General features: G+C 68.0%; 56 protein-coding genes, 1 tRNA gene and 1 pseudogene (2 of these 58 cut by a window edge). 32 read left to right on the top strand and 26 right to left on the bottom strand.

Annotated elements, in window-relative coordinates:
- The 8 genes from ychF to QZ853_RS19705 all read right to left on the bottom strand — a co-directional run.
- On the bottom strand, positions 1–529 hold the 5' end (the start) of the coding sequence (ychF, locus tag QZ853_RS19740; protein WP_010481740.1) for a redox-regulated ATPase YchF. Its footprint begins 563 nt before the window's first position; only the first 529 of its 1,092 coding nucleotides appear in the window; its start codon is at positions 527–529; its stop codon lies beyond the left edge, outside the window.
- 117 nt (positions 530–646) lie between these two features.
- Positions 647–1,225 (bottom strand): aminoacyl-tRNA hydrolase, encoded by a 579-nt coding sequence (pth, locus tag QZ853_RS19735; RefSeq protein WP_059033226.1) that lies wholly within the window; start codon positions 1,223–1,225, stop codon positions 647–649.
- Positions 1,226–1,273: 48 nt separating this feature from the next.
- Entirely contained in the window at positions 1,274–1,888 is a 615-nt protein-coding gene (locus QZ853_RS19730) for a 50S ribosomal protein L25/general stress protein Ctc (protein ID WP_107229949.1), read from the bottom strand.
- A 110-nt stretch (positions 1,889–1,998) separates the two neighbouring features.
- Positions 1,999–2,958, bottom strand: coding sequence for a ribose-phosphate diphosphokinase (locus tag QZ853_RS19725; RefSeq protein ID WP_005415400.1), 960 nt, complete (start codon positions 2,956–2,958; stop codon positions 1,999–2,001).
- A 140-nt stretch (positions 2,959–3,098) separates the two neighbouring features.
- A tRNA-Gln gene (locus QZ853_RS19720) sits at positions 3,099–3,175 on the bottom strand.
- 11 nt (positions 3,176–3,186) lie between these two features.
- Positions 3,187–4,056 (bottom strand): 4-(cytidine 5'-diphospho)-2-C-methyl-D-erythritol kinase, encoded by an 870-nt coding sequence (gene ispE / locus QZ853_RS19715; protein WP_295578777.1) that lies wholly within the window; start codon positions 4,054–4,056, stop codon positions 3,187–3,189.
- Positions 4,053–4,712, bottom strand: coding sequence for a lipoprotein insertase outer membrane protein LolB (gene lolB, locus QZ853_RS19710; protein ID WP_295578765.1), 660 nt, complete (start codon positions 4,710–4,712; stop codon positions 4,053–4,055). Before lolB ends, ispE begins: the two co-directional genes overlap by 4 nt.
- The gene (locus QZ853_RS19705) at positions 4,709–6,394 is read right to left on the bottom strand and encodes a tetratricopeptide repeat protein (protein ID WP_295578762.1); all 1,686 of its coding nucleotides are present in this window, start codon (positions 6,392–6,394) and stop codon (positions 4,709–4,711) included. Before QZ853_RS19705 ends, lolB begins: the two co-directional genes overlap by 4 nt.
- A 63-nt stretch (positions 6,395–6,457) precedes the next feature.
- Here QZ853_RS19705 and hemA point away from each other — a divergent pair, with 63 nt between their 5' ends.
- From hemA to ppk2, 4 genes are all read left to right on the top strand, one after another.
- The gene (gene hemA, locus QZ853_RS19700; RefSeq protein WP_295578759.1) at positions 6,458–7,741 is read left to right on the top strand and encodes a glutamyl-tRNA reductase; all 1,284 of its coding nucleotides are present in this window, start codon (positions 6,458–6,460) and stop codon (positions 7,739–7,741) included.
- Complete coding sequence (prfA, locus tag QZ853_RS19695; RefSeq protein ID WP_295578756.1) at positions 7,719–8,801, top strand: peptide chain release factor 1; 1,083 nt, start codon at positions 7,719–7,721, stop codon at positions 8,799–8,801. The genes hemA and prfA overlap by 23 nt, the downstream gene beginning before the upstream one ends.
- Positions 8,802–8,806: 5 nt before the next feature.
- Positions 8,807–10,519, top strand: coding sequence for a tetratricopeptide repeat protein (locus QZ853_RS19690; protein ID WP_295578753.1), 1,713 nt, complete (start codon positions 8,807–8,809; stop codon positions 10,517–10,519).
- Between the two features lie 217 nt (positions 10,520–10,736).
- Positions 10,737–11,519 carry a polyphosphate kinase 2 gene (ppk2, locus tag QZ853_RS19685; RefSeq protein WP_295578750.1) on the top strand — a complete coding sequence of 261 codons (783 nt, stop codon included), beginning with the start codon at positions 10,737–10,739 and terminating at the stop codon, positions 11,517–11,519.
- A 554-nt stretch (positions 11,520–12,073) separates the two neighbouring features.
- On the opposite strand, the gene QZ853_RS19680 is transcribed toward ppk2, so the two are convergent.
- Together QZ853_RS19680 and QZ853_RS19675 are read right to left on the bottom strand one after the other, a co-directional pair.
- Positions 12,074–12,640: a redoxin domain-containing protein gene (locus QZ853_RS19680; protein ID WP_295578747.1), complete on the bottom strand. Its 567-nt coding sequence runs from the start codon at positions 12,638–12,640 to the stop codon at positions 12,074–12,076.
- Positions 12,637–13,911, bottom strand: a complete 1,275-nt coding sequence (locus QZ853_RS19675; protein WP_295578744.1) for a YihY family inner membrane protein — start codon at positions 13,909–13,911, stop codon at positions 12,637–12,639. Before QZ853_RS19675 ends, QZ853_RS19680 begins: the two co-directional genes overlap by 4 nt.
- A 77-nt stretch (positions 13,912–13,988) precedes the next feature.
- Between QZ853_RS19675 and wrbA the strand changes: the two genes are divergently transcribed.
- The 3 genes from wrbA to QZ853_RS19660 all read left to right on the top strand — a co-directional run bounded on the left by wrbA (position 13,989) and on the right by QZ853_RS19660 (position 15,479).
- Positions 13,989–14,582 carry an NAD(P)H:quinone oxidoreductase gene (gene wrbA, locus QZ853_RS19670; RefSeq protein ID WP_295578732.1) on the top strand — a complete coding sequence of 198 codons (594 nt, stop codon included), beginning with the start codon at positions 13,989–13,991 and terminating at the stop codon, positions 14,580–14,582.
- Positions 14,579–14,914, top strand: a complete 336-nt coding sequence (locus QZ853_RS19665; RefSeq protein WP_295578719.1) for a DUF2069 domain-containing protein — start codon at positions 14,579–14,581, stop codon at positions 14,912–14,914. Before wrbA ends, QZ853_RS19665 begins: the two co-directional genes overlap by 4 nt.
- A 79-nt stretch (positions 14,915–14,993) precedes the next feature.
- Positions 14,994–15,479, top strand: a complete 486-nt coding sequence (locus QZ853_RS19660; protein ID WP_049463528.1) for an asparaginase domain-containing protein — start codon at positions 14,994–14,996, stop codon at positions 15,477–15,479.
- Between the two features lie 88 nt (positions 15,480–15,567).
- On the opposite strand, the gene QZ853_RS19655 is transcribed toward QZ853_RS19660, so the two are convergent.
- From QZ853_RS19655 to sufT, 3 genes are all read right to left on the bottom strand, one after another.
- Complete coding sequence (locus QZ853_RS19655) at positions 15,568–17,310, bottom strand: S8 family peptidase (RefSeq protein WP_295578714.1); 1,743 nt, start codon at positions 17,308–17,310, stop codon at positions 15,568–15,570.
- Positions 17,311–17,761: 451 nt separating this feature from the next.
- Positions 17,762–18,856 (bottom strand): branched-chain amino acid aminotransferase, encoded by a 1,095-nt coding sequence (locus tag QZ853_RS19650; protein ID WP_295578709.1) that lies wholly within the window; start codon positions 18,854–18,856, stop codon positions 17,762–17,764.
- 59 nt (positions 18,857–18,915) lie between these two features.
- Positions 18,916–19,467: a putative Fe-S cluster assembly protein SufT gene (gene sufT / locus QZ853_RS19645; protein WP_004144911.1), complete on the bottom strand. Its 552-nt coding sequence runs from the start codon at positions 19,465–19,467 to the stop codon at positions 18,916–18,918.
- A 122-nt stretch (positions 19,468–19,589) separates the two neighbouring features.
- Between sufT and QZ853_RS19640 the strand changes: the two genes are divergently transcribed.
- The gene (locus QZ853_RS19640) at positions 19,590–20,009 is read left to right on the top strand and encodes a hypothetical protein (RefSeq protein WP_295578703.1); all 420 of its coding nucleotides are present in this window, start codon (positions 19,590–19,592) and stop codon (positions 20,007–20,009) included.
- A gap of 99 nt (positions 20,010–20,108) precedes the next feature.
- On the opposite strand, the gene QZ853_RS19635 is transcribed toward QZ853_RS19640, so the two are convergent.
- The gene (locus QZ853_RS19635; protein ID WP_295578696.1) at positions 20,109–21,569 is read right to left on the bottom strand and encodes an NAD(P)(+) transhydrogenase (Re/Si-specific) subunit beta; all 1,461 of its coding nucleotides are present in this window, start codon (positions 21,567–21,569) and stop codon (positions 20,109–20,111) included.
- Positions 21,566–21,886, bottom strand: coding sequence for an NAD(P) transhydrogenase subunit alpha (locus tag QZ853_RS19630; protein ID WP_295578693.1), 321 nt, complete (start codon positions 21,884–21,886; stop codon positions 21,566–21,568). Before QZ853_RS19630 ends, QZ853_RS19635 begins: the two co-directional genes overlap by 4 nt.
- Positions 21,887–21,984: 98 nt before the next feature.
- Between QZ853_RS19630 and QZ853_RS19625 the strand changes: the two genes are divergently transcribed.
- Genes QZ853_RS19625 through QZ853_RS19615 form a run of 3 tightly spaced genes read left to right on the top strand, consistent with a single transcriptional unit; the run spans position 21,985 to position 23,357 of the window.
- Positions 21,985–22,569, top strand: coding sequence for an RNA polymerase sigma factor (locus QZ853_RS19625; protein ID WP_295578691.1), 585 nt, complete (start codon positions 21,985–21,987; stop codon positions 22,567–22,569).
- A complete protein-coding gene (locus QZ853_RS19620) occupies positions 22,566–22,892 on the top strand; it encodes a hypothetical protein (RefSeq protein WP_295578689.1) in 327 nt (108 codons plus the stop codon). The genes QZ853_RS19625 and QZ853_RS19620 overlap by 4 nt, the downstream gene beginning before the upstream one ends.
- A gap of 3 nt (positions 22,893–22,895) precedes the next feature.
- Positions 22,896–23,357 (top strand): DUF3106 domain-containing protein, encoded by a 462-nt coding sequence (locus QZ853_RS19615; protein WP_295578687.1) that lies wholly within the window; start codon positions 22,896–22,898, stop codon positions 23,355–23,357.
- Positions 23,358–23,418: 61 nt separating this feature from the next.
- Here the strand turns inward: QZ853_RS19615 and QZ853_RS19610 are convergent, their stop codons facing one another.
- A complete protein-coding gene (locus tag QZ853_RS19610) occupies positions 23,419–24,498 on the bottom strand; it encodes an NAD(P) transhydrogenase subunit alpha (RefSeq protein WP_295578686.1) in 1,080 nt (359 codons plus the stop codon).
- Between the two features lie 51 nt (positions 24,499–24,549).
- Complete coding sequence (locus tag QZ853_RS19605) at positions 24,550–26,871, bottom strand: DUF1631 domain-containing protein (RefSeq protein ID WP_295578685.1); 2,322 nt, start codon at positions 26,869–26,871, stop codon at positions 24,550–24,552.
- Positions 26,872–27,202: 331 nt separating this feature from the next.
- Here QZ853_RS19605 and QZ853_RS19600 point away from each other — a divergent pair, with 331 nt between their 5' ends.
- From QZ853_RS19600 to QZ853_RS19585, 4 genes are read left to right on the top strand one after another with little or no spacing between them, the layout of a single operon-like run.
- Complete coding sequence (locus QZ853_RS19600; RefSeq protein ID WP_295578683.1) at positions 27,203–27,784, top strand: nitroreductase; 582 nt, start codon at positions 27,203–27,205, stop codon at positions 27,782–27,784.
- Complete coding sequence (locus QZ853_RS19595) at positions 27,781–28,728, top strand: 5'-3' exonuclease H3TH domain-containing protein (RefSeq protein ID WP_295578681.1); 948 nt, start codon at positions 27,781–27,783, stop codon at positions 28,726–28,728. The genes QZ853_RS19600 and QZ853_RS19595 overlap by 4 nt, the downstream gene beginning before the upstream one ends.
- Positions 28,725–29,279 (top strand): NUDIX hydrolase, encoded by a 555-nt coding sequence (locus tag QZ853_RS19590; protein WP_024957736.1) that lies wholly within the window; start codon positions 28,725–28,727, stop codon positions 29,277–29,279. The genes QZ853_RS19595 and QZ853_RS19590 overlap by 4 nt, the downstream gene beginning before the upstream one ends.
- Positions 29,272–30,069, top strand: coding sequence for an N-formylglutamate amidohydrolase (locus tag QZ853_RS19585; protein WP_295578678.1), 798 nt, complete (start codon positions 29,272–29,274; stop codon positions 30,067–30,069). The genes QZ853_RS19590 and QZ853_RS19585 overlap by 8 nt, the downstream gene beginning before the upstream one ends.
- A 96-nt stretch (positions 30,070–30,165) precedes the next feature.
- Here QZ853_RS19585 and QZ853_RS19580 read toward each other — a convergent pair whose 3' ends face one another.
- Genes QZ853_RS19580 through QZ853_RS19570 form a run of 3 tightly spaced genes read right to left on the bottom strand, consistent with a single transcriptional unit; the run spans position 30,166 to position 32,245 of the window.
- Positions 30,166–30,357, bottom strand: coding sequence for a hypothetical protein (locus tag QZ853_RS19580; protein ID WP_295578676.1), 192 nt, complete (start codon positions 30,355–30,357; stop codon positions 30,166–30,168).
- 47 nt (positions 30,358–30,404) lie between these two features.
- Positions 30,405–30,836, bottom strand: a complete 432-nt coding sequence (locus QZ853_RS19575; RefSeq protein WP_295578675.1) for a hypothetical protein — start codon at positions 30,834–30,836, stop codon at positions 30,405–30,407.
- Positions 30,833–32,245 carry an MFS transporter gene (locus QZ853_RS19570; RefSeq protein WP_295578672.1) on the bottom strand — a complete coding sequence of 471 codons (1,413 nt, stop codon included), beginning with the start codon at positions 32,243–32,245 and terminating at the stop codon, positions 30,833–30,835. Before QZ853_RS19570 ends, QZ853_RS19575 begins: the two co-directional genes overlap by 4 nt.
- Positions 32,246–32,351: 106 nt before the next feature.
- Between QZ853_RS19570 and QZ853_RS19565 the strand changes: the two genes are divergently transcribed.
- Positions 32,352–33,236 carry a LysR family transcriptional regulator gene (locus QZ853_RS19565; protein ID WP_295579029.1) on the top strand — a complete coding sequence of 295 codons (885 nt, stop codon included), beginning with the start codon at positions 32,352–32,354 and terminating at the stop codon, positions 33,234–33,236.
- Between the two features lie 73 nt (positions 33,237–33,309).
- Here the strand turns inward: QZ853_RS19565 and pip are convergent, their stop codons facing one another.
- Together pip and prmC are read right to left on the bottom strand one after the other, a co-directional pair.
- A complete protein-coding gene (gene pip, locus QZ853_RS19560) occupies positions 33,310–34,251 on the bottom strand; it encodes a prolyl aminopeptidase (protein WP_295578665.1) in 942 nt (313 codons plus the stop codon).
- A gap of 48 nt (positions 34,252–34,299) precedes the next feature.
- The gene (gene prmC, locus QZ853_RS19555; RefSeq protein ID WP_295578658.1) at positions 34,300–35,157 is read right to left on the bottom strand and encodes a peptide chain release factor N(5)-glutamine methyltransferase; all 858 of its coding nucleotides are present in this window, start codon (positions 35,155–35,157) and stop codon (positions 34,300–34,302) included.
- 324 nt (positions 35,158–35,481) lie between these two features.
- Here prmC and ahpC point away from each other — a divergent pair, with 324 nt between their 5' ends.
- From ahpC to QZ853_RS19530, 5 genes are all read left to right on the top strand, one after another.
- A complete protein-coding gene (gene ahpC / locus QZ853_RS19550) occupies positions 35,482–36,045 on the top strand; it encodes an alkyl hydroperoxide reductase subunit C (protein WP_025877950.1) in 564 nt (187 codons plus the stop codon).
- 215 nt (positions 36,046–36,260) lie between these two features.
- Positions 36,261–37,853: an alkyl hydroperoxide reductase subunit F gene (gene ahpF, locus QZ853_RS19545; RefSeq protein WP_295578648.1), complete on the top strand. Its 1,593-nt coding sequence runs from the start codon at positions 36,261–36,263 to the stop codon at positions 37,851–37,853.
- An 85-nt stretch (positions 37,854–37,938) separates the two neighbouring features.
- Entirely contained in the window at positions 37,939–38,901 is a 963-nt protein-coding gene (locus QZ853_RS19540; RefSeq protein ID WP_295578646.1) for a LysR substrate-binding domain-containing protein, read from the top strand.
- Between the two features lie 123 nt (positions 38,902–39,024).
- Positions 39,025–39,429 carry a nucleoside diphosphate kinase regulator gene (rnk, locus tag QZ853_RS19535; RefSeq protein WP_295578640.1) on the top strand — a complete coding sequence of 135 codons (405 nt, stop codon included), beginning with the start codon at positions 39,025–39,027 and terminating at the stop codon, positions 39,427–39,429.
- A gap of 50 nt (positions 39,430–39,479) precedes the next feature.
- Positions 39,480–40,436, top strand: a complete 957-nt coding sequence (locus tag QZ853_RS19530; RefSeq protein ID WP_295578634.1) for a transaldolase — start codon at positions 39,480–39,482, stop codon at positions 40,434–40,436.
- Positions 40,437–40,901: 465 nt separating this feature from the next.
- Here the strand turns inward: QZ853_RS19530 and msrA are convergent, their stop codons facing one another.
- Positions 40,902–41,567 carry a peptide-methionine (S)-S-oxide reductase MsrA gene (gene msrA, locus QZ853_RS19525; RefSeq protein WP_295579026.1) on the bottom strand — a complete coding sequence of 222 codons (666 nt, stop codon included), beginning with the start codon at positions 41,565–41,567 and terminating at the stop codon, positions 40,902–40,904.
- A 30-nt stretch (positions 41,568–41,597) separates the two neighbouring features.
- On the bottom strand, positions 41,598–41,861 hold the full coding sequence (locus QZ853_RS19520) for a DUF2007 domain-containing protein (RefSeq protein ID WP_106550103.1): 264 nt from the start codon (positions 41,859–41,861) through the stop codon (positions 41,598–41,600).
- 238 nt (positions 41,862–42,099) lie between these two features.
- Here QZ853_RS19520 and QZ853_RS19515 point away from each other — a divergent pair, with 238 nt between their 5' ends.
- The 6 genes from QZ853_RS19515 (at position 42,100) to QZ853_RS19490 (ending at position 47,469) form a co-directional block, all read left to right on the top strand.
- Positions 42,100–43,848 carry a glutamine--tRNA ligase/YqeY domain fusion protein gene (locus tag QZ853_RS19515; RefSeq protein WP_295578619.1) on the top strand — a complete coding sequence of 583 codons (1,749 nt, stop codon included), beginning with the start codon at positions 42,100–42,102 and terminating at the stop codon, positions 43,846–43,848.
- A gap of 43 nt (positions 43,849–43,891) precedes the next feature.
- The gene (locus QZ853_RS19510) at positions 43,892–44,545 is read left to right on the top strand and encodes a hypothetical protein (protein WP_295578612.1); all 654 of its coding nucleotides are present in this window, start codon (positions 43,892–43,894) and stop codon (positions 44,543–44,545) included.
- Between the two features lie 48 nt (positions 44,546–44,593).
- Positions 44,594–45,316 carry a DUF6348 family protein gene (locus QZ853_RS19505; RefSeq protein ID WP_295578605.1) on the top strand — a complete coding sequence of 241 codons (723 nt, stop codon included), beginning with the start codon at positions 44,594–44,596 and terminating at the stop codon, positions 45,314–45,316.
- Positions 45,317–45,412: 96 nt separating this feature from the next.
- Entirely contained in the window at positions 45,413–45,973 is a 561-nt protein-coding gene (locus QZ853_RS19500; protein ID WP_295578598.1) for a nucleoside deaminase, read from the top strand.
- Positions 45,957–47,024, top strand: a complete 1,068-nt coding sequence (gene rlmM, locus QZ853_RS19495) for a 23S rRNA (cytidine(2498)-2'-O)-methyltransferase RlmM (RefSeq protein WP_295578591.1) — start codon at positions 45,957–45,959, stop codon at positions 47,022–47,024. The genes QZ853_RS19500 and rlmM overlap by 17 nt, the downstream gene beginning before the upstream one ends.
- 49 nt (positions 47,025–47,073) lie before the next feature.
- Entirely contained in the window at positions 47,074–47,469 is a 396-nt protein-coding gene (locus QZ853_RS19490; RefSeq protein ID WP_295578584.1) for an EF-hand domain-containing protein, read from the top strand.
- 146 nt (positions 47,470–47,615) lie between these two features.
- Here QZ853_RS19490 and QZ853_RS19485 read toward each other — a convergent pair whose 3' ends face one another.
- Both QZ853_RS19485 and ubiH read right to left on the bottom strand, forming a co-directional pair.
- Positions 47,616–48,797 (bottom strand): UbiH/UbiF family hydroxylase, encoded by a 1,182-nt coding sequence (locus tag QZ853_RS19485; RefSeq protein ID WP_295578579.1) that lies wholly within the window; start codon positions 48,795–48,797, stop codon positions 47,616–47,618.
- Positions 48,794–50,002 (bottom strand): 2-octaprenyl-6-methoxyphenyl hydroxylase, encoded by a 1,209-nt coding sequence (ubiH, locus tag QZ853_RS19480; RefSeq protein WP_295578572.1) that lies wholly within the window; start codon positions 50,000–50,002, stop codon positions 48,794–48,796. Before ubiH ends, QZ853_RS19485 begins: the two co-directional genes overlap by 4 nt.
- Before the next feature lie 108 nt (positions 50,003–50,110).
- On the opposite strand from ubiH, the gene QZ853_RS19475 reads away from it, so the two are divergent.
- The 5 genes and pseudogenes from QZ853_RS19475 to QZ853_RS19455 form a co-directional block, all read left to right on the top strand.
- Positions 50,111–50,695 (top strand): hypothetical protein, encoded by a 585-nt coding sequence (locus tag QZ853_RS19475; protein WP_197582582.1) that lies wholly within the window; start codon positions 50,111–50,113, stop codon positions 50,693–50,695.
- A gap of 5 nt (positions 50,696–50,700) precedes the next feature.
- On the top strand, positions 50,701–51,255 hold the full coding sequence (locus QZ853_RS19470) for a cob(I)yrinic acid a,c-diamide adenosyltransferase (protein ID WP_295578557.1): 555 nt from the start codon (positions 50,701–50,703) through the stop codon (positions 51,253–51,255).
- 9 nt (positions 51,256–51,264) lie between these two features.
- A complete protein-coding gene (locus tag QZ853_RS19465; RefSeq protein ID WP_295578539.1) occupies positions 51,265–52,203 on the top strand; it encodes a histone deacetylase family protein in 939 nt (312 codons plus the stop codon).
- An 89-nt stretch (positions 52,204–52,292) separates the two neighbouring features.
- Positions 52,293–54,794: an LPS-assembly protein LptD gene (gene lptD / locus QZ853_RS19460; protein WP_295578533.1), complete on the top strand. Its 2,502-nt coding sequence runs from the start codon at positions 52,293–52,295 to the stop codon at positions 54,792–54,794.
- A pseudogene (locus QZ853_RS19455) lies at positions 54,791–54,868 on the top strand (peptidylprolyl isomerase) (its annotated part continues 1,251 nt past the right edge of the window); the annotation flags it as partial. The gene lptD and the pseudogene QZ853_RS19455, both read left to right, overlap by 4 nt.

Below are 54,868 nucleotides of genomic sequence, written 5' to 3'. Positions count from 1 at the left end.
CCTTGCCATCCGACAGCGCCGCCTGCAGCTTGGCCAGCACCGGCTTGCGCGCCGCTGCGTCCTTGTCGCCGCCCTTGGCCGCACGCTCGGCACGGTTCAGCGCCTTCTCGACGCTGTCCAGGTCGGCCAGCGCCAGTTCGGTATCGATGGTTTCGATGTCCGAGATCGGGTCGACCTTGCCGGCCACGTGCACGATGTCGCCGTGCTCGAAGCAGCGCACCACGTGGGTGATCGCATCGACTTCGCGGATGTGCGCCAGGAACTTGTTGCCCAGGCCTTCACCGCTGGCCGCACCGGCCACCAGGCCGGCGATGTCGACGAACTCGACCGCAGTCGGAATGACCTTCTGCGGGTTGATGATCGCTGCCAGTTCGCCCAGGCGCGGATCCGGCACCGGCACGATGCCGACGTTCGGTTCGATGGTGCAGAACGGGAAGTTCGCCGCGGCGATGCCCGCCTTGGTCAGCGCGTTGAACAGGGTCGACTTGCCGACGTTGGGCAGGCCGACGATGCCGCATTTGATACCCATGGGTGACAGCTCTCTGGGGTGAAAGTGATTGGTGAAACAGCGCGCGCGCTGCTTGGCCAATCCATCTCGGTGTCGATCATTGCGTGCCAACCAAGGTTGGCACCTACCAAAAGCGGATTATCGGGGGGTGTGCAGCCGCTTCATCGCTTCGCTGAAATCGCCCTGTACCGCCAGCGGCATCACGTCGATCGCATCGTCGATGGCGCGCGCGATCAACACGTCGTCCTCCTTGGACGGACGCCCCAGCACCCAACCCACCACGCGGTCCTTGTGGCCGGGATGGCCGATGCCCACGCGCAGGCGATGGAACTTGCCGTGGCCAAGCAGGCGGATGGTATCGCGCAGGCCGTTCTGGCCACCGTGGCCGCCGTCGAACTTCAGCCGCGCCACGCCGGGCGCCAGGTCCAGTTCGTCATGGGCCAGCAGGGTCTCTTCCGGCTCGATCTTCCAGAACCGCTGCGCCGCCGTGACCGACTTGCCGCTGAGGTTCATGAAGGTGGCGGGCTTGAGCAGCCACACCGTCTGCCCGGCAATCTCGACCTTGGCGGTCTCGCCGAACAGCTTGCTGTCCACATTCCATCGCGCACCGGCTTTTTCCGCCAGGGCCTCAACGAAATGAAACCCGGCATTGTGCCGGGTCCGGGCGTGTTCCGATCCGGGGTTGCCCAGACCGACGATCAGTCGCAGTCCTGCCATGGTTCCTTCCAATACGGTGCCTGCCCGGAGGCAGGCACCGTAGCGGTATTACTCGGCAGCCGCTTCTTCGTCGGCCGCGTCGGCCTTGCCGGCCTTGGCGGTGACGATGGCGTCGTCGTGGTCCTTGCCCAGCGCCAGCGCCGGGATTTCCACGCCCTTCGGCAGCTTGATGTTGGACAGGTACACCACGTCGCCAGCCTTCAGCTCGCCCAGGTCGACTTCGATCGACTCCGGCAGGTCCTTCGGCAGGCAGGTGATGGTCACTTCCTTCAGTTCGTGGGTGACCACGACGTCGGCGGCCTTGCCGGCCGGCGAGGTGTCTTCGTTGACGAAGTGCAGCGGGACCGAAGCGGTCAGGGCTTCGTTCTCGTTCACGCGCTGGAAGTCCAGGTGCATGATCAGCTGCTTGTACGGGTGGCGCTGCATGTCACGCAGCAGGACCTTCTGCACCTGACCGTCCAGGTTCAGGTCCAGGATCGAGGCATAGAACCACTCGTTCTGCTGGGCCAGCCAGATTTCGTTGTGGTCCAGGCTGATGGCGACCGGCTCGGCGTTGCCGCCGTACACGATGGCCGGGATCACACCAGCGTGACGCAGGCGGCGGCTCGCACCCTTACGCTGCAGTTCACGCTTGGTGACCTTGATTTCATGGGTCTTCGACATTTTCGACTACTCAGGTTGTTGCCGCGCCTTGCGGCGTGGCGGTTGAAGATGCTTCCGCGACCAGAAGCATCCGGGGTATGCCCCCACCGTTGCCGGCGGGAGCGAAAAACTCAATCGACGTACAGCGAGCTGACCGACTCACCGAAGGCGATGCGGCGCATCGTTTCGGCCAGCATTTCCGCCACGCTCAGCTGGCGGATCTTGCTGCACACCCGCGCGGCGTCCTTCAGCGGGATGGTGTCGGTCACCACCAGCTCGTCGAGCTGGGAATTGGTGATGTTGTCCACCGCCGGGCCCGACAGCACCGCGTGGGTGCAGTAGGCGGCAACCTTGAGCGCACCGCGCGCCTTGAGGGCAGCGGCAGCGGCGCACAGGGTGCCGGCGGTATCGACGATGTCATCGACCATCACGCAGGTCTTGCCTTCGACATCACCGATGATGTTCATCACGGTGGAGACATTGGCGCGCGGGCGGCGCTTGTCGATGATCGCCAGGTCGGCGTCATCCAGGCGCTTGGCCACCGCGCGGGCGCGGACCACGCCGCCCACGTCCGGGGACACCACGATCAGGTTCTCGGTGCCGTAGGCGCGCCAGATGTCGGCCAGCAGCAGCGGGGACGCATACACATTGTCGACCGGAATATCGAAGAAGCCCTGGATCTGGTCGGCGTGCAGGTCGACGGTCAGCACGCGATCAGCGCCAGCGGTGCTGAACATCTTCGCCGCCAGCTTGGCGGTGATCGGCACGCGCGAGGAACGCATGCGGCGATCCTGCCGCGAGTAGCCGAAGTACGGCACCACGGCGGTCACGCTGGCCACCGATGCGCGCTTGAGCGCGTCGATCAGCACCAGCAGTTCCATCAGGTTTTCCGCGCTCGGCGCACAGGTCGGCTGGATCACGAACACGTCCTGCTTGCGGACGTTCTCTTCGATCTCAACCTGCACTTCGCCATCGGAGAAGTGCGAGACCAGCGCCTTGCCCGGGCGAACCCCCAGTTCCTTGCAGATGTTCTGCGCCAGACGTTTGTTGGCGTTGCCGGAAAAGACCAGCAGGTTCGGGGACTCTTGCATCATGATTGTCTCGGGCGGGGACGAGTGGCGGGGATCCGAAGTCGGCAAGGACCCCGGTGGACCCTTGCGGCTGACAACACTGCGGTTGTTTCCACGTCCCGCGCAGGTGATGCGCTGGAAGGCGCGGACACAGCCGCTATTGGCAGGGGCGGTAGGATTCGAACCTACGAATGCCAGGATCAAAACCTGGTGCCTTGGGCCTCTTGGCGACGCCCCTGCATTGATAAATCAGTGTTGCTCGAGTGCATCCAGCAGTGGCGAACGCGCAACGCCCGCTGCCACCCTTGCCCGCAACTCCTTCGGCAACTTCGACCGTCCCTGCTCTGCGGCAGACTGCGATGCGAACTCGACGAAACAACCACTTCCCGAACCGGTCAGCCGCGCCGCGCCGATGTCGCTCAACGCTGCAAGCGCTGCATCAACAGCAGGCTCACGGCGGCGCAGCACCGGTTCGAACGCGTTCCCGACCAGCGTCCCGGAAGCGAAGTCCTCTATTTTCGCCACTGGGCTGTCGCGCGTCAAATCCGGGTCTGCAAACAGCGCCGGCGTAGGAACATGAACGCCCGGTTCGACCACCACGTACCAGGCCGGGGCCAGAGTGATCGGCTGCAGGCGCTCGCCCACGCCTTCGGCCCAGGCATTGCGGCCGCGCACGAACACCGGCACGTCCGCGCCCAGGCGCAGGCCCAGTGCGGCCAGCGCATCCTCGTCCAGACCGGCCCGCCAGAGGCGGTTCAGCACCACCAGTACCGTGGCTGCATCGGAGGAACCGCCACCAAAGCCACCACCTGCAGAAACGTTCTTTTCGACGACGATGTCTACGCCTTTCGTGATATTGGCCACTTCTTTCAGCAGCTTCGCTGCGCGCACCGCCAGATCATCGGCCTCAGCCACGCCCGCCAGACCATCCCCCTGCCGACGGACCAGGCCGTCTTCACGCAGGCGCAGGCCGATGCGGTCACCCCAGTCCAGCAGGCGGAACACGGTCTGCAGCTCATGGTAGCCATCGGCACGGCGGCCGGTGATGTGGAGGAACAGATTCAGCTTGGCCGGGGCCGGCCACCAGGACCAGCCCGCGTCATCGCACCCGGCACTCATGGGGTGCCCTGCCCCCATTGGTCGACCAGCAGGCGCACCTTGGCGTCGCCATTGCTGGCCTCGATCCGGCGCGGCAGCGCCGGGCGCCCGGCCTCGGCCGGGTACCAGTCCAGGTACTGCACCTGCCAGCCCATCTGCTGCATGCGACGCGGCCGGCCTTCACCATCACGCTCGACCTTCTCCGGACCAGCAGCATCACCGGCCACCAGGCCACGGATCCACGCCGGCAGCTGGTTGATCGGAATGTCCCAGCCGATCGCTTCCAGCAGCAGTTGCTGGGCGTCCTCGCCGGCACGCGGCCCGCCGGCCAGTCCCTCCAGGCGACCGGATTCGGAATGGGTATCGCCGGTCAGCTTCCAGCTCTGCCGGGTCACCGGCGCGCTCAGCTCGACTACATAGCGCCGGCCTTCCTGCTTCCAGTCGATGCGGCCGCTGCCGCCGTCCTTGCCCTTGCTGACCGCGACCCGGCCCTGGAACGCCCAGTCCGGCTGTGCCTGCAGCGCGGCCACGCGCGCGACCTCGGCCTGCGCGGCTTCGGCGGAAACGGTCTCGACCACCGCCGGTGGCGGGGCCTTCTGCGTGCCCACGGTGGTACAGGCGCTGACCGCCAGGGTCACGGCCGCCAGCAGCAGCGGCCGGATCATCGAAACACTCATGGATTGAATTTCTCGCGAGCGCGCAGCAGCGCGCGGTTTTCGGGATCGAGCTTGGCCGCTTCCTCGAAGAAGTGGCGCGCCTCGTCGTGCTTGCCCAGCACCCACAGTACTTCGCCCACATGTGCGGCGATCTCCGGGTCCTTGGCCAGGGTCCAGGCACGGCGCAGCTGCACCAGCGCTTCTTCCTTGCGACCCAGGCGATACAGCACCCAGCCATAGCTGTCGACGATGGCGGCGTTGTCCGGCTCGGCCACGCGCGCGCGGTCGATCAGTTCCAGCGCCTCCTGCAGCCGGCCGGTGCGGTCGGCCAGGGTGTAGCCCAGCGCGTTCAGCGCCGGCACGTTTTCCGGGTCGGTCACCAGGATCTTGCGCAGGTCGGCCTCGGCGCGCGGAATGTCGTCGCGGCGCTCCCAGGTGAGCGCGCGGGCGTACAGCAGGCCATTGTCATCCGGGTAGGCGGCCAGGCCCCTGGCCAACGCGTCCAGTTCGCCGCCGCTGTCGTCGGCACGCTGGCGCAGCTCGGCCTCCAGCAGGTAGGCGTCGCGACGCACGTCGTCGTCGACCACCGCATCGGACTGGATCGCGTGCACTTCATCCAATGCCTGCGGCAGGCGCCCGGCCAAGGCCTGCGCGTTGGCCGCACGCAGGCGCGCCTCGCTCAGTTCATCGCCACCGGGCACGCTGTGGTACCACTGCACGGCCTCGGGGTAACGCTTGAGGTATTCGGCGATCTTGCCCAGCAGCAGGCGCTGCGCCGGGTCCGGCTTGGCCGCCTGTCGTGAAAGTTCGTTGTAGAGATTGGAGAGCGCGGCCTTGTCGCCCTGCTTGGCCAGCAGCGAGGCGCGCATGCCCCAGGTCTGGACGTCCTGCGGGCCGAACGCCAGCACCCGCTCGGCCGCGGACGGCTGGCCGAGGCTGTCATAGGCAATGGCCACCGCATTGCGCAGTTCCGGGTCCTGACGCGTCTTCGGCTCGACGTCGTGCAGCAGCGACAACGCCTTGTCGGTCTCACCGGCCTGCTGCAGCTGGCTGGCACGCAGCAGCGCCACGCGCGGCTCCTCGGGGAAGCGCTTGACCACTTCATCGATCATGCGCCGGGCCAGCTCAGGCTTGTCCATGCGCAGGGCCAGCCGGCCAAACTCCTGCCAGGCCTCGATCTTCGGCGGGATGGCGTTGGCGTCGACCAGCTCGCCCAGCACCTGCGCCGGCACCGCCGGGTCGCGGCCACCGCCGACCAGGGCGGCCAGGGCGAACTTCCAGCCGCGCTCGTCGGGGTCGGCCAGCAACGCCTGCAGGTCGCCGCGCGCGGCCTTAACATCGCCCTGGCGCATGGCCAGGGCAGCGGCGGCACTGCGCATGGTCAGCGAGCTTGGCGCGCGCTGCTGCCACAGGGCCAGGCCCTTGGCGGCACTGGCATCGTCGTTGGCCAGCATGGAAATGCGGGTGGCACGTTCGGCCAGGCCGGCGTCGCCGTCGGTCTGCTGGGCCGCCTGCAGGTACCAGCGGGCGGCCTCGGCCAGCTTGCCGGCCTGCAGGGCGAATTCACCGGCCATCACCGGTTCCAGCGCCATTTCCTCGGTGGCCGGGGCCCGTACGGCGGCCTTGGCCGGCACCGCTGCCAGGGCCTGGGCGCACGCCAGGGTCAGCAGCAGAACACTGGGGATGCGAATCAATGCGGGCATCGTCGGCATCGGGGCCTTAAAATGTCGTCCAATGGCCAGCAGCTTATCGCAAGCAACTGAACAATGACCCTGTGGGTGCTCGGACTGAATCACCAGACCGCGCCGGTGGAGCTGCGCGAGCGCGCGGCCTTCGCCGGTGAGGCGTTGCCGCGCGCGCTCGGTTCGCTGCGCGATACCCCGCAGATCGCCGAGGCGGTGCTGCTGTCCACCTGCAACCGCACCGAACTGTACGCCGTGGCCGATTCGGCACAGGCACTGGACCAGTGGCTGCACAGCCAGGCCGGCGACCTGCAGGGCTACCTGTACCAGCACGCCGATGCCGAGGCCGTGCGCCACCTGTTCCGGGTGGCCACCGGGCTGGACTCGATGGTGCTGGGTGAGCCGCAGATCCTCGGCCAGGTGAAGGATGCGTGGTCGACCGCGCGCGACCACGGCCTGCTCGGCCAGCGCCTGGACCGCCTGTTCCAGCAGACGTTCTCGGTGGCCAAGCGCGCCCGCACCGATACCCAGGTCGGCGCCAACCCGGTGTCGGTGGCCTCGGCCGCGGTGCGCCTGGCGCAGAACGCGTTCGCGCGCCTGGACGATTCCACCGTGCTGCTGGTCGGCGCCGGCGAGACCATCGAACTGGCCGCGCGCCACCTGAGCGAGGGCAAGGTGCGGCGGCTGCTGATCGCCAACCGTACCCTCGCCCATGCCCAGGAACTGGCCAGCCGCCACGGCGGCGTGGCCCTGCCGCTGACCGAACTGGATCGCCACCTCGGCGAGGCCGACGTGGTGTTCTCGGCCACCGCCGCGCGCGAACCGGTAATCCATCGCGAGATGGTGGCCAAGGCCCTGCGCGCGCGCCGGCACAAGCCGATGCTGCTGTTCGACCTGGCCGTGCCGCGCGACATCGAAGCCGAGGTCGCCACCCTCAACGATGCCTTCCTCTACACCGTCGATGACCTCGAACGTGCGGTGGAAGACAACCGCCGTGGCCGCCGCGAGGCCGCTGCCGAGGCCGAGGCGATCATCGACCTGCAGGTATCGCGCTTCGTCGAGTCGCTGCAGGCCAACGCCCACCAGGCGCCGCTGCGGCAGCTGCGTGCGTTCGGCGAGGCCACCCGTTCGGAACTGCTGGAGCGTGCGCGCCAGCAGCTGGCCAACGGCAAGCCGGCCGACGAAGTGCTGGAACTGCTGGCCCACGGCCTGACCAACCGATTGCTGCACCCTCCGACCGCTGCCCTGCGCGCTGCCGCGCTGAGCGGCGATGCCGACCTGACCCGCGCCGCCGAGCGCCTGTTCCCGGCCACGCCGGGTTACCGCCACCCACCCGTGAGACCCGATGACGCCGACCCTGCGCCGTAAGCTGGAAGCGCTGGCCGAGCGCCGCGAAGAACTGGAACGCCTGCTCGCCGAACCCGACGTGGTCGCCGACAACACCCGTTTCCGCGACCTTTCGCGCGAATTCGCCCAACTTGAGCCGATTGCCCTCGCCCTGGCCGATGAAGCCCGCGCCAAGGCCGACCTGGCTGCGGCCGAAGGCATGCGCGCCGACCCCGACCTGCGCGAGCTGGCCGACGAGGAAATCGCCGCCGCGCAGGCCCGCCTGCAGGAACTGGAACAGGAACTGGCGCTGCTGCTGGTACCGCGCGACCCGCGCGATGAAGGCAACCTGTTCCTGGAAGTCCGCGCCGGCACCGGTGGCGACGAGGCGGCGATCTTCGCCGGCGACCTGTTCCGCATGTACGCCCGCTATGCCGAGCGCCAGGGCTGGAAGGTCGAGGTCGAATCGGACAACCCGGGCGAGCACGGCGGTTACAAGGAAGTGGTGGCGCGCGTAGTCGGCCGGGGCGCGTTCTCGCGCCTGAAGTTCGAGTCGGGCACGCACCGCGTGCAGCGCGTGCCGGCTACCGAATCGCAGGGCCGCATCCATACCTCGGCCGCTACCGTGGCGATCATCCCGGAAGCCGACGAAGTCGATGACATCGTCATCAACCCGGCCGACCTGAAGGTGGATACGTTCCGCTCCTCCGGCGCCGGTGGCCAGCACGTCAACAAGACCGAATCAGCGATCCGCATCACCCACGTGCCGACCGGCGTGGTGGTGGAGTGCCAGACCGAACGCAGCCAGCACGCCAACCGCGACAAAGCGATGAAGCGCCTGAAGGCGCAGCTGCTGGATGCCGAGCGCCAACGCCAGGACGCGGCGCAGGCCGAATCCCGGCGGCTTCAGGTCGGCAGCGGCGACCGCAGCCAGCGCATCCGCACCTACAACTTCCCGCAGGGCCGCATCACCGACCACCGCGTGGAGGGCCTGACCCTGTACGACCTGCCCAACATCCTGGCCGGTGACCTCGACCCGCTGTTGCAGCGGCTCAGCCACGAGCACCAGGTCGATGCCCTGGCCCAGTTGTCGGCGGGCTGAGCACGATGTCGGCCTGGCAGCAGCGGCAGCACCTGCAGCAGGCGATCGCCCGCCAGCCCGGTGATTTCGTTGCCTGGGTGATGCTGGCCGATCTGGAGCTGGAAGCCGGCGACATCGCCGCCGGCGAACAGGCCGCACGACGCGCGCTGCAACTGCGTCCGAACCATCCCGAAGCCCTGGCACGGCTGGGCCGCGTGGCGTGGATGGCCGGCGCGCATGCCGATGCTGCAACGCTGCTTGGCCAGGCCTCGGCACTGGCACCGCAACACCCCGGCATCGCACTGTGGCTGGGCCACGCGTTGGAAGATGCCGATGATGCCGAAGGTGCGTCGGCGGCCTATCGGCGCGCGCACACGCTGATGCCAGCCGAGCCTTACATCGCCGCCCAGCGCCTGGCCTGGCAGCGCCGCCTGTGCGACTGGCGGGATCTGGACGCGCTGGCCGCCCAGGTGCGAAGCGCCGCAGCGTCCGGCCAGGGCGTGGTTGAGCCGTTCGCCTTCCTCAGCGAGGACACCAGTGCTGCCGAGCAATTGGGCTGCGCGCGCACCCGCGCGCTGGCCGTAGCCGCCTCGGTGCGGCCATTGCCGCCGGCCACGGTGCGCGCGCGCGGCCCACTGCGGATCGGCTTCCTCTCCAATGGCTTCGGTGCACATCCGACCGGGCTGCTGACCGTGGCGCTGTTCGAGCAGCTGCGTCACGACCCGGCGCTGCAGCTGCACCTGTTCGCACTGAACCGCGATGACGGCAGCCGCATCCGCCAGCGCCTGCAAGCGGCGGCCCCGCTGCACGATGTGGCCGGCCTGCGCCACGCCGACAGCGCCGCGCGTATCCGCGCACAGGGAATCGACGTGTTGTTCGACCTGCGTGGCTGGGGCGGTGGCGGTGCGCCGGAGGTGCTGGCGATGCGCCCGGCCCCGCTGCAGCTGAACTGGCTGGCCTATCCGGGCACCTCGGGTGCGCCGTGGATGGATGCGGTGGTCGGCGATGCCTTCGCCCTGCCGTCCGCACTGGCGCCGCACTACAGCGAACGCGTGCTGCGCCTGCCGCGTGCCTTCCAGCCGTCGGACAACACGCGCGTGCTGGAGCCAGCACCGAGCCGTGCCGACTGCGGACTGCCCCCGCAGGGCGTGGTGTTCTGCTGCTTCAACAACAGCTACAAGCTCAACCCGCGCAGCATGAGCCGTGCCTTCGCGGTGCTGCAGGCGGTGCCCGGCAGCGTGTTGTGGCTGCTGTCCGGCCCCGGCCAGGCCGATGCGCGGCTGCGTGCGGCCGCACAGGCCGCCGGCCTGGATCCGGCGCGCCTGGTGTTCATGGCCAAGCTGCCGCATCCGCATTACCTGGCCCGCTATCAGCTGGCCGACCTGTTCCTCGACACCCATCCGTACAACGCGCACACCACCGCGTCGGACGCGCTGTGGGCCGGCTGCCCGGTGCTGACCTGCCCCGGCGATACCTTCGCTGCGCGCGTGGCCGGCAGCCTCAACCATCACCTAGGCCTGGGCCGGATGAACGTCGCCGACGATGCCACGTTCGTCGCCACCGCCAGTGCACTGGGCAATGACCCAGCGGCGCTGGCGGCGTTGCGCGCCGAACTGGCGCAGGCGCGCGAGCGCAGTGGGCTGTTCGACATGGGCGGGTTTGCCCGCGACCTGTCAGCGTTGCTACAGCAGCTGGCGCGTGAGCACGGCTGGGGGGGAACAGCGGAACCGGTTGGGTAATGTCGATTGGATGGCGCCGACTGGTAACGCCGGCTGGGTAAGGTCGATTGGATGACGTCGACTGTGTAGAGTCGATTGTTAGTCGACTGCTCTCTGCAGCAAGCCGAAAACCCCGCGCTGCGCGCGATAGTCGACTGACAGTCGACTCTACCCGGCATCGACATCACCTGAGCGGCGCCTGCGCTACGCTCGGAATTCCTTCCCGCGTGGTGTGACGATGGCCAAGCTCAAGCGCAAGGACTACGACGAACTGCTGCTGCCACTGCAACTGGAACTGACCGCGATGGCGCGCTGGGTGCAGCACAGCGGGCAACGCCTGCTGGTGCTGTTCGAAGGCCGCGACACGGCCGGCAAGGGCGGCGCGATCCAGGCCATCAGCCAGCATCTCAACCCTCGCCAGTGCCGGGTGGTCGCCTTGCCCAAGCCTACTGACCGTGAAGCCACGCAGTGGTATTTCCAGCGCTACGCGTCGCACCTGCCGGCCGCCGGCGAGATCGTGCTGATGGACCGCAGCTGGTACAACCGTGCCGGCGTGGAACGGGTGATGGGCTATTGCAGCGAACCCGAGTACCAGCAGTTCCTGCACCAGGCACCGGTGTTCGAGCAGCTGCTGGTCGACGACGGCATCCTGCTGTTCAAGTACTGGCTGTGCGTGGACCAGGAGCAGCAGGAAAAGCGTTTCTGCGAACGCCACGTCGATCCACTGAAGGGCTGGAAGCTGTCGCCGGTGGACCTGAAGTCGCGCAGCAAGTACAGCGCCTACACCGAGGCCCGCGAGGCGATGCTGCGCGCCACACACCGCGAGGGCGCGCCGTGGACGCTGGTTGATTTCAACGACCAACGCCTGGGCCGGCTGACCCTGGTGCGCAACCTGCTGGACCGGCTGCCGGATACGCGCGTGGACGCGCCGCTGCCGGAGCTGCCGAAGCTGAAGGGCAAGCTGCATCGCGAGCACTACGACGTGCTGAAGCCGATCGAGGATTTCCCGGTCGAGGAGTAGCGTGGGTCGGCAGGGCCTGCGGCCCTGCACCTGCAGAAGCCCTCAAGCAACGGCAACAGCCGGCTCTGGGAGTTTTGCTTGTTGGCTGGGGTGGTGTGGATTGGCAGGACGCGCCGTAAACCCATCCATGGCGCCAACGGTCCTGCCAACCCACACCGCCCCATCCCCGACAGATTTCCGGTGACGGAGGTAGATCCACGCCATGCGTGGATGAATCTCCATTGAAATCGAATAGTTCAGCAATTGAACGAAGAGCATCCACGCATGGCGTGGATCTACCGTGTCGACCAAGGTCGACACCCACCAGGAGCAGGCCATGCCATTCCGACAGATCGCGGAGATCTGTCGAAGGCGGGGTGGGTCCGGTTGCGGGGGCGTGAGCCGCATGGATGCGGCGACCGAGCTTACATGGACGTACTTGCAGCGGCCCCCGCAACCGGACCCACCCCGCCTACCCACAGGAAACCCGCTTGGGCTGTTGCCGTTGCTGGGGTTGCCGGCCAGCGGCCGGCACTACCGCGGGTGCAGGGCCGCAGGCCATGCCGACCCACCCACTACTTGGCAGCAGCGATCTGCTTTTCGATGTCGGCGGCGGTCACCGGGCCGAGGAAGCTGTGTGCCAGCTTGCCCTGCGGATCGATGAGATGGGTCAGTGGCAAACCGCGCGGGGTGGCGAAATCGGCCGGCGGATCGAACGGATCGACGATCACGATCGGGTAAGTCACCGGATGCTTGGCCAGGAATGCCTGCATCTCCGGCGATTCGATGTCCTCATACGCCAGGCCGACCACTTCGATGTTGCTGCGCATCGCATGCAGCGCCGACAACTCCGGCATTTCCTTGCGGCACGGCGCGCACCAGGTCGCCCAGAAGTTCACCACCACCCACTTGCCACGGTGCGTGGCCAGGTCGTAGTCGCTGCCATCCACCGCCTTCATCTTCAGCGTCGGGAACTCAGCGGTGGTGCGCTCGGCCGGGGTCTCCTCCACGGGTGCCGGGGCGGTCGGCGACGGTGCCTGCGCCGGCGGCTGGCTGCTGGCCGGGGTCGGCTCCTGCGCCGGTTTGCAGGCCGCCAGGCCCAACAGCAGGAGCAGCAGTGGCGACGGGTTCTTGCGGGTCATGGCATGTCTCCGGAATCGGAATAGATATCGCTGACCTTGCGCTTGAGGCGTTCGCGCAGGGGCAGTCGCAGGTCGTCCAGCGCCGCCAGCGCGGCGCGGCCCAGGCTGTCATCGCGGTAAGGCAGATGCTGCTCGGCCACCGGGATGCGCAGCTGGGTGCATTCGTACAGATCGGCCAGGCTGACCTGGTCGAGGTCGCGCGACAACAGCCATTCGCCGCGTTCATCGCGTCGCAGCAGGCCGATTTCCTGCAGGTTGCAGGCCAGGTCATGCAGCAGCGAGTCGGTCAGCATCGGCTCCAGCCGCAGGATTTCATCATCGGCCAGGCCCCTGCCCTTCAAGCGTGCATGGTGGAAGCGGCCGAGCAGGCGCAGCAGGCCATAGAACTCGTAGCCCTGCGGGAGGCGCAGTTCCACCGGCTGGTAGCGGAAGGCAGCCATCGACGAGGACAGCGACGCGCCCAGCAGCACTGCCACCCAGCACAGGTAGATCCACAGCAGCAGGATCGGCACGAAGGCCACCGTGCCATACAGCTTCTGATAGGACTGGAAGCTGCCCAGGTAAGCGCCGATGCCCCACTTGACCAGTTCCAGGATCACCGCCGCGAGGATCGCGCCGGGCACCGCGTGCCGCCACTTCACCGTGTGGTGCGGCACCACCCGGAACATCAGCGTGATGCACACGAACTCGATCAGGATCGGCGCCAGCCGCAGCGCCAGTTCGGCCAGCCAGCGACCCTCCTGGGTGCCAAACAGCGGCATCGCGAACACCCGCGCCGATACCGCCAGCGAAGCCGCGGCGAGCATCGCGCCCAGGGTCAATACGGTCCAGTAGACCAGGAAGCGGGTCAGCTTGGGCCGGGTCGAGCCGACCCGCCAGATCTGGTTGAAGGTCTCCTCAACGCTGTTGAGGGTGATCAGCAGTGACACCACCAGCGCGATGAAGCCGGCGGCGGTGAGCTGGCCGGCACTGGCCGAGAACTGCCGCAGGTAGCCCTCGGCCGCGCGCGCGGCGTTGGGCACGAAGTTGGAGAAGACGTAATCGCTGAGCTGGTCGCTCCAGCGGTCGAAGACGGGAAAGGCCGAAAGCACACCGAACACCACGATCGCCAGCGGCACCAGCGCGAACACCGTGGTGTAGGCCAGCGCCGCCGCTGCCTGGAACAGGCGGTCGTCGAGGAAGCGGTGCCACAGGAAGCGGCCGAAACTGATGGCCCGTGCGCGATCCCGCGCGCGCTCCATCCACAGGTTGAGCGTATCCAAAGGTTCCATCGGTGAAAGGGTACCCGATGCGGAATGCTGGCAGGATAGCCATACTGGTGGCCACACGACGAGGAGAAGCGGGCACGATGGGCGAGATTCTGGTGCTGTACTACAGCCGGGGCGGTTCGGTGGCACGGCTGGCGCGCCAGATCGCGCGGGGCATCGGCGAGGTACCGGGCATGAGCGCGCGCCTGCGCACGGTACCGCCGGTGGCCGCGGTGACCCACACCGCGCAGCCGCCGGTGCCAGACGATGGCGCCCCCTATGTGGGCGTGCAGGACCTGGTCGAGTGCCAGGGCCTGCTGCTCGGCAGCCCGACCCGCTTCGGCAACATGGCCGCGCCGGTGAAGCATTTCCTCGACGGGCTCGGCGCCGAATGGGTCAACGGCACCCTGTCGGGCAAGCCGGCCGCGGTGTTCACCTCGACCGCTTCGATGCATGGCGGCCAGGAATCGACCCTGCTGTCGATGCAGGTACCGCTGCTGCACCACGGCTGCGTGATCGTCGGCATCCCGTTCACCGAGCCAGCGCTGAGCCACACCACCAGTGGCGGCACGCCCTATGGCGCCAGCCACGTCGCTGGTGCCGCCGACGATCCGCAGCCGACCGACGACGAGGCCGTACTGGCCCGTGCGCTGGGCCGCCGGGTGGCCGACATCGCGCAGCGGTTGGCCCGATGAACCGGCCGCCGCGCACGGCCCTGCTGCTGGCCCTGATGGGGCTGGCTGCGCTGTTCGCAGGCTGGTTCATCAATGACAAGCACTGGCTGGCGACCCAGCTGGTGTTCACCGCGCCGCCGCTGGCACTGGCCTTTGCGCTGCGCCTGGGCTGGCGCAAGGCCGGCTTCTGGGCCTCGGTGCTGGCGCTGGGCTGGTTCAGCCACGGCGTGATGAGCGCTTGGAGCCACCCGGAAACACGCTGGCTGGCGTTGATCGAGATCGCCCTGGCGCTGCTGGTGATCTTCAGTGCCAGCCTGCCCGGGCTGCGTGCCCGCTTCGGCAAGCGACGCTGACGCTGCGCCCGCAGGGCCTTATCATCTGCGTTCCTGGCCCCGCGCCGCTGTACCTGTCCTGGTTTCGCGCATGCACATGATGGAAGAGCTCCTGGTCGTCACCACCGGTGGCACGATCGACAAGATCTACTTCGACGACAAGTCGGACTATCAGATCGGCGATCCGCAGATCGGCATGATCCTGCGCGAGCTGGGCGTGACGTTCCGCTTCAACGTGATTCCGATCCTGCGCAAGGATTCGCTGCACATCAACGATGAAGACCGCGAACTGATCCGCGCCACCATTGCCGCGCAGCCGACCCGCCACGTGCTGGTGACCCACGGCACCGATTCGATGGTGCAGACCGGAAAGGTACTGGCCACGATTGCCGACAAAACCATTGTGATGACCGGCGCGCTGAGCCCGGCGCGTTTCCGTGGTTCGGATGCGGAGTTCAACATCGGCTGCGCGATTGGTGCGGTGCAGTCGCTGCCGAGCGGCGTGTACATCGCGATGAACGGCCGCATCTTCGATCCGCAGCACGTGCGCAAGAACGTGGCCGCGAACCGCTTCGAGTCGGTCTGAGGAACGGCGTGCCGACCAAGGTCGGCACCCACCAAAGCAAAAACGCCCCGGCCGAAGCCGGGGCGTGCCCATGGAGAGGGACTTGGGCTCAGTACTGCGCGTTCAGGGTCAGGCCCGAGAAGGTGCTGTACGCCTTCACCCGCACGTACCAGGTGCCGGCGGCCGGGCTGTTGATGGTGCAGGTCTCGCTGTTGCCGCTCAGGTACGGACGGCAGGTGTAGCTGGTGTCGGTCGGGGCACTGCCCTGGCGCACGTACAGGTCGGCATCACCGCTGCCGCCACTGATCGCCACGCGCAGCTGGGTGCTGCCGGCCGGAACCGCGACGGTGTAGTTCAGCTCGGCACCGGTGGCGGCGCCGAGGCCGGTCACCGGCACGTTGTTCTGCAGCACGTTGCCACCCGGGTTCGGGTTGCCGCCGCCATTGATCGCGGCAGCCACCGCAGCGTTGGCGTCGATGATGCCGGCGCCGCAACCACCCGAGCAGGCGCCCGGCAGCGGACGTGCCGTGCTCTTGATGATGCTTTCGACCTGCGCCGGGCTCAGCGGGCTCGGAGCGACCGACTGCATCAGCGCGATCACGCCGGCCACGTGCGGCGCCGCCATCGAGGTGCCGTTGTAGGATGCGTAGGTTGCGCTGGCCGGCACGGTGGTGCCGGTGTTGAGGGTGGACAGGATGCTCTGGCCCGGTGCCGAGATGTCGATGCCAGTGCCGTAGTTGGAGAAGCTGGCACGGGCACCGGCCGAGGTGGTCGCGGCCACCGCGATCACGTTCGGGCAGTTGGCCGGCACCGAGCTCGACACGTTGGCGTTGCTGTTGCCGGCAGCGACCACCACGGTGGTGCCACGGCCGACCGCGCCGTTGATCGCGTTCTGGTAGGTGGTCGAGCAGCTGCCGCCGCCGCCGAGCGAGAGGTTGATGACCTCGGCCGGATTGGCATTGGCCGGCACGCCGCTGACGGTGCCACCGGAGGCCCACACGATGGCGTCGGCGATGTCGGAGGTGTAGCCGCCGCACTTGCCGAGCACGCGCACCGGCACGACCTTGGCGTTGAACGCGGTGCCGGCGACGCCGCTGGCGTTGTTGGTCACCGCCGCCACGGTGCCGGCGACATGGGTGCCATGCCAACTGGAGTTGGAGGCCGGAATGCCCGAGCCACACTCGTTGGCGCCGTACCAGTCACCTTCATCGTTCGGGTTGTTGTCGCGGCCGCCTCCATCGCGCGCCATCGCGGCGTCGCTGATGAAGTCGTAGCCCGGCAGGATGTTGGCGTTCAGGTCGGGATGGTTGGTGATGCCGGTGTCGATCACCGCCACTACCACGCCGGTGCCCGTGGACTTGTCCCAGGCCGGCTGGATGTTGATGCCCGCGCTGGAGGTACCGAAGGCCCACTGCTCGCTGAAGCGGGTGTCGTTCGGGGTCAGCGTGGCGCGCATGATCTGGTCGACTTCGACGTATTCCACGTTCGGGTCAGCGGCCAGCTTGCGCATCAGCAATTCGGATTCGGCCTGGTCGAGCGGACGGTCGGTCTTGACCAGGGTCGGGCCGACGGCCAGCTTGCGGACCTCCTGCAGGCCCAGCGCGCGGCCCTGGCTGCTGGCCAGGCCAGCGGCGGCCGTCTTCAGCGACGAGGCCAGCGCGGTGGTGTTGGCCACGGCGGCGCTGCCGTCGCGGTACTTCACGATGAAGCGCTGGTGTGTCGGCGCGGACTGCAGGCCACTGAGCTGGACATCACCGGCCAGCGCAGGCGTGGCCAGCAGCAGCGATGACAGAACGGACGCACCAAGGACCACCCACACTCGACGCACACGCGGTTGCGTTACCTGGGACATCAGTATTTCCCTTTCTTGTGGTGTGAATGCCGGAATCGGCAGAAGCACCGGCCCGAACCATGGGCTGGCTTGCGTTGGCGAAGCTCGGAGTCCGGTGAGTCAGCGGATCCCCCTAACGATCCGCCGTGCAGATGACGCTAATGGCCGAAGCCGGACACCACAAGATTTTCAGCGTCTTTTCAGCAAGATGAAATGTTGGTTCTGAGACTTTTTGGGTCGAGGGTTTGTGAAGGTGAAGGAACTTCTCACGCCCTGCACGCTCCTGACTGGGTCATCACCTGTCTCGGAATGACTTTGCCGACATCGGCGTCCGCTGGTCTGGAGCCAGATCGCTTTTCCTGCGGAAAAGCGATCTGGCTCCAGGCCCGAAACGCAGAAAGCCCGTCACGGGGACGGGCTTTCCGGAAAAGCAGCCGAGCGTTGGCTCGGGTCTACCGTTGACCGCGGGCGATCAGCCCAGCTTGACCAGCCAGTTGTGGCGGTCCGGCAGGCGGCCATACTGGATATCGGTCAGTTCCTTGCGCAGCGACATGGTCACTTCGCCGGCCGGGGCGTTGATGTCGCCGACCGAGAAACCCTCGCCCTTCAGCTGGCCGATCGGGGTGACCACCGCTGCGGTGCCGCAGGCGAACACTTCACTGATCGCGCCGGAGGCAACGCCGTCCTTCCACTCGTCGATGCTGACCTTGCGCTCCTCGACCTTCATGCCCCGGTCGCGCGCCAGCTGCAGGATGCTCTCGCGGGTGATGCCCTCGAGGATGCTGCCCGACAGTTCCGGGGTGACCAGGGTGCCGTCCTTGTAAACCAGGAACACATTCATGCCGCCCAGCTCTTCCAGGTACTTGCCTTCGACCGGGTCGAGGAACAGCACCTGCGAGCAGCCCTGCGCCTGCGCCTTCTGCTGCGGCAGCAGCGAAGCGGCGTAGTTGCCGCCGCACTTGGCCGCACCGGTGCCGCCCTTGGCCGCACGTGCGTACTCGGTGGACAGCCAGATCGACACCGGGGCAACGCCCTTGGCGAAGTACGGGCCGGCCGGGCTGGCGATGACGTAGTACCCGGCCTTGTGCGCGCCGCGCACGCCGAGGAAGGCTTCGTCGCCGATCATGAACGGACGGAAGTACAGGCTCGACTCATCGGCCGACGGCACCCAGTCGCTGTCCACGGCAATCAGCTGCTTCAGCGATTCGACGAAGATCTCCACCGGCAGTTCCGGCAGTGCCAGGCGCTGTGCAGAACGCTGCAGGCGACGGCTGTTGGCATCCGGGCGGAAGGTCCAGATCGAACCGTCGGCGTGGCGGTAGGCCTTGATGCCTTCGAAGATTTCCTGGCCGTAGTGCAGCACGGCCGCAGCCGGGTCCAGCTGCAGCGGGCCGTAGGCACGCACGTTGGCGTTGTGCCAGCCGGCGTCCTTGTCCCAGCGCACTTCCACCATGTGATCGGTGAAGTGCAGGCCGAAGCCGGGCTTCTCCAGGATCTGGGCGCGCTCTTCAGCGCTGCGCGGGTGGTCCGAAGGGGTGACGGCGAAGCTGGGAATGGACTGGGACACCGGAGGATTCCTGTTCTGGTTGCGGGTAGTGCCGGGCCCGCGTCACTGCGGGCCCTGGGTCAAAGCATGCCGGTCTCGAGCCGGGCCGCCTCGGACATCATGTGCTGGTTCCACGGCGGGTCGAACACCAGTTCGACGTCGGCCTCGGCTACCGTCGGGATCATTTCTAGCTTGCTGCGCACGTCGTCGACCAGGATGTCGCCCATGCCACAGGCCGGCGCGGTCAGGGTCATCTTCACGTCGATCTCGCGCTGGCCCTCGTCCAGGTGCTTGATCTCGACCTCGTAGACCAGGCCCAGTTCGACGATGTTCACCGGAATTTCCGGGTCAAAGCAGGTCCGGAGCTGCTGCCATACCAGCTGTTCCACCTGTTCATCGGTGGCATCGGCGGGCAGTTCCAGCGGCGCCGGGGCCTCCTTGCCGATGGCGTCGCCGTCCTTGCCGGCGATGCGGAACAGGTTGCCTTCGACGAACACCGAATAGCTGCCGCCCAGCGCCTGGGTGATGTACCCATAGCTGCCGGCGGGCAGGGTCACGGTGTCGCCCTGCGGGACCATCACGGCCTCGCAATCGCGTTCGAAGTGGACAGGTTCGCTGCTACGGGAATACATGGGGACCGATATGGGGCCGTGGCCGCAGCCACGCAAGACGGCATTCTAGCCCAGCGGCCCTGCCGCCGCCGGTGCAGCGCGGCAATCCACAGTATCCTGTGGGTGATCTTCAGGGAGCTTCGATGTCCTCCAATGCCGCGCGTGCCAGGACCGTGACCTGGCTCTGGCCCATCATGTTGTTGCTGGGCCTGGTTGTTGCTCCCCTTGCCTGGATGGTGCTGGCCCTGATGACCGGCCGGCAGGTCGGCTGGATGGCGGTACTGACCGCCCTGGAACTGGTGTTCATGCTGCGCATGGGTACGCTCGGCCCGGGCCCCCTGCGCATCGCGCTGGTGGTGTTCGGCACCCTGCTGGTGGCCGCTGTGGCCAACTGGGCCATCGCCAGCGCCTGGATGGGCGGCTCAATCGGCCTGGACCTGTGGGACGCCAGCCTGCGCATGGGCCCGCACCTGGCCTGGACCCTGGTCACCCTGGCCAATGGCGCGGTGGAATGGCTGTGGCTGGCGCTGGCCGTAGCCGTGGGCGCGTGGCTGGCGCGCTGATCACGTAGATCCATGCTCTGCGTGGATGGGGGGCGTGCCGGCCGCTGGCCGGCAGACGCGTGCGGACCAAGGTCCGCACCCGCTGGATGAAGCCAGGCCTCAATGCCCGCCGTCGAGCGCCTTCAACTCGCTCACCAGCGAGGCCGCCGCTTCGGCGCCATCGCCGTACAGCATGCGCGTGTTGTCGGCGTAGAACAGCGCATTCTCGATGCCGGCAAAGCCGGTGCCCTTGCCACGCTTGATCACCACCACGTTGCGCGCGTTGACCACGTCCAGCACCGGCATGCCGTAGATCGGGCTGGCCGGATCGGTGCGTGCGACCGGATTGACCACGTCGTTGGCGCCGATCACCAGCACCACGTCGGTGTTGGCGAACTCCGGGTTGATATCATCCATGTCCGCGATCAGGTCGTAGGGCACGCCCGCTTCGGCCAGCAGCACATTCATGTGCCCGGGCATGCGCCCCGCCACCGGGTGGATCGCGAACTTCACCTTGACCCCGCGCTGACCCAGCCGCTGCGCCAGTTCCCAGATCTTGTGCTGCGCCTGCGCCACCGCCATGCCGTAGCCGGGCACGATGACCACCCGCTCGGCAAACGCCATCATCGCGGCCACGTCGGCTGCGTCGATCGGCTTCTGCGAGCCGGTGATTGCCTGCGCTTCGCCACCTGCGCCACCACCGAAGTTGGAGAACAGCACGTTGCGGATCGGCCGGTTCATCGCCTTGGCCATCAGCCGCGTCAGCAGGATGCCGGCCGCGCCGACCATCATGCCGGCGATGATCAGCGCCTCGTTGCCCAGCACATAGCCTTCGAAGGACACCGCCAGGCCGGTGAACGCGTTGTACAGCGAGATCACCACCGGCATGTCGGCGCCGCCAATGGGCAGCGTCATCAGCACGCCCAGGGCCAGCGCCAGCACGAAGAAGGCGACGATCGCCCAGGTGCTGAGCGTGCTGGCCGCGATGATCGCCAGCACCACCACCGCCAGCGCCACCAGCAGGTTCATCACCTGCTGGCCGGTCCAGGTCACGCGTTTGTCGAGGCGACCGTCGAGCTTGGCCCAGGCGATCACCGAGCCGGACAACGACACCGCACCGATGGCCGCGCCGACCACCGCCAGCAGCAACACCGTGCCCGAAGGCTGGCGCGCAGCCAGGTCGGCCAGTGCCTGCTCGCTCCAGTGCGTGGTGTCGCGGTGGGCCAGGAAGGCATAGCGCAGCAGTTCCACCGCACCGATCGCCGCCGCTGAGCCGCCGCCCATGCCGTTGTACAGCGCCACCATCTGCGGCATGTCGGTGATGGCGACCTTGCCGGCCGACCACCAGGCAAGGCCGGCGCCGAGCAGCAGCGCCACCAGGATCAGCGGCACGTTGTGCAGTTCGGGCAGGAAGAACGTCGCCACCGTGGCCAGCAGCATGCCCAGCCCTGCCCAGCGGATGCCGCTGCGCGCGGTCAGCGGCGAGGCCATGCGTTGCAGGCCCAGCAGGAACAGGGTGGCGGCGACCAGGTAGCTGGCCTTGACCAGCCAATCAAGCAGTTCAACGGTGCTGATGTTCAAGCCTGCGGCTCCTTCGGCTGGTCCTTGCCATCCTTGGGCGCGCTCGGCTTGAACATTTCCAGCATGCGCGCGGTGACTACATAGCCACCGGCGGCGTTGCCGGCGCCCAGCAGCACGGCGAGGAAGCCCAGCGCCTTCTCCAGAGGCGTCTGTGCGTGCCCCAGCACCACCATCGCGCCGATCAGCACGATGCCATGGATGAAGTTGGAGCCCGACATCAGCGGGGTATGCAGGATCACCGGCACCCGCGAAATGATCACGTGGCCTGCGATTGCCGCCAGCATGAAGATGTACAGCGCTACGAACCCGTCACTCACTGGCAACGCTCCCGCTCTGTCTTCGTCGGCCCATCATAACCACGGGCTGAACCCGGCGCGCACCCGGCGTCAACCGACGCTGCGCTCACGCGTTGTCGATGGTGACCCCGAGCGAGGAACCGTACCCTGTGCTGGTGAGCAGCCCCGTCCCCCCGAGCGCCGAAACCGATGCCCTGCCGGCGTCGCTGGAGGCGTTCCTGGCCAGCGTCGGCCCGCGCGCGTTCCGTTTCGCCGAGGCCGGTCTGCGCCAACGCGAAGACGCCATGGACGCGGTGCAGGACGCGCTGATGCGCATGCTGGACTACGCCGACAAGCCGGCCGCCGAATGGGCGCCGCTGTTCTGGAGCATCCTTCGCCGGCGCGTGATCGACCTGCAGCGCCGACGCCGCTTCCGCCTGCCGTTCTGGCGCGACAACCAGGATGCCGACGGCGGCGAGATCGACTGGACCGATCCTGGCCCGGACCCGGCGCGGGCGCATGAGCAGCGCCAGCAGTACCAGCACCTGGTGCAGGCACTGCGCACCCTGCCCGCACGGCAGCGCGAGGCCTTCACCCTGCGCGTGCTGCAGGACCTGGACGGGGCCACCACCGCCCGCGCCATGGGCTGCAGCGAAGGCGCGGTAAAAACCCATCTGGCACGCGCCCGGCAGGCGCTGCAGGACTACCTGGAGACTCACCCGTGAACCGCTCCCTGCCCTCCGATGACATGCTGCGCAGCCTGCACGCGCAGTCGCTGCAGGCGCTGTCGCCGGCCACACTGGCACGGCTGCGCCAGGCCCGCTACGGCGCCAGTGCGGCCCGGCATGGGCGCCTGCGCTGGTGGCTGGCCAGTGCCTGTTCGCTGGTGGTGGCACTAGGTATCGGCCTGCAGTTCAGCGGCCACAGCCCACTGCCGGGCCCTGCGCCGGCACCGGCGCTGGCCTCGGTGGAAGACAACAGCGCGCTGTACGACGAGAATCCCGACCTGTACCTGTGGCTGGGCGATACCGACCTGGCGATGGAGTGAACCATGCCCCGATTGAACCTACTGCCGCTGCTGCTGACCCTGTCGCTGCTGCCGGCCACTCCCGCACTGGCGCAGACCACTGTACCGGCTGCGGCCCCTCGACCTGCACCGGCCGCGCCACTGCCGGCGTGGGAACAGTTGAGTGACGCCCAGCGCGAATCGCTGCTGGCGCCGCTGCGCGACCGCTGGAACGGGGCCGATCCCGGCCAGCGCCAACGCATGCTGTCGCATGGCCAGCGCTGGCAATCGATGAGCCCGGAGGAACGCGACAAGGCCCGCCGCGGCCTGCGCCGCTTCGAGCACATGAGCCCGGAACAGCGCGAGCAGGCGCGTGCCCTGTTCGGGCAGATGCGCGACATGCCGCCAGCGCAGCGCGAAGCCTTGCGCGAGCGCTGGTCGCAGATGACGCCGGAACAGCGCAAGGACTGGGTACGCGACAACCCGCCGCCGGCGAAGCCGCGGTAAAACGCCGCGAGGAACGGGTCGGAGCCCTTTGCTGGCGCAAAGGGATCCGACCCCATGCCGTTCAGGGCCGCCAGCGGGTCCTCGCCAGCAGCTCGTCTTCCCAGTCGAATGCCAGATCACCCTCGCGGACGAACAGCGCGACGAAGTTCAGCAGGTTGCGCGCATACATCTCGCTGGCCTGGGTCGCGCCGCGACTGGCCAGGCCGAGCGGACCGTCGATGGTCACGCACTGGTGCTCGATGCACTGCCCTGGCTGGGTCAGCGCGCAATTGCCACCACTCTCGGCGGCCAGATCCACGATCACGCTGCCGGTGGCCATGCCTTCCACCATGGCGGCGGTGACGATGGTCGGCGCCGGGCGGCCCGGTACCGCAGCGGTGCAGATCACCACGTCCACGCTGCGCAGGTGGTCGGCCAGGCGGCGCTGCTGCTCGGCACGTTCGTCATCGGTCAACGCACGCGCGTAACCGCCCTCGCCCGCCGCGCTCACCCCCAGGTCGAGGAAGCGCGCGCCCAGTGACTGGATCTGCTCACGGGTTTCCGGGCGCACGTCGAAGCCTTCCACCTGCGCACCGAGACGACGCGCGGTGGCAATCGCCTGCAGCCCGGCCACGCCGGCACCGATCACCAGCACCTTGGCCGGACGCACGGTGCCGGCAGCCGTGGTCAGCATCGGGAAGAAACGCGGCGCGCGTTCGGCGGCGATCAGCGCCGCCTTGTAGCCGGCCATGCCGGCCTGCGAACTGAGCACGTCCATCGCCTGCGCACGCGTCGTGCGCGGCAGCTGCTGCAGCGGGAACAGATGCAGGCGATCGTTGGCAGACAGTTCCGCCAGCGCCGGATCACTGGCCGGGGTCAACAAGCCAACTACACTGGCCCCCGGCTTGAGCTGCTCCAGGACCGCCGCAGGCGGCGCCTGCACGCACAGCAGGATGTCGATTTCGCCCCAGCGGCCGGCATCGAACGCGCGGGCACCGGCATCGTCATAGGCGGCATCGGTGAAACCGGCGGTCAGTCCGGCGCCGGCTTCGTACCAGACGGTGATGCCCAGGGCGCCGAGCTTGCGCGCGGTCTCCGGCGTCAGCGCCACGCGCCGTTCGCCCGGCGCGGTCTCCTTGATCCCCAGCAACGCCACGGCCATGCAGGTCCCCGCTGATCGGTGAGTTTTTCCGATCCTAGCAGGCGGCCCCGCTCAATGCAGGGTCGCGCTGCCCGGGTCCAGCCGATCGATCACGCCCTGCATGGCGCTATCGAACGCACCGTCATCCACATGCGCACGCAGCCGTCCCAGCCGCACCATCACTGCCAGTTCCTCCGGCGAGGCCACGCAGAAGCGCACGCCGCGGCGGTTGACGAACAGCAGGCGCGATGAAATCGGGCTGACCCAGGACAGCTTGCCGGCCTGCACCTTGCCGTCCTTGTCGACGAAGTCCAGCCAGTTGCCGATCTCCATGCGGCGGAAGCGATCGGCGTCGGCGTTGTCGAAATCATCGGCATCGATCTGGCCACTCAACTCCACCGCCGGCGATTCGGCCACCGGCGGGATCGGCAGTGCCACCTGTGGCAGCTCCGGCAGCGCGCGCTGCAGTTCCGGCCGCGATTCGGCAATGCCCTGCAACGTGTCATGCAGCGCGTCGACCGCTCCGGTTGCCGCGTCACCGTGCACACCCACGCTGGCGAACACCTTGGCCAGCGCCGGCTGCCAGGCCTGCAGCCACGGCTTGCCGACGATCTGGCGGCGGGCCTCGGCCACTTCCTCCAGCAGGCCGTCGCCCAGGCTCAGAGCTTCGGCCACCGATGCCCCCTCCTCGCCCTCGCGCAGCAGCGCCAGGGTGAGGTGGTGCTGCCACGGCTGGCGCAGGAATTCGGCGATGGCCGGAGGCAGGGTAGCGTCGCCGATGCGGCGGTCCAGTTCGGCGCCGGCACGCGTGCGGGCCATTTCCAGCTTTTCCTGGCCGCGCTGCGTCTCGGCGGCGCGGCGCTCGGCGATTTCCACGCGGCGGCGATGCTGCACGAGGAATTCGCGGAATTCTTCTTCCAGGGTCAGGAAGATCGCCAGGTTCTCGTTGAACTCGGCCACCAGCCGCTCGACGATCTCCTCGACCTTGGCCATCAGCATGCGCTCGGCCTGGCTCTCGCCGGTGTTGCCTTCGCAGGCCTCGGCCAGCGAGTTGAGCAGCTTGCGCGCTGGGTGGGTCTTCTGCACGAACATGCGACGGTCGAGCATGGCAACCTTGACGAACGGCACCACCAGGCGGCCGATCAGCTCGCGCGAGCGGCCTTCCAGCTCGCGCTCGTCCAGCATCACGTCGAACAGCATGCCGACCAGGTCGATTGCATCCTCGTCCTGCGGGTCCAGCCGGGTCTGGCCCGGATCGACACCGAGGCGGGTGGCGCTGGACAGCACCTCGCTCTTCAACCGCTGCGCCAGCGATTCGCCGTCCTCGCCGATCGCCGCGCGCAGGGTCGCACTGGGCGTGGCCTGCAGCAGCGACAGAACCGACATCATCTCGCGCTGGCTCAGCGGGCGCTGCTGGCCGATCGCCACCTGCGCGGCCGAGGTTGCGTCCTCGCGCACATGGCGGGTCTGCTGCAGCAGTTCGTGCAGCGCTTCCAGCAACATGCCCTGCTGGCCTGCGTAACTTTCGCCGGCACCGGCGTCCTCGGCGCCCAGGTGCTGTTGCATGTGGCCACGGCGCTCGGACCAGCGCGCGGCGAAGCGCTGCGCCCAGGCCGGCGCGGCCTGTTCGTCATCGCCGAACTCACCGTCGAAGCCTGCGCCCGCGCGCTGCTCCACCAGATCGTCCAGGCCCGAGGCCATGCGCGGGTCGGGCGCGGTCGACATCGGACGCCGCGGCGCCCCCATCTGCGACATCACCCCGGCCGCTGCCAGTTGTTCGTCCAGCTTCTCGTAGATACGCCCCACCGGCGCGCGCAGGTCACGCTCGCACAGCTTGATCAGCACCAGATGCACTTCCGGGGCCAGTTCACAGCCGGCAAAGGCTTCGTGGATGGCCACGCCCAGGTGCTCGGGGCTGATCGGGTTGCGGTCGGCATCCAGTTCGGCGCCGCCGATCAGGCGGCCCAGGCGACGGTCCAGCCGTGCCAGCACCGGCTTGAAGTCACGCAGCAGCACGGTGGCGAAGTTACGCACCGCCAGCCGCGATTCCAGTACGTGCTCATCCAGCAGACTCAGGCCATCTTCAGCGGGGCCGGACAGCGTGGCTTCGGCCGACATCGGCTCGCCACTGGCCAGCGCCTCCCATGCCCGCTGCAGGTGGCCGGCGAAGGCGGCGGCGATGTCCTCGCGGCGCCGCCGCAGTTCGCGCATCGCATCCAGGAACAGCAACTGCGACGAGCCGGCATTGCCGGCGCGGTCGAACAGGGCATCGTCGAAGCGCGCCAGTGCCGCCCCGAAGGCCTGGCACAGCGCGGGCAGGACCATGTCCCGGGCCAGCTGGAGCTGGGCCGGGTCACGGCCCGGCGATCCCATCGGTGTGGGCGCGCTCATCATTCGGGAAGGCTCCCCACCTTCTCTGATACGACAGACAGCGTGAACATCGCGACGGCCGGTACACCCCATGTACCGGTACGTCGATGGTAGGCCGGCCAGCCCGTCACGGACAGTGAAACAGTCCTCACTTCAAACCTCATGACCGGGGGCCCGGCAAGATGGATATCGTAAGCCGTGCAAGGCCTGCGAGGCGAGGGGAAGCGGACGTCCGTTTCCCGTCAGTGGCATGACGTTCATCACAGTTTGATATTGAGAGGCCGGACGCGACACAAACGGCGTCCTTGACCACCCCGACTATAATCAACCCCCCGTGATGACCGGTTCAGACACCATGCCCGACCCTGCCGCCCTGCTCGCCCTGGATGCCCGCCGCTCCGTGCCTTCGCGGCAGCTGGCCGAGCCCGGCCCGGACCCGGCTACCTTGCAGCGGATGCTGGCCTCGGCGGTGCGCGTGCCCGACCACGGCAAGCGCGTGCCGTTCCGCTTCCTGAAGATCGCCGGCGATGCACGTCACATTCTGGGCGACTTCCTGGCCGAGCGCAGCCGCCAGCGCGACCCGCAGGCCGGTGAGGCCGTGTTCGAGAAGGATCGCCAGCGTTTCAGCCATGCGCCGCTGGTGATCGTAGTGGTCGCCAGCCCGCGCCCGGACCCCAAGGTACCCGAGCAGGAGCAGCTGATGACTGCCGGCTGCGTCTGCTTTGCCCTGTTGCAGGCCGCGCAGGCGCTGGGCTTCGGCGCGCAGTGGCTCACCGCCTGGATGGCCTTCGACCCCGCCGTGCAGGCCTACCTGGGCCTGGCCGAGGGTGAAGGCATCGCCGGCTTCATCCACATCGGCACGCCGAAGGCTGCCGTGCCCGAACGCGAACGCCCCGACCCGGCCGCCTTGCTGCGCGACTGGACGCCGCCGGCATGACCCTGCCGGCACCGGCACCGGCACCGGCGCCTTCGCTGTACCTGGTCGACGCCAGCATCTATGTGTTCCGCGCCTGGCACTCGCTGCCGGACCAGTTCCAGGACGCGCAGGGCTGGCCGACCAATGCCGTGCACGGCTTCGCCCGCTTCCTGCTGGACCTGCTTGAGCGCGAGCGCCCCCGCCACATCGCCATTGCCTTCGACGAAGCCCTCGATAACGGCTTCCGGCATCGCCTGTATCCGGCCTACAAGGCCAACCGCGATCCGGCGCCGGAAGCGCTCAAGCGCCAGTTCGTGCACTGCAAGGCGCTGTGTGCAGCGCTGGGCCTGGTGGTGCTGGCGCACGCCGAGTACGAGGCCGACGACCTGATCGGCAGCGCGCTGCATCGGCACCGTGGCAGCCATCGTGGCGTGATCATTTCCGCCGACAAGGACCTGTCGCAGCTGCTGCTCGACCACGACGAACAGTGGGACTACGCGCGCAACCAGCGCTGGAACGTGGCCGGCGTAAAGGCGCGTCACGGCGTGCACGCGCACCAGATCGCCGACTACCTGGCGCTGTGCGGCGATGCGGTGGACAACATTCCCGGTGTCAGTGGCGTCGGCAGCAAGTCCGCTGCGGTGCTGCTGGCCCATTTCGGCAGCATGGATGCGCTGTACGAGCGCTTGGATGAAGTGCCGTTCCTGCGCCTGCGCGGCGCCGCACAGATGGCGGTGCGCCTGCGCGAGCAGCGCGAGCACGCCCAGCTCTGGCGCCAGCTGACCACCATCGCGCTGGACGCGCCGCTGGAAGGCAGCCAGCCCGGCCTGCTGCGCCAGGCCGCCGACCCCGAGCTGCTCGGCGGCCTGTGCCACACCCTGCGCTTCGGCCCAATGACCCGTCGCCGGCTGTTCGATGTCGCCGGCGTGGCCGACCCTCTTCCCTCCCACAGCGAGCCCGCATGAGCCAGCGCAATACCGAAGCCCCGCGTGTCGTCTATGAAGGCAAGTACCAGCGCATGCTGGTGCGCGGCACCTGGGAATACAGCGAACGTACCCACGCCGGTGGCCTGGCCGCGATCATCATCGCCGTCACGCCGGAGGACAAGGTGCTGTTCGTCGAGCAGTTCCGCGTACCGCTGCAGGCCCCCACCATCGAGATGCCGGCCGGCCTGGTCGGCGACATCCACGCCGGCGAATCGATCGAAGTCTCGGCCGTTCGCGAGCTGGAAGAAGAGACCGGTTGGACCGCCGATCACGCCGAAGTGCTGATGATCGGCCCGACTTCTTCCGGCGCCAGCAGCGAGAAGATCGCCTTCGTGCGCGCGACCGGGCTGCGCCGGATCGGCGAAGGCGGCGGCGACGACAGCGAAGACATCACCGTGCACGAGATTCCGCGCGCGCAGGCCGCCGCGTGGCTGGTGCAGAAGATGGGCGAAGGCTACGAGCTGGACGCCAAGCTGTGGGCCGGCCTGTGGATGATCGAGCACCACCTGGACGGTCGCCCGCGTGGCTGACGCCGACCTGCACGCGCTGCCGGCGCTGCTGGGCGCCGACGACCCGGCGATCTATGCGATCCACCGGGCGCAGGGCACCTCGCCGTTCCTGCTGCTGGCCGACCACGCCGGCCAGCAGGTGCCGCGTGCCCTCGCAGGCCTGGGCCTGGCGCAGGCCGAACGGGACCGCCACATCGGCTGGGACATCGGCATCGCCGGCACCACCCGTGCACTGGCCGAACGGCTGGATGCGTGGGCGATCGAGCAGACCTATTCGCGCCTGCTGATCGACTGCAACCGCCCGCTGGCGTCGCCGACGCTGATTCCCGAAGTGAGCGACCACACCGTGATTCCCGGCAATGCCGGGCTGTCGGCGGCGCAGCGGCAGCAGCGCATCGATGCCATCCACGCGCCGTATCACTCGCGCATCGATGCGGAACTGGACGCGCGCCGTGCTGCCGGCCGCCCGACCCTGCTGGTGATGATGCACAGCTTCACTCCGGCGATGAACGGCGTGCAGCGGCCGTGGCACGCCGGCGTGCTGTACCACCAGGACACGCGTTTTGCCCATGCGCTGCTGCAGGCGCTGCGCGACGAAGGCGACCTGGCGGTGGGCGACAACGAACCGTATTCGGTGAGCAGTACCAGCGACTACGCGGTACCGGTGCACGGCGAAGGCCGAGGGCTGGTGCACGTGGAACTGGAGATCCGCCAGGACCTGATCGCCGATGCCGCCGGGCAGCAGGCGTGGGCGGAGCGGCTGGCGCGGATCTTCAGTGCATTGCAGCCGCAGTTGCTGGCGTTCGGTTGAACGTCATCCACCCGACCGAAGCCCGGTAGCGCCGGGCCACGCCCGGCGAGCCGCATCGCGGCGGCGCAACGGAATGCCGCCGGGCATGGCCCGGCGCTACCGCAGCGTAGGCGCCTCCATCCACGGGAACGGTTTGAAACCCTGAACCTGCAGCCTTGCGCCGACGGCGGTGAAGTCATCCTTGATCGCCTGCGCGCGGCGACGATCCAGCGCTTCACCCAGCACCAATGGCAACGCACGGCAGCGCGCCAACGCCTCGCCCAACGGAATCTCCAGCAGGCGCGCCACGCGCTGGGCTGCGGCTTTGATCTGCCCCTGCGGGCACGCTCTCAGCGTCAGATCGAAGGACGCGAAGATGCCTGTGCCCACACCCGCCTCGCGCGCAGCCGCCTGTGCTGCAGCTTCCGCCCCCCCAAGGCTACGTCGACGCCATCGACCTGCTGGAACGCATCGAATTCAGCGTAGTACGCCAGCGCCTGCGCATAGTCCTGCACGGATGACAGCGGGCGCTGCCGCTTCTGCACCTTGAGGACGTCGGCGAACGTGGCTGGTTCCAGATACGGAAACAGCCCCATCGCTGCCGAAGCGGCCGATCGCTCGCCGTCGTCATCCAGCGCTTCATTGCTGGACGAAGGTAGCCACAGCCGCGCATCCAGCAGGTTCTCATCGCTGGTCATCACCCAGCCGAAGATGTCCCACACCTCATCGTCATCGTTGCAGGCGGCGAAGGCATGCAGGGTCTGTTGCAGGTCCAGCAGTTCGATCATGCGTCAGTGCCCAGGCAAGCAGTCGCTGCCGAGTCTAGCGGCGCCGAGCGCAGGCCCAGCGCGATGACCACGCCGAACAGGGCGAACAACGCGGCGCCGTACTCGGCGCGCACCAGACCGGCCAGTGCAGTCGGCGAACCGGCGGCACCCGCATCGGCATTGGCCACCATGACCAGCACGGCCAGGCCCAGCGCACCGCCGATCTGCTGCGCGGTGGCCGCCATGCCCGACGCCACGCCCTGCTGTGCAGACGGCACGCCCTGCCCGGCCACGATCCACATCGAGGTCCAGGTCATGCCCTGGCCGATGCTCAGCACCACCACGCCGGGCAGCAGCGGCCAGAAGTTCGCGCCGTGCGGCAGCGTCGCGGCCACCCAGGCAATACCGATGGCACCGGCCAGCTGCCCGACCACCAGCACCTTGCGCGCGCTCCAGCGCTGCAGCGTCCACTCGGCCAGCTGGATGCCGACCGTGCACACCGCGGTGGCCGGCAGGAACGCCAGGCCGGCCTGCAACGGGCTCCAGCCGTAGCCGTCCTGGAAGTACAGCGCCATGAAGTAGTACTGCACTCCATAGCTGCTCATGAAGGCGAAGGTCAGGCCCAGCGCGGCGCGCAGTCCGGGCAGGCGCAGCAGTGCGAACTGCATCAGCGGATCGCGGCTGCGCTGCTCGATCTGCACGAACACCACCAGCAGCAGCACCGACAGCAGCAGGCAGCCCAGCGTGGCCGGTGCGGTCCAGCCCCATTCCGGGCCCTGCACCAGGGTGGTCACCAGCAGGCTGCCGCCGAGAGTGACGGTGATGCAGCCGGCCAGATCGAACGAGCGGCCCTGCGCACGCGGGCCATCGGCCGGCAACCACGCGCCCGCAGCGACCGCACAGGCGGTGGCCAGCGGCACGATCACGGCCAGCACCGCCGGCCAGCCGAACGCCTGGGTCAGCACGCCACCGAGCAGCGTGCCCAGCGCCAGGCCCACCGCGCTGGCCATGCTCCAGATCGCCAGCGCGCGGTTGCGCACCGGGCCTTCCGCGTACAGCGTGTTGATCAGTGCCAGCGTGGCCGGGAACAGCAGTGCCGCGCCGATGCCCTGTGCCGCGCGCGCGATGATCAGCAGCGTGGCATTCGGCGCCAGCGCACCGAGCAGCGACGCCAGTGCGAACAGCAGCATCCCCAGCCGATAGAAGCGGCGACGGCCGATCAGGTCGGCGGCACGGCCCCCCAGCAGCAGGCTGCCGCCGAAGGCGACGGTGTAGGCACTGACCACCCATTGCAGCTGCTGCGCATTGATCTGCAGCGCGCGCCCCATGTCATGCAGGGCGACGAAGATGATGGTGGCGTCCAGGGCGATGATCAGCTGGGCGGTGGCCAGCAGGGTCAGCGCCCATCGCGGGTACTTGAGGGGAGGCATCGGCGGTCGGGTGCAGTGGGGGGAGCGCAGTCTCATTGATGCAGAGCAATCAATAAACCCCTTCTCAGCCATATCTGTCATGATTTTCAGCATGAATGGACTGTCGATGGACCTCAATGCGGTGCGCATGCTGGTGCAGGTGGCCGAAGCCCGCAGTTTCACCGTTGCCGCCGGGCAGCTGGGCCTGAGCCAGTCCGGGCTGTCGCGCGCGATCGGCCGGCTGGAGGCCACGCTGGGGGTGAAGTTGCTGCAGCGGAACACCCGCAACGTGGCGCTGACCCCGGATGGGCGCCAGTTCGTCGACCAGGTCGCGCCGCTGCTATGCGGCCTTGAGGACGCCGAACGGCAGCTGGCTGACCGCCCGTGCACGCCGTCGGGCACGCTGAAGATCAGTGCGCCATCGATGTTCGGGCGCAAGGTGCTGGTGCCGCTGCTGGGGCCGTTGCTGCAGCAGCACCCGCAGCTGCAGGTGGACGCGGTGCTCAGTGATCGCCTGGTCGATCTGGTCGAGGAAGGCTTCGATGCCGCGCTGCGCACCGGCGTGATTGCCGACCAGCGCATCGTTGCGCGGCCGCTGCGGCCGCTGCGCTGGGTGACGGTGGCCAGCCCGTCCTATCTGGCCCGTTGCGGCGCGCCGATCGATGTCGCGGCGCTGCAGGACCACGCCTGCCTGGCGGTGCGCAACCTGCGCAGTGGTCGCGTGGTCGATTGGCAGTTCCTGCAGCACGGGCGGCTGCGCGACTTCACCCCGCCGACGCGGATGGTGTTCGACAGCGGCGACCCGCTGGTGGAAGCGGCCATCGCCGGCATCGGCATCGTGCAGGTGATGGATTTCGCGGTGGCCGATGCGTTGGCCGACGGACGCCTGCAGCGCGTACTGCAGCCGTTTGAAGGCCGCAGCCGCGAGCTGTCGCTGATCTACCCGCCGTCGCGGCAGCACTCACCGAAGCTGCAGGTGCTGGCCGACGCGTTGTTGGCCGGGGAGTGGTAGCGCCTGCCGCTGGCCGGCGCCTGCACCGAACCAGGCGATTACAGGTTGCGTGGCCAGCAGCCGGCACCAGCGATCAGGCAAAGCTATCGGTGGCGCGTACCAGTGCGTCCACGTTCTCGGCTTCGAACGCCGAGTGGCCCGAGGCCGGGGTGATTTCCAGCTTCGCCTTCGGCCACACCTTGGCCAGGTCCCAGGCGTTGGCCAGCGGGCAGACCACGTCGTAGCGACCGTGCACGATCACGCCCGGAATGTCGGCGATGCGGTGCGCGTCGCGCAGCAGCTGGTCTTCCACCTCGAAGAAGCCACCGTTGACGAAGTAGTGGTTCTCGATGCGGGCGAAGGCCAGCGCGAAGTGCGGGTCTTCGTGGCTGTTGATGAAGTCGTCATCGACGTGCAGGAAGCTGGTCGCGCCTTCCCACACCGCCCAGGCCTTGGCCGCTTCCAGGCGGGTGGCTTCGTCGTCGCTGGTCAGCCGGCGGTGGAAGGCCGAGATCAGGTCATGACGTTCCACCGACGGGATCGGCTTCAGATAATGCTCCCAGGCATCCGGGAACAGGCGGTTGGCACCTTCCTGGTAGAACCATTCCAGTTCCCAGCGGCGCAGCATGAAGATGCCGCGCAGCACCAGCTCGGTCACGCGCTGCGGGTGGGTTTCGGCATAGGCCAGTGCCAGGGTCGAGCCCCAGCTGCCGCCGAACACCTGCCAGCGATCAACCTTCAGATGCTCACGCAGCGTTTCGATATCGGCGACGAGGTCCCAAGTGGTGTTGTCCACCAGGTCGGCGTGTGGGGTGGAACGGCCGGCACCGCGCTGGTCGAACAGGATGATGCGGTACTTCGACGGGTCGTGGAACTGGCGCATCTTGTCGCTGCAACCGCCACCCGGGCCACCGTGCAGCATCACCACCGGCTTTCCGTCCGGGTTGCCGCACTGTTCGAAGTACAGCGTGTGGCGGTCGTCGACCTTCAGGGTGCCGACGTCGTAGGGGGTGATGGCGGGGTACAGCGTACGCATGCTTGCAGCTCCAGGGTGATGCCCTGCCGGGGCAGGAGAACCTCCATTCTAGGCCGGTCGCCGGCCCAGGGTGATGCGGTCGCGCTGCTCCAGGTCCTGCACGGTCTGCACGTCGGCAAAACCGGCGGCGTCGAACAGCGCGCGGATCGCCTCGCCCTGGTCCCAGCCGTGCTCGATCAGCAACCAGCCACCGGGCAGCAGATGCGCCTGGCCGCCGGCAACGATGCGGCGGATGTCATCCAGCCCATCCAGGCCGGACGCCAGTGCGGTGGACGGCTCGAAGCGCAGGTCGCCCTGCTGCAGGTGCGGGTCATCGCTGGCGATGTACGGCGGGTTGCTGGCAATCAGGTCGAAACGCGCCCCCTGCAACGGCGCATACCAGTCGTGCCCGCCCTCGGCGAAGCGCACGTTGCGCAGTTCATGACGGGCAGCATTGCGCGCGGCCACGGCCAGCGCGCCCGGGCTGGCATCGGTGGCCAGCACCTGCGCCTGCGGCCGTTCGCTGGCCAGGGCCAGGGCAATGGCGCCGCTGCCGGTGCCGAGATCGGCCACCAGCAGGTCGCGATCGGCCGGCAGGCGCTCCAGCGCCAGCTCGACCAGCAGCTCAGTTTCCGGGCGCGGAATCAGGGTGCACGGGTCCACCTCCAGGTCCAGCGTCCAGAAGCCGCGGCGGCCGGTCAGGTAGGCCACCGGCTCACCGGCCACGCGGCGTGCCAGCAGGGCTTCGAAGGCGGCCTGATCGGCGCAGGGCAGCGGGTCGGTGGCGTGCGCGAACAGCCAGCTGCGCGGGCGCCCCAGCACATGCAGCAGCAGCAGTTCGGCCTCATGGCGGGCCTCGATGCCGCCCAGGCGAGCGCTGGCCTCGGCCACCACCTGGCGCAGGGAGGGTTCGGTTTTGACAGACATGCCGCAATTGTAGAGCCGAGCCCACGCTCGGCTGCTCCACCCGCAGCCGAAGCATGGGCCCGGCTCTGCAAAAGCTGGAATCCGTTCAGGTGTTGCCAAAGGGGATAAGGCGCGGCTATCGGCCCCGTTCGGTGCCCCGGGGAGATTTCCCTTGCCACACAGGCAGTTGCAGGATGGAGGCAGCCGGGTTCAGTGCCTGCTCAGTGCATTTTGATAGACTGAAACTATCAAATAGATGCAATCAATGGATTGTTCTTATCACAATTGAATCGGTAACCTAGCTCCTGTCGATTCACCCACTCCCCTTCACCCAGAGGAAAAACGATGTCCCTGATCAACACCCAGATCCAGCCGTTCGAAGCCAATGCTTACCTGAATGGCGAGTTCATCAAGGTCTCCGACAGCACCCTGAAGGGCCAGTGGTCGGTCCTGATCTTCATGCCGGCAGCCTTCACCTTCAACTGCCCGACCGAGATCGAAGACGCCGCTGACCACTACGCCGAGTTCAAGAAGGCCGGCGCCGAGGTCTACATCGTCACCACCGATACCCACTTCTCGCACAAGGTGTGGCACGAAACCTCGCCGGCCGTCGGCAAGGCCCAGTTCCCGCTGGTCGGCGACCCGACCCACCAGCTGACCCGCGCCTTCGGCGTACACATCGAAGAAGAAGGCCTGGCCCTGCGCGGCACCTTCATCATCAACCCGGAAGGCGTGATCAAGACCCTGGAGATCCATTCCAACGAGATCGCCCGTGACGTGTCCGAGACCCTGCGCAAGCTGAAGGCTGCCCAGTTCACCGCCGCCAACCCGAACCAGGTGTGCCCGGCCAAGTGGAAGGAAGGCGAGAAGACCCTGACCCCGTCGCTGGACTTGGTCGGCAAGATCTAAGGCAGTACCGGCGCGCCGTGGCCCCACGCCACGGAGCGCTCTTCATCCCCGTGCCGGTCCCCCGCCGGCGTGGGGGTGAACCCAAGACGGCCGCGCCCGCATCGCCCCTTCCACAGGTCCGCGCTGCCCTCTTGGGTTCACCCCTATCACTCGCTGGTCCGCTACCTTTCACAGCGGTGCCACGCCCCCTGTTTGCCTGAAGCCAGGAGAAGACCATGTTGGACGCCAACCTGCAGTCGCAGCTGAAGACCTATCTGGAGCGCGTGACCCGCCCGATCCAGATCACCGCACACGCCGATGACGGTGCCAAGTCGCAGGAAATGCTGGACCTGCTGCAGGCCCTGGAAAGCCTGTCTGACAAGATCTCGCTGCAGGTCCTGCGCGACGGCCAGGGCCGTGTGCCGTCTTTCGACCTCGGCACCCCGGGCCAGGACATCCACCTGACCTTCGCCGGTCTGCCGATGGGCCACGAGTTCACCTCGCTGGTGCTGGCGCTGCTGCAGGTCGGCGGCCATCCGTCCAAAGCCACTGCCGAGCTGATCGAGCAGGTGCAGAGCCTGGAAGGCGACTACCGCTTCGAAACCTACTTCTCGCTGTCCTGCCAGAACTGCCCGGACGTGGTGCAGGCGCTGAACCTGGCTGCCGTGCTTAATCCGCGCATCCAGCACGTGGCCATCGACGGCGCGCTGTTCCAGGACGAAGTGGAGAAGCGCGAGATCATGTCTGTGCCCACCGTGTACCTCAACGGTGAAGTGTTCGACCAGGGCCGCATGACCTTGGAGCAGATCGTGGCCAAGCTGGACACCAATGCCGGCAAGCGCGATGCCGAGAAGATCGACGCCAAGGACGCCTTCGACGTGCTGGTGGTCGGCGGTGGCCCGGCCGGCGCGGCTGCGGCGATCTACGCCGCGCGCAAGGGCATCCGTACCGGTATCGCCGCCGAGCGCTTCGGTGGCCAGGTGCTGGACACCATGGCGATCGAGAACTTCATCTCGGTGAAGGAGACCGAAGGCCCGAAGCTGGCCACGGCGCTGGAACAGCACGTGCGCGAGTACGAGGTGGACATCATGAACCTGCAGCGTGCCAGCGCGCTGTTGCCGGCCGGTGAAGACGGCCTGGTGAAGGTGCAGCTGGAGAATGGCGCGGTGCTGAAGTCGCGTTCGGTGATCCTGTCCACCGGCGCGCGCTGGCGGCAGATGAACGTGCCGGGCGAGGACCAGTACCGCAACAAGGGCGTGGCCTACTGCCCGCACTGCGATGGCCCGCTGTTCAAGGGCAAGCGCGTGGCAGTGATCGGCGGTGGCAACTCTGGCGTCGAAGCGGCCATCGACCTGGCCGGCATCGTGTCGCATGTGACCCTGCTGGAGTTCGATTCCAGCCTGCGCGCCGACGAAGTGCTGCAGAAGAAACTGCGCAGCCTAGGCAACGTCACCGTGCTGACCAGCGCGCAGACCACCGAAGTGCTGGGCGACGGCAGCAAGGTCACCGGCCTGGTCTACAAGGACCGCGTCGGCGGCGATGCCCACCGCGTCGAGCTGGAAGGCATCTTCGTACAGATCGGCCTGCTGCCCAACACCGAGTGGCTGAAGGATGTGGTGGCGCTTTCGCCGCGTGGCGAGGTGGTCATCGACGACCGCGGCCAGACCAACCTGCCGGGTGTGTTCGCTGCTGGCGATTGCACGACGGTGCCCTACAAGCAGATCATCATCGCCATGGGCGCCGGCTCGACCGCCGCACTGAGCGCGTTCGACCACCTGATCCGCTCGTCGGTGAGCAACAGCAGCGGTGCCGTTGCTGAAGCGGCCTGATCCACCGTTCCCAGATCACCGGGAATATTGTCTGCCTGTCGGGTAACCACGCCGTCAGCCGGTCCGTTACCCCTGGGGTGTAAGGATGAACCTACGTGATCTGAAGTACCTGGTAGCCTTGGCCGAGCACAAGCATTTCGGCCGGGCTGCCGCCTCCTGCTTCGTCAGCCAGCCCACGCTGTCCACCCAGATCCGCAAGCTGGAAGAGGAACTGGGCCTGCCGCTGGTGGAACGCGCACCGCGCAAGGTGATGCTGACCCCGGCCGGCCAGGAGGCTGCAGCACGGGCGCGGGTGATCGTGTCCGAAGTCGAGCAGCTGAAGGAAGCGGCGCGACGCAGCCGCGATCCGGAAGCCGGTACGGTGCGCCTGGGGATTTTCCCGACCCTGGGCCCGTATCTGCTGCCTCATGTGATCCCGCGCATCCGCGATCGATTCCCGGAGCTGGAACTGCTGCTGGTCGAGGAAAAGAGCGACGTGCTGCTGGACCGCCTGCGCGAAGGCAAGCTGGATGCCGCACTGCTGGCGCTGCCGGTGATCGACGACCAGCTGCACGCCGAATTCCTGTTCGAGGAGCCGTTCCTGCTGGCCGTGTCCGGGCGCCACCCGCTGGCCCGCCGCGAGCATCTGGACGTGCAGGAACTGGCCACGCAGAAGCTGCTGCTGCTGGAAGATGGGCATTGCCTGCGCGACCAGGCGCTGGAAGTGTGCCGCCTGTTCGGCGCCAACGAGAAATCCGAGTTCCGCGCCACCAGCCTGGAGACGCTGCGGCAGATGGTCGCCGCCGACGTGGGCATCACCCTGCTGCCCAGCCTGTCGGTGCAGCCGCCGGTGCCGCGCTCGAACAACATCCGCCTGCTTGATTTCACCGGCGAAGGCCGGCCCAGCCGCCGCATCGCAATGATCTGGCGCCGCAGCTCGGCGATGAACGACTTCCTGATGGAACTGGCCAACCAGTTCAAGCGCCTGCCGCAGGCACTGTTCACCCTCGATGCGGTGAATGCCTCCGACGAGGCGACCGCCCTGTCCGGCCCCGCGCTGAACGACTGAGCCCCCGCAGCATCGGCCTGGAATCGGCAGGAGTCGATTCCGGCCGCATTTGTCCCCACAATACAGACAGGCGGCGCCAGCAGGTGCCGCCTTTTGCATGGCTTTCAACCAAGGAGCTTCACCATGAACACCGCCAGCGGCCTGCCGCCGTCGATCACCGTTTCCACCTTCGACATGGACCGCCTGGATGCCATGCTCGAATCCCCTGCGCTGAGCCAGACGCCTGCCGCGCTCGCGCTTGCCGAAGAACTCAACCGGGCCACCGTGCTGGCACCGGACCAGATTCCCGAAGGCATCGTCATGATGCATTCGCGCGTGGAGTGCGAAGATGAAGTGTCGGGCGAGACGCACATCCTGACCCTGGTCTTCCCCCGCGAAGCCAACGTCGACGAAGGCAAGGTTTCCGTGCTGGCCCCGGTCGGCAGCGCGCTGCTCGGCCTGTCGGTCGGCCAGAGCATCGACTGGAACGCGCCCGGCGGCCGCAAGCTGCGCCTGCGCGTGACCGCGGTCCACAACGACCGCCCCTGATTACCGCTGCGCACCGCGCGCGACTCGATCCCCCTGCACCAGGAGCCGTAATGAGTACCCCGTCCAAACTGTCCCAGCTGCGCGAACTGTCCGTGGTCGTTGCCGATACCGGTGACTACGACGCCATCAAGCGCCTGCAGCCGGTGGACTGCACCACCAACCCGACCCTGGTGAAGAAGGCGCTGGACCTGCCGGTCTACGCCGAGCTGATCGAACGCGAACTGGCCTGGGGCCGCCAGCAGACCGGCGACCGCGAGGCCGTGGTGCACGCCGTGGCCGACCGCCTGACCATCGGCGTCGGCGCGCTGCTGAGCACGCTGGTGCCGGGCCGCGTATCCACCGAAGTGGACGCCGACCAGGCCCATGACACCGCCGCCACCGTGGCCAAGGCCCGCCAGTTCATCCAGATGTACGCCGATGCCGGTGTGCCGCGCGAGAAGATCCTGATCAAGATCGCCGCGACCTGGGAAGGCGTGGAAGCGGCGCGCGTGCTGCAGGCCGAAGGCATCGACTGCAACCTGACCCTGATCTTCAACCCGACCCAGGCGCTGGCCTGCAGCGAAGCCGGCGCGTTCCTGATCTCGCCGTTCGTCGGCCGCATCCTCGACTGGTACGTAGCCAACGGCCAGACCCCGGCCACCATCGACGAAGACCCGGGCGTGAAGTTCGTGCGCGGCGTGTATGCCGAATTCAAGCGCCGCGGTTCGCCGACCGTGGTGATGGGCGCGTCGTTCCGTTCCACCGCGCAGATCGAAGCGCTGGCCGGCTGCGACCGCCTGACGATTTCGCCGGACCTGCTGGAAAAGCTGGACGCCGACCATGGTGAGCTACCGCGCAAGCTGGCGGCCGGTGCCGCCGACGGCGCAGCGGTGACCCCGATCGACGCAGCGAAGTTCGCCGCCGACCTGGCCGCCGATCCGATGGCGACCGAGAAGCTGGCGACCGGCATCGATGCGTTCGCCAAGGATCTGGAAGCGCTGCGCGAGCGGATCCGCTCGGAACTGTGATTCCAGCCAACGGCTGAGCCCCTCGTGGCGGGGGGCTTTGTAGAGTCGAGCTTGCTCGACTGACTGCTGGAGCAACAGCCGCGCTGGGTCGGGCGGGTTGGGCTCGCGGGAGACGCCGTGAATCCATCCCTGGAGGCTTGGCCGCCGCATCCATGCGGCGGACACTCCCGCGCTACGCGTGCTCACAAACAAAAAGGACGCGGCGAATGCCGCGTCCTTTTTGTTTTCTTTCAGGTCGTCAGTAACCCCATGCTGTTGCCCACCGTCACCGGGGAACTGTCGAAGGCGGGACGGGTGCAGATGGCGGGACCGTCCACGGCATGGATGCCGTGGCCGAGCCCCAGGGATGGGTTTACGGCGTGTCCCGCCATCTGTACCCGTCCCGCCAAACCCACAGCAACCCAGGACCGCTTTGGCTTTGGCTTTGGCTTTGGCTTCTGCCCGCCGCAGGCGGACCATCGCGCGTCAGCGCGGCGCCTCCACATCCAATCCGATCGGGCAGCTCACGCCGGTGCCGCCGATACCGCAGTAACCGTTCGGGTTCTTCGCCAGGTACTGCTGGTGATAGTCCTCGGCGTAGTAGTACTCGGGCGCCGGATACACGATCTCGGTGGTGATCGGGCCGTAACCGGCCGCATCCAGTTGGGCCTGGTATGCCTCGCGGCTGGCCAGCGCTGCCTTGTACTGGGCCTCGTCGGTGGCGTGGATCGCCGAGCGGTACTGGGTGCCGGTGTCGTTGCCCTGGCGCATGCCCTGGGTCGGGTCGTGGCTCTCCCAGAACAGCTGCAGCAAGCGCTCCAGGCTCACCACCGCTGGATCGAACACCACCTGCACCACTTCGGTGTGCCCGGTCAGGCCCGAGCAGACCTCTTCATAGGTCGGGTTCGGGGTGATACCACCGGCATAGCCCACCGAGGTGCTGTACACGCCCGGCTCGGTCCAGAACTTGCGCTCGGCGCCCCAGAAGCAGCCCAGCGCGAAACGGATCTGCTGCAGGCCGGCGAAGCGGTCCTTCAGCGGATGGCTGTTCACAAAGTGCTGGTTGCTGTGCAGCGGCAACGGCTGCTCGCGCCCCGGCAGCGCCTCTTCAGCGCGCGGCAGGCGCTGCTTGAAGGCCCCGATGCCGAGGATGCCCTGTCCAATTCCCAACATGATGCGCTCCTACGCCGGCAGGCCGGCAATGTCGTCGGCATCTGAAATGGGGTCGGAGGGGGCCTGGCCCAAGTCCAGCGCGGCCACGATGTCCTCCGCCTGCGGGCGCGCCGCATCCGGGATGCCGACCCGCAGCACACCGAACAGCGGCAGCTCGCCCATGCCGCCCAGCAGCGACTCGCCGAACACGAAGGCCGGAATGCCGGCGTCTTCCAGCGCGTGCTTGACCAGGTGGGCGTCGAACAGGTTGTCGGCCTTGTACACGATGTGCATGGGGCGGCTCCATGGGACAGGGGTCCAGCATACGCCCGGGGCCTGAATGCCGGTGCTGCGTTCTGCCGGCCAGCGGCCGGCACTATCCATCTACGCGTGGATCCCCAATCTGCCGGCCGACCACCCTGGAGGGTGGGGGTAGTGCCGGGCGCTGGCCGGCAACCCCCTGGCCCACCGGGCAGCCCTGCCCGGTACGCGCTAGACTGTTGGTCTTTCTGCCCTTTTTCGCCCCAGACTCATGTCCGAGCACATCCCCGCCAGCCCCGAGACCCCCGCCGACAGCCACGAGAAGCGCGATTTCATCCGCCAGATCGTGCGCGAGGACCTGGCCAGCGGAAAGCACCAAGCGATCAAGACCCGCTTCCCGCCCGAGCCGAACGGCTACCTGCACATCGGCCACGCCAAGTCGATCTGCCTGAATTTCGGCATCGCCGGTGAGTTCAACGGCGTCTGCAACCTGCGTTTCGACGACACCAACCCGGCCAAGGAAGACCCGGAATACGTGGCCGCGATCCAGGACGACGTGCGCTGGCTGGGCTTCGAGTGGAACGAGCTGCGCCATGCCTCGGACTACTTCCAGACCTATTACCTGGCCGCCGAGAAGCTGATCGAACAGGGCAAAGCCTACGTCTGCGACCTGTCGGCCGAGGAAGTGCGCGCCTACCGCGGCACCCTGACCGAGCCGGGCCGCCCGTCGCCGTGGCGCGACCGCAGCGTCGAGGAGAATCTCGACCTGTTCCGCCGCATGCGCGCGGGTGAGTTCCCGGATGGCGCGCGCACCTTGCGCGCGAAGATCGACATGGCCAGCGGCAACATCAACCTGCGCGATCCGGCGCTGTACCGCATCAAGCACGTCGAGCACCAGAACACCGGCAATGCGTGGCCGATCTACCCGATGTACGACTTCGCGCATGCACTGGGCGATTCCATCGAGGGCATCACCCACTCGCTGTGCACGCTGGAATTCGAAGACCACCGCCCGCTGTACGACTGGTGCGTGGACAACGTCGATTTCGCCCATGACGACGCGCTGACCCAGCCGCTGGTCGACGCCGGGCTGCCGCGCGAAGCGGCCAAGCCGCGCCAGATCGAGTTCTCGCGCCTGAACATCAACTACACGGTGATGAGCAAGCGCAAGCTGATGGCGCTGGTCACCGAACAGCTGGTGGACGGCTGGGAAGACCCGCGCATGCCCACCCTGCAGGGCCTGCGTCGCCGTGGCTACACCCCGGCGGCAATGCGCCTGTTTGCCGAGCGCGTGGGCATCAGCAAGCAGAACTCGCTGATCGACTTCAGCGTACTGGAAGGCGCGCTGCGCGAAGACCTGGACAGCGCCGCACCGCGCCGCATGGCGGTGGTCGACCCGGTCAAGCTGGTGCTGACCAACCTGCCGGAAGGCCACGCAGAGCAGCTGACCTTCAGCAACCACCCGAAGGACGAGAGCTTCGGCAGCCGCCAGGTGCCGTTCGCACGCGAAGTATGGATCGACCGCGAGGACTTCGCCGAAGTGCCGCCGAAGGGCTGGAAGCGCCTGGTCCCGGGTGGCGAAGTGCGCCTGCGTGGCGCCGGCATCATCCGCTGCGACGAAGTGATCAAGGATGCGGAGGGCACCATCACCGAGCTGCGCGGCTGGCTGGATCCGGAATCGCGTCCGGGCATGGAAGGCGCCAACCGCAAGGTCAAGGGCACCATCCACTGGGTCAGCGCCGTGCACGGCGTGCCGGCCGAGATCCGCCTGTACGACCGACTGTTCTCGGTGCCGAACCCGGACGACGAATCGGAAGGCAAGACCTACCGCGATTACCTCAACCCGGAATCGCGCCGCACCGTCACCGGTTATGTCGAGCCGGCCGCGGCCAGCGCCGCCCCGGAGCAGTCGTTCCAGTTCGAGCGTACCGGCTACTTCGTTGCCGACCGCCGCGACCACACCGAGGCCAAGCCGGTGTTCAACCGCAGCGTGACCCTGCGCGACACCTGGTCGGCCTGAGGAGCTGCGCGGGCGCCCGCGCGGCGCCCGCACGACCGTGACCATGATCACCGCCCTGTCCGCCCTGCTCTGGTTCATCTCGCAGCATCCGCTGCTGACGTTCTTTGCAGCGATGGTGCTGGCCGGGCTGGTCTCGTGGTGGCGGCGTTTTCCGGGTTACGCCATCGTGGTGTTCCCGCTGGCGATGCTCAACATCTTCCTCGGCAGCTTCCTCAACGCCACCTTCCTCAATGCGGCAGGCGAGCGTGGTGAAGCGGTCATCGTCAAGGCCGAGAAAACCAATTCCACGCTCAACGAACAGTACATCTGGCGCTACGAAGCGGTGCTGCGTACCGCCGAGGGCCGCGACGTGGAGGTGGTGTTCCATACCAACACCGCCTCGCTATGGCCGCTGGAGAACGCGATCCGCATCCCGGCGCAGGACCAGCCATTCGTGGTGAAGTACACGCCGGGCTTCCCGCGCAACTTCGTCATCCTCACCGATGAATCGCCACACGGCATCGCGCAGGCCCGCGCCAGCGCGCGCGAGCGGGTGGAGGTGGCTGCACGCAAGCTGCATTTCAGCCCGGGCAACGCCGACTTCCGCGCGGACTATCGCCGTGAACTGGATACCTGGCTGCGTGATCATGGCAACGATCCGCAGCAGCAGTCCGACGCACGGCGATATCGCGCAGAACGCGAAGCACTCGACCACTAGCACCAGGCCCGGCCTGGATGCTCCACCCGATCCATCCAGAGGCCTGACATGACCACGACGTCCACCGCCCTCCTCCCGCTGCTGCAGCAGGTCCTGCAGGACGCCGGCATCGCCAGCCGCGTCGACGGCGGCGCGCTGCTGCTGGACAGCGGCCTGCGCCTGACCCCGCATGCGATGGCGGCACACGCGCGCGACAACGGTGGCTGGCAGACCTCCACGGTCATCGAGGCGCAGCACCCCACCCTGTTCGCCGATGGCCTGTTCGAGTACCAGCACGCCAACGGTGCCGATGAGCAGGCGTCGCTGCAGTCTGGCTTCCAGACCTGGGTGCGGGTGGACCTGGCGACCCTGCAGACCGCGATCGGCGCCGAAGACGCACAGGGCATGCCGATGATGGGCCTGACCTATCCGGCCAGCGACGACGGCGAGGAACACGAACGCACCGTGGTGCTGGGGCCGTTGGCGCACTACCGCGCGCAGGAGGTGGATGCCTCCACCTGCCGCGAGGACGACCACGGTTCCTGCCCCTGCTGCCTGTTCACCAAGAGCATGGACGCCTTCGACGACCTGCTGAAGGCGCGCCAGTTCCTCGCCATCCGCCTGTTCGCTTCGCGCGATGCCGACGGCCTGTGCGAGGCCGATTGCCGGGTCAATGGCCACGACTTTGCAGCCGCCCTGCCCCTGCTGCGCGCCTACGCGGCCAGCTGGCCGCAGGCCGGGCTGGAATTCCGCAAGCAGTACGTGGTGATCCGCACCGGCTCACCCGGCTGACCCGCGCCCACACCCGATACAGGCCGGTGCGGCTACACTGCGCGCCGGTTTCCCAAGCAACCGCACTTTTCCCATTCCACACGAGGCACCCCCGCGATGCTGTACGCGCAAGTCCACCTGACCCTTCCCGCCTGGATCCACGACCAGATCGACCTGGATCGTCGATATCCGGGCGATGAGGCCAAGGTCGCGCTGGCGATCGAGCTGTCGCGGCTGAACGTCGAACACGCCAGTGGCGGCCCGTTCGGCGCCGTGGTGTTCGGCCCGGATGACAAGGTCATCGCCGCTGGCGTGAACCGGGTGATGCCGCACGCGACCTCGCTGGCGCACGCCGAGAACATGGCGTACATGCTGGCCCAGCAGCGCCTGCAGACCCCGCGTCTGAACGCGGTGCTGTCGCCGGTCACCCTGGCCACCAGCTCGCAGCCGTGCTGCCAGTGCTACGGCGCCACTGTGTGGGCCGGCATCGACCGCCTGCTGATCGGCGCCAACGCGGCCGACGTCGAGGAACTGACTCCGTTCGATGAAGGCCCGCTGCCGGCGGACTGGGTCGGCGAGCTCAACAAGCGCGGCATTGAAGTCGTGCAGGGCCTGAGCCGCGACGCCGCGCGCAGCGTGCTGCGTGCCTATGGGGAAAGCGATGGCGCCCGTTACTGAAACCGGCATCGGCCTGCTGTGCCTGTGCCGACAGGGCTTCGAGCCCGAGCTGGCCGGCGAGCTGCAGTTCCGTGCCGGTGAAGCCGGTTTCGCCGGCTACGCACGTACCCAGCGCAATGACGGCTACGTGCTGTTCATGTGCGACGAAGCCGCTGCACTGGCAGCACAGCTGCGCTGGCGTGAGCTGATCTTCGCGCGGCAGAAGCTGGTGGTGCTGGCCGAGCTGCCGCAGCTGGACCCGGCCGACCGCATCACCCCGATGCTGGACGTGCTGGCCGATGCACCGCGCTTCGGTGACCTGTGGGTGGAACATCCGGACTCGGACGCCGGCAAGCCGCTGTCCGGCCTGGCCCGCGCCTTCGGCAACGCGCTGCGCCCGGCGCTGCGCAAGGCCGGCAAGCTGACCGACAAACCGAACAACCGCCTGCCGCGCCTGCACGTGGTGTTCGTCGATGGCACCCACGCCTTCGTCTGCATCGCCGACCCGGCCGACAGCGCACCGTGGGCACTGGGCATTCCACGCCTGAAGCTGCTGCCTGAAGCACCCTCGCGCTCGGCACTGAAGCTGGACGAAGCGCTGTTGACCCTGCTGGCGCCGGGAGAACGCGAAGCGCTGGTGAAGCCCGGCATGCGCGCGGCCGACCTCGGCGCTGCGCCCGGCGGCTGGACCTGGGTGCTGACCCGCCAGCACATGCAGGTGCTGAGCATCGACAACGGCCCGCTGCGCCAGCATGTGCTGGACACCGGCCTGGTCGAGCACCTGCGCGCCGATGGTTTCCACTGGCACCCTGAGCAGCCGCTGGACTGGATGGTCTGCGACATGGTCGAGCAGCCGCGCCGCGTGGCCGAGCGCATGGCCACCTGGTTCCGCGAAGGCTGGTGCCGGCACGCGATCTTCAACCTGAAGCTACCGATGAAAAAGCGCTGGGACGAGACCCGGTTGTGCCTGGACCTGTTCCAGGACCAGGCCGGCAAGCCGCTGGTGGTGCGTGCCAAGCAGCTGTACCACGACCGCGAAGAGATCACCGTACTGGCTTCGCCGCTGCGCTGAACCCATTGCATCCGCCGGGCGTGGCCCGGCGCTACCGGGGAACGGAACCATGCGATACCACTCGCTCACCATGCTGATTACCTTGTTGGCAGCCACCCCGGCGATGGCCCAGCCGTTGCCGCATACGCCCGCACAACGCCAGCCGCTGGGCCCGACCGGTGGCGCGATCCGCCAGCAGCCGCTGGGCGCTGGCCGGGTCACCGGCAGTGTGGACATTGCACAGCCCGCCGGCGAGGCGCAGGTGACGGTGCGTTCGCTGGAACCGAGCAGCGTGATCGGCCAGTACCGCATCCACTTCGCTGCGCTGGATGTGAACGGCGATGGCTTCATCAGCCGCGAGGAAGCACAGGCCAATCCGGCGTTGGCCGACGAATTCAACGCGCTGGACCGCAAGCATCGCGGCAAGCTTGACCGTGACGACCTGGCGGGTTGGCTGGTCGATTGATCCACCGTCGCGATCTTGATCCACGCATGGCGTGGATCTACTGAGCCCATGCGGCGCCCGCTCTGGGCAGGTGCCAACCCAGAGTGGCGTCCCGTGGTTGGCAACACGCCAGCGATGCACGAAACGTCGTGCGGTTTGTTTTCCCGCTACACGCCAGCGGCACGTTTCCAGAACGCCTGCACCAGCGGTGGCCACTTGCCCACGCAGCCCAGTGCGGGGCCGCGGGCCAGGGTCAGGTGCATCTCGTCGTTGGAGAACAGGCGGTTGATCGCATCGAAGCTGTAGGCCGCGATGTGGTTGTCGCTGCGCCGTTCGCGGGCCCAGCGCTGCAGGCGCTGCGGCGACAGGCGCGGCTGGCCACGGCGCGCAGCCGACGGCGCCAGCCACTGCTGCAGGGCGGCGACATCGCGCAGCCCCAGGTTCACGCCCTGCCCGGCCAGCGGATGCACCACGTGCGCGGCATCGCCGAGTGCCAGCACGCGGCCGGCCACATAGTGCCGGGCCAGCTGCCGGCGCAACGGGAACGCCGCGCGCGGCGACGCCAGCCGCAGGCCGCCCAGGCGCGCGGCGAATGCGCGGGTCAGTTCGCGGTTGAACGCGTCCTCGTCCAGCGCCAGCACGCGTGCGGCTTCGTCTTCCGGCAGCGTCCAGACAATCGAGCTGCGCCGCTGGGCCACCGGCAGCAACGCCAACGGCCCGCTCGGCAGGAAGCGCTGCCAGCCCGTGGCCTGGTTCGGCAGTTCACTGTCGACATAGGCCACCACGCCGCGCTGGTGGTAGTCGTGGCGCTCGACCTCGATCCCGGCCAGCTGGCGCAGGGTCGATTCGGCACCATCGGCAGCCACGGCCAGCGACGCTTCGAGACGACGACCGTCATCCAGGCGCAGGCGCACACCGTCCTCGTCCTGCTCCAATGCATCCACCCGCGCCGGGCAGTGCAGCTGTACGCCGGCCGCCGGCAGCGCCGCCCACAGGCGATCCTGCAGCAGGCCGTTCTCGACGATGAAGCCCAGTTCGCGGCGACCGAAGCGATCGGCGTCGAACAGCAGATCCTCACCGCCGGCCGCATCCCACACCTGCATGCGCCGGTACGGCCAGGCACGGGCCTGCGCGATCGCCGGCCACACCCCGAGACGCTGCAACAGCTGCACGTTGTCGGCAGCGAAGGCGAACACCCGCAGGTCCGGCTGTGCCGCCTGCCACGGCGCCGGTTCGCGGCCCTCCACCAGCGCGACCGACAACCCGGCGTTGGCCAGCGCCAGTGCACAGGCCGCACCGACCACGCCACCGCCAACAACGGCCACATCCAGGCGCGCGCGCCGGCTCATGCGGTTTCTCCACGGCACAGCCGTGGCACTTCGCCACGGAAGCCCATCGCACCACCGACCAGCATCGACTGCACCGAGGCGCGCTGCGCGGCGACCAGGCCGAGACTGCGCAGCGGCCGCAGCAGCGGTGCCGGGTTACTGGTCAGCCGTGCCAGCCCGCCGGAGAACGCCACCGTCTGCCGGCGGTCCTCCTCACGACGGGCCACATAGGCCTGCAGCAGCGCATCGCCGCCGGTATCGTCGTTGCAATCCTCCAGCAGTTCGGCCAGGGTCAGCGCATCACGCAGGCCCAGGTTGAAGCCCTGCGCACCCAGTGGATGAATGGTCTGTGCGGCATTGCCGAGCAGCGCCGTGCGCTCACCGATCAACGCGCGTGCCAGCACCTGGATGAGCGGATAGGCACTGCGCGGGCCGGATTCCAGCAGGCGGCCGGCACGCCAGCCGATCGTATCCTGCAGCCGCTGCAGCCACGCCGCATCGTCCAGCGCCATCACCGCGTCAGCCTGATCGCGGGCGACGCCATGCACGGTGCCGAAGTGACGGTCGCCGCGCGGCAGCAGGGCGGTCGGGCCGGTGTCGGTGAAGCGCTCCCAGGCGGTGCCATCCGGCGCGCGCTGGCTGCGCACGCGGGCCACGAACAGGGTCTGCCGGAAGTCATGGCGATCCACCTCGATGCCCAGCGCTTCGCGCACGCCACTGCGGGTGCCATCGGCACCGACCACCAGCCGTGCCAACAGCACGCGTTCGCCGGCTTCGTCGGCCACCCGCACTTGGCGGTAACCATCAATCACCTCGCCCAAGCCCAGGAACCGCATCGGCCGGTAACGGCGCAGGCGCGGCAGTTCCTGGAGGCGCGCTTCAAGCGCCTGGCCGAAATCGCGTGCCACCACCACCTGGCCGAACCACGGCCGGTCGTAGTCGGCCGCGTCAAGCTGGACCCGGCCGAAATCACCCGCACGGCTCACATGGATGCGCTGGATCGGGCCCGGCGTCATCGCCAGCTTCTGCATCACGCCCAGCGCGGTCAGCGCGTTGACGGTGGCCGCGGCGAAACTGAGGTTGCGCTGGTCGAACACCGCCGGCAGCTCGCCGGCCGGGCTGGCTTCAAGCAGGCCAACGTCACGGCCCAGGCGGTCCAGGGCAATGGCCAGGCTGGCACCAACCAGGCCGCCGCCGACGATCAGCACGTCATGTCGTTCACTCATGCATTCATGATACGCGCTCGCCCCGACTGTAGGCCCAACGGGGGCAGCTCTGCGCCAACCCGCGCGGCGGGCTAGAATGAAACCTGAATCCGCTCCTGGCCCGCCGCCATGTCCGACACCGTCAACCGCGCCTTCGTCCTGTCCGTGCTGGTCCTGCTGCTGGCGGCGACGCGCGTCAACCACTTTGCGGCGATCCCCGATGCTTCCTGGGCCGTATTCTTCATCGGTGGCTTCTACCTGGCGCGCTGGACGCGCTGGGCGTTCCCGCTGCTGATGGTGTTCGCGGTGCTGGTCGACTGGATCGTGATCCGCAGCAGTGGCCTGGATTTCTGGCAGCACTACTGCGTGTCGCCGGGCTATTGGCTGCTGCTGCCGGCCTATTTCTCGCTGTGGGCCGGCGGCATGCTGCTGGGCCGCAACTACCAGAGCGCGCGCTGGCCGGTGCTGGCCAAGGGCGCCCTGCTGCTGGTCGCTTCGGTGGCGGTCTGCCATCTGCTGGCACAGGGCGGCTTCTACTGGACCAGCCGCAACGTGGCCGAACCGACCCTGGCCGGCTGGGCGCAGAACTATGTCCAGTGGTTCGGCCCGTACCTGCGCACCACCGCGATCTACGTGGCGCTGGCCGCCGCCCTGCAGCTGGCCGTGGAGCAGGTGTTGAAGCTCCAGCAGGCCCGCCGCGACATCCGGCACTGAGCCGTATGGGTCATCGCCTCTCGCGCATCTATACCCGCACCGGCGACGACGGCAGCACCGGCCTCGGCGACGGCCAACGCGTTGCCAAGGATGACGCCCGCGTCGCCTCCTACGGCACCGTCGACGAGGCCAATGCCGCACTTGGCCTGCTGCTGGCGGTCCCATTGCCGGACGACGTGCGCGGCCTGGTCGTACACCTGCAGCACCAGCTGTTCGACCTCGGCGCCGAACTGTGCATCCCCGGCCACGCCGCGATCCACGCCGCCGATGTTTCGGCGCTGGAGCAGCAGCTGGACCAGTACAACGGCAGCCTGCCGATGCTGAAGGAGTTCATCCTTCCGGCCGGTGGCGAGGCGGCCGCGCGCTGCCACCTGGCCCGCACCATCGTCCGCCGCGCCGAACGCGAGACGGTCACCCTGGCACGCCACGAAAGCGTGCGCAGCGAGGCCCTGCAGTACCTCAACCGTCTGTCGGACCTGCTGTTCGTGCTGGCGCGCGTGCTGGCGCGTGTCGATGGCCACGGCGAGGCGCTGTGGCAGCCACAGCACCGCCAGCGCTGAGTCGGCACCATGCTGGTCTATACCCATCCGTCCTGCCTGCTGCATGACCCCGGCCCCGGCCATCCGGAATGCCCGCAACGCCTGCAGCACGTGCTCGATGCGCTGCACGCAGCCTTCCCCGGCAAGCTCGAATGGCGCGAAGCGCCGCCGGCCAAGTTCGGCGAACTGACGCGGGTCCACGACAGCGCCCTGCTCGACTTCGTGCTGCAGCCGCAGACCGCGCCGCTGCGCCAGCTGGACATGGACACCTGGACCTCGCCGGGCTCGGCCAGCGCCGCCGTGCATGCCGCCGGTGCCGGAGTGGCCGCGGTCGATGCGGTGATGCTGGGCGAGGACCCGCTGGCGTTCTGCGCGGTACGCCCACCGGGCCACCATGCCACCAGCAGCACCGCGATGGGCTTCTGCCTGCTCAACAACATCGCCATCGCCGCCGCCTACGCCCGCGACCGTCATGGCCTGGAGCGGATCGCGGTGGTCGATTTCGACGTGCACCACGGCAACGGCACCCAGGACATCTTCCAGCATGACGCCCGGGTCTCGTACTACAGCACCCACCAGGCCGGCCTGTTCCCCAATTCCGGGCTGCGCCGCGACCGTGGCGCCGGCAACCTGATGAACATCCTGCTGCCCCCCGGCAGTGGCGGTTTCCGCTTCCGCAATGTCTGGGCCGACGAGATGCTGCCGGCCATCGATGACTTCCGCCCGCAGCTGCTGCTGATCTCGGCCGGCTTCGACGCCCATCTGCGCGACCCGCAGGCCGACCTGATGCTGGAGACCGACGATTTCGGCTGGATCACCCGCGAGCTGCACGCGCTGGCCCGCCGCCACGCGGCCGGCCGGGTGGTCTCGATGCTGGAGGGTGGCTACGACCTGCAAGCGCTCGCCGAGTGCAGCGTGGCCCATATCCAGGCACTGATTTCACCGGCCACCGGCGGCGCTGCCGGATGAACCCGAACCGGCGGGCCTGGACGGCCTTCATTGCCCCTATGCAAGGGATGGGGCAAGCTACCGGTCGTTTTCGCCCGAATCCGAACCGCGTGCGCCGAGCCCTCCGCCTGCTTCCCCTGCCTCTGAGCATCGCCATCAGCCTGCCGGCGATGGCCGATGAAAAGCCGCTCAACTGGGGCCTGTGCCCGGCCACCGACGTCATTCCCGCGTTCACCGACGCCCCCACCCCGGTTCCCGGCCAGGACAAGGCCGTCGCCGCTGCCGCGCGCGAGCAGCAGCCGACCGACATCGAGGGCGACCAGCTGCTGGGCACCACTACCGTGCCGCAGTACGAGGGCAACGTCGCGCTGCGCCGGGGCGACCAGTTCGTCGGCACCGACAAGCTCAGCTTCGATACCGAGACCGGCAACTACATCGCCGACGGCAATGTGCGCTACCAGGACGGGTCGATCCGGATGGTCGCCAAGCGTGCCGAGGGCAACCAGGAGAGCGACACCCACAAGATCACCGACATCAAGTACCAGCTGGTGTCGCGCCGTGGCAACGGCGATGCCGAGTCGGTTGATCTGCAGGGTGCGGTCGGCCAGATGCACCGCTCCACCTACACCACCTGCGACCCCTCGCAGCCGGTGTGGAAGCTGTCGGCGCCGCAGATCGAAGTGGACAACGACGAAGGCTTCGGCACCGCGCGCAACGCCGTGCTGCGCATCGGCAAGGTGCCGGTGCTGTGGGCACCGTACTTCAAGTTCCCGATCGATGACCGCCGCAAGACCGGCCTGCTGTTCCCGCAGCTGGGCATGTCAGGGCGCAACGGCGTGGACTACGCCCAGCCGATCTACTTCAACCTGGCGCCGAACTACGACGATACGCTGACCCCGCGCTACATGAGCCGGCGCGGCATCCTGCTCGACAACGAGTTCCGCTACCTCTACAACGGCGGCCGCGGCGAGGTGTTGACCTCCTTCATTCCCAACGACCGCCTGCGCGATCGCGACCGCGGCCGGGTGATGTTCAGCGGCTACCACAACGTGGACAGCCACTGGCAGGCCCGCGCCAACCTGGCCTGGGTCAGCGACGAGCGCTATGTCGAGGACTTCGCCAACCGCCTGGTCGGCGTGACCGCGTCGAACCTGCAGAGCACGGTCGGCCTGTACGGCACCGGCAAGAACTGGACGGCCGGCATCATGGCCGACCGCTGGCAGCTGACCGACTACACCCTCGACGAGCGCGCCCTGCCCTACAACCGCCAGCCGCGCCTGTACTTCAACTGGGACAAGCCGGTCCGTTCATGGCTGGAAACCGGCATCTACGCCGAAGCCGTGCGCTTCACCCACGACGACATCAACTTCAAGAATGCCGTCGGCACCGGCGAGGATCTGCAATACACGCGGACGGGCCAGCAGCTCACCTCCGGCGTGGGTGTCAGCGGTGGTTCGCGACTGGACGTGAAGCCGTATGTGTCGTTCCCGATCAGCGGCGCAGCCTGGTATGTGACCCCGACCCTGGCCTACCGCTACACCGCCTACCAGCTCGATCGCGGCCTGGTTGACGGCGTCAACGGCATCCAGGCCCAGATCCTGCGCTCGCAGGGCATCGACCCGGCCACGGCCACGCCCGAGCAGCTGCGCGGCAACACCTCGCCCAGCCGCAGCCTGCCGATCGGCAGCATCGACGCCGGCCTGTTCTTCGACCGCGAGACCCGCATCGGCGGCAAGTCGTTCCTGCAGACTCTGGAGCCGCGCCTGTTCTACCTGCGCACGCCGTACCGCAACCAGGACGAGCTGCCGATCTTCGATACGCGTGACTTCACCTTCAGCTGGGGCCAGCTGTTCCGCGATTCACGCTATACCGGCGCCGACCGCCAGAACGATGCCAACCAGCTGACCTTGGCGCTGAGCACCCGCTTCATCGACCAGACCACCGGCAAGGAGCGCTTCTCGGCCTCGATCGGCCAGATCCAGTACTTCGATGAGTCGCGGGTGACCGTCACCCCCGGCGGTGAGCCGGTGGAAAAGGGCAAGTCGGCCTGGATCGCCGACGGCAACTACATGATCAACGACCGCTGGACCCTGGGCGCCACCTACCAGTGGGACCCGAAGTACAAGCGCGAGGATCTGGCCAGCGTCCGTGCCCGCTACCTGATGCCCAACGATGGCGTGGTCAACCTGAGCTACCGCTACCGCATCAATGCCGGCGCCCTGCCCGGCGCCAACAAGCATGACCGCACCCTGCTGGAGCAGGCCGACCTGTCGTTCCTGTACCCGCTGAATGCGCGCTGGAGCCTGGTGGGCCGCTATTACTACTCGCTGCAGGACAAGGAACCGCTGGAAATCATCGCGGGCGTGCAGTGGGACAGCTGCTGCCTGGCCGTGCGCGCCGTTGCCCGCCGCTACGTGCGCAACCGCGAGGGCGAGATGAACAACGCCATCCAGGTGGAGTTCGTCCTGAAGGGCCTGAGCTCCATTGGCCAGGACACGGACCGCACGCTGCGCCGTGCTATCCTCGGCTACAACCGCGACGACCTCTATCTGGTGCCGCCCAGCAACACCGGGGCGACCCGGGATGACTACGATCCGAATCTGATCCCATGACCAAGCGCTTCCCCGTTCTTCTCGCCTCGCTGCTGGCGGTGTCCAGTGTGTCCGCCCCCCTGCAGGTGTTTGCC

Source organism: uncultured Stenotrophomonas sp., from assembly GCF_913778665.1.
In the GTDB taxonomy this organism is placed as follows: Bacteria; Pseudomonadota; Gammaproteobacteria; order Xanthomonadales; family Xanthomonadaceae; genus Stenotrophomonas.
The sequence above is the reverse complement of the archived record's forward strand: the minus strand, read 5'-3'. Positions and strand labels throughout refer to the sequence as shown.

What these genes read in the sequence shown, in the direction of transcription:
- QZ853_RS19595 (WP_295578681.1), top strand. Translation starts at nt 27,781, where the DNA reads ATGACCCTGCCGGCACCGGCACCGGCACCGGCGCCTTCGCTGTACCTG.
- pth (WP_059033226.1), bottom strand. Translation starts at nt 1,225, where the DNA reads ATGGCAGGACTGCGACTGATCGTCGGTCTGGGCAACCCCGGATCGGAA.
- QZ853_RS19490 (WP_295578584.1), top strand. Translation starts at nt 47,074, where the DNA reads ATGCGATACCACTCGCTCACCATGCTGATTACCTTGTTGGCAGCCACC.
- QZ853_RS19570 (WP_295578672.1), bottom strand. Translation starts at nt 32,245, where the DNA reads ATGCCTCCCCTCAAGTACCCGCGATGGGCGCTGACCCTGCTGGCCACC.
- QZ853_RS19725 (WP_005415400.1), bottom strand. Translation starts at nt 2,958, where the DNA reads ATGCAAGAGTCCCCGAACCTGCTGGTCTTTTCCGGCAACGCCAACAAA.
- QZ853_RS19505 (WP_295578605.1), top strand. Translation starts at nt 44,594, where the DNA reads ATGACCACGACGTCCACCGCCCTCCTCCCGCTGCTGCAGCAGGTCCTG.
- QZ853_RS19590 (WP_024957736.1), top strand. Translation starts at nt 28,725, where the DNA reads ATGAGCCAGCGCAATACCGAAGCCCCGCGTGTCGTCTATGAAGGCAAG.
- QZ853_RS19500 (WP_295578598.1), top strand. Translation starts at nt 45,413, where the DNA reads ATGCTGTACGCGCAAGTCCACCTGACCCTTCCCGCCTGGATCCACGAC.
- QZ853_RS19625 (WP_295578691.1), top strand. Translation starts at nt 21,985, where the DNA reads ATGGTGACCCCGAGCGAGGAACCGTACCCTGTGCTGGTGAGCAGCCCC.
- pip (WP_295578665.1), bottom strand. Translation starts at nt 34,251, where the DNA reads ATGCGTACGCTGTACCCCGCCATCACCCCCTACGACGTCGGCACCCTG.
- QZ853_RS19660 (WP_049463528.1), top strand. Translation starts at nt 14,994, where the DNA reads ATGGAAGAGCTCCTGGTCGTCACCACCGGTGGCACGATCGACAAGATC.
- QZ853_RS19465 (WP_295578539.1), top strand. Translation starts at nt 51,265, where the DNA reads ATGCTGGTCTATACCCATCCGTCCTGCCTGCTGCATGACCCCGGCCCC.
- QZ853_RS19520 (WP_106550103.1), bottom strand. Translation starts at nt 41,861, where the DNA reads ATGCACATCGTGTACAAGGCCGACAACCTGTTCGACGCCCACCTGGTC.
- lolB (WP_295578765.1), bottom strand. Translation starts at nt 4,712, where the DNA reads ATGAGTGTTTCGATGATCCGGCCGCTGCTGCTGGCGGCCGTGACCCTG.
- sufT (WP_004144911.1), bottom strand. Translation starts at nt 19,467, where the DNA reads ATGTATTCCCGTAGCAGCGAACCTGTCCACTTCGAACGCGATTGCGAG.
- wrbA (WP_295578732.1), top strand. Translation starts at nt 13,989, where the DNA reads ATGGGCGAGATTCTGGTGCTGTACTACAGCCGGGGCGGTTCGGTGGCA.
- ispE (WP_295578777.1), bottom strand. Translation starts at nt 4,056, where the DNA reads ATGAGTGCCGGGTGCGATGACGCGGGCTGGTCCTGGTGGCCGGCCCCG.
- QZ853_RS19515 (WP_295578619.1), top strand. Translation starts at nt 42,100, where the DNA reads ATGTCCGAGCACATCCCCGCCAGCCCCGAGACCCCCGCCGACAGCCAC.
- QZ853_RS19705 (WP_295578762.1), bottom strand. Translation starts at nt 6,394, where the DNA reads ATGCCCGCATTGATTCGCATCCCCAGTGTTCTGCTGCTGACCCTGGCG.
- QZ853_RS19510 (WP_295578612.1), top strand. Translation starts at nt 43,892, where the DNA reads ATGATCACCGCCCTGTCCGCCCTGCTCTGGTTCATCTCGCAGCATCCG.
- QZ853_RS19485 (WP_295578579.1), bottom strand. Translation starts at nt 48,797, where the DNA reads ATGAGCCGGCGCGCGCGCCTGGATGTGGCCGTTGTTGGCGGTGGCGTG.
- QZ853_RS19610 (WP_295578686.1), bottom strand. Translation starts at nt 24,498, where the DNA reads ATGGCCGTGGCGTTGCTGGGGATCAAGGAGACCGCGCCGGGCGAACGG.
- prfA (WP_295578756.1), top strand. Translation starts at nt 7,719, where the DNA reads ATGACGCCGACCCTGCGCCGTAAGCTGGAAGCGCTGGCCGAGCGCCGC.
- QZ853_RS19690 (WP_295578753.1), top strand. Translation starts at nt 8,807, where the DNA reads ATGTCGGCCTGGCAGCAGCGGCAGCACCTGCAGCAGGCGATCGCCCGC.
- ppk2 (WP_295578750.1), top strand. Translation starts at nt 10,737, where the DNA reads ATGGCCAAGCTCAAGCGCAAGGACTACGACGAACTGCTGCTGCCACTG.
- QZ853_RS19600 (WP_295578683.1), top strand. Translation starts at nt 27,203, where the DNA reads ATGCCCGACCCTGCCGCCCTGCTCGCCCTGGATGCCCGCCGCTCCGTG.
- QZ853_RS19730 (WP_107229949.1), bottom strand. Translation starts at nt 1,888, where the DNA reads ATGTCGAAGACCCATGAAATCAAGGTCACCAAGCGTGAACTGCAGCGT.
- QZ853_RS19540 (WP_295578646.1), top strand. Translation starts at nt 37,939, where the DNA reads ATGAACCTACGTGATCTGAAGTACCTGGTAGCCTTGGCCGAGCACAAG.
- QZ853_RS19565 (WP_295579029.1), top strand. Translation starts at nt 32,352, where the DNA reads ATGGACCTCAATGCGGTGCGCATGCTGGTGCAGGTGGCCGAAGCCCGC.
- ahpC (WP_025877950.1), top strand. Translation starts at nt 35,482, where the DNA reads ATGTCCCTGATCAACACCCAGATCCAGCCGTTCGAAGCCAATGCTTAC.
- QZ853_RS19470 (WP_295578557.1), top strand. Translation starts at nt 50,701, where the DNA reads ATGGGTCATCGCCTCTCGCGCATCTATACCCGCACCGGCGACGACGGC.
- rlmM (WP_295578591.1), top strand. Translation starts at nt 45,957, where the DNA reads ATGGCGCCCGTTACTGAAACCGGCATCGGCCTGCTGTGCCTGTGCCGA.
- QZ853_RS19675 (WP_295578744.1), bottom strand. Translation starts at nt 13,911, where the DNA reads ATGGAACCTTTGGATACGCTCAACCTGTGGATGGAGCGCGCGCGGGAT.
- ubiH (WP_295578572.1), bottom strand. Translation starts at nt 50,002, where the DNA reads ATGAGTGAACGACATGACGTGCTGATCGTCGGCGGCGGCCTGGTTGGT.
- QZ853_RS19530 (WP_295578634.1), top strand. Translation starts at nt 39,480, where the DNA reads ATGAGTACCCCGTCCAAACTGTCCCAGCTGCGCGAACTGTCCGTGGTC.
- hemA (WP_295578759.1), top strand. Translation starts at nt 6,458, where the DNA reads ATGACCCTGTGGGTGCTCGGACTGAATCACCAGACCGCGCCGGTGGAG.
- QZ853_RS19640 (WP_295578703.1), top strand. Translation starts at nt 19,590, where the DNA reads ATGTCCTCCAATGCCGCGCGTGCCAGGACCGTGACCTGGCTCTGGCCC.
- QZ853_RS19605 (WP_295578685.1), bottom strand. Translation starts at nt 26,871, where the DNA reads ATGATGAGCGCGCCCACACCGATGGGATCGCCGGGCCGTGACCCGGCC.
- rnk (WP_295578640.1), top strand. Translation starts at nt 39,025, where the DNA reads ATGAACACCGCCAGCGGCCTGCCGCCGTCGATCACCGTTTCCACCTTC.
- prmC (WP_295578658.1), bottom strand. Translation starts at nt 35,157, where the DNA reads ATGTCTGTCAAAACCGAACCCTCCCTGCGCCAGGTGGTGGCCGAGGCC.
- QZ853_RS19575 (WP_295578675.1), bottom strand. Translation starts at nt 30,836, where the DNA reads ATGATCGAACTGCTGGACCTGCAACAGACCCTGCATGCCTTCGCCGCC.
- ahpF (WP_295578648.1), top strand. Translation starts at nt 36,261, where the DNA reads ATGTTGGACGCCAACCTGCAGTCGCAGCTGAAGACCTATCTGGAGCGC.
- QZ853_RS19655 (WP_295578714.1), bottom strand. Translation starts at nt 17,310, where the DNA reads ATGTCCCAGGTAACGCAACCGCGTGTGCGTCGAGTGTGGGTGGTCCTT.
- QZ853_RS19665 (WP_295578719.1), top strand. Translation starts at nt 14,579, where the DNA reads ATGAACCGGCCGCCGCGCACGGCCCTGCTGCTGGCCCTGATGGGGCTG.
- QZ853_RS19680 (WP_295578747.1), bottom strand. Translation starts at nt 12,640, where the DNA reads ATGACCCGCAAGAACCCGTCGCCACTGCTGCTCCTGCTGTTGGGCCTG.
- QZ853_RS19615 (WP_295578687.1), top strand. Translation starts at nt 22,896, where the DNA reads ATGCCCCGATTGAACCTACTGCCGCTGCTGCTGACCCTGTCGCTGCTG.
- QZ853_RS19475 (WP_197582582.1), top strand. Translation starts at nt 50,111, where the DNA reads ATGTCCGACACCGTCAACCGCGCCTTCGTCCTGTCCGTGCTGGTCCTG.